This is a genomic window from Pseudomonas sp. NFACC24-1, assembly GCF_900115235.1.
Taxonomy (GTDB): domain Bacteria; phylum Pseudomonadota; class Gammaproteobacteria; order Pseudomonadales; family Pseudomonadaceae; genus Aquipseudomonas; species Aquipseudomonas fluorescens_AA.
In genome coordinates this window covers 341,143-398,441 of the sequence record NZ_FOVS01000002.1, presented here as the reverse complement: position 1 = coordinate 398,441, position 57,299 = coordinate 341,143, and the positions used below count along the sequence as shown (strand labels likewise).

Sequence of the window (57,299 nt, the reverse complement as noted above, 5' to 3'; positions counted from 1 at the left end):
CGTGCCGACCTCGACCCTGTGGTGCAGATTCCTGCTCGCGCGGAAAACGTTGGTGAAACCACTATGTCGACCACACTGGTCAACGGTGACACCAAAGTGGATACGGTGGAGCATTTGCTCTCGGCCATGGCTGGCCTGGGCATCGATAACGCCTACGTCGAGCTCTCCGCGTCCGAAGTCCCGATCATGGATGGCAGTGCCGGACCCTTCGTATTCCTGATTCAATCGGCTGGCCTGGAAGAGCAGGACGCAGCCAAGAAGTTCATCCGCATCCTGCGGGAAGTGACAGTGGAAGACGGCGACAAGCGCGCCACTTTCGTCCCTTTCGAAGGTTTCAAGGTGAGCTTCGAGATCGATTTCGATCACCCGGTTTTCCGTGACCGCACCCAGAGTGCAAGCGTGGATTTTTCCAGCACTTCGTTCGTAAAAGAAGTCAGCCGCGCCCGTACCTTTGGTTTCATGAGTGATATCGAGTACCTGCGCAAGCACAACCTCGCACTCGGCGGCAGTGTTGAAAATGCGATCGTGGTCGATTCCGATGGTGTATTGAACGAAGACGGTCTTCGTTATGAAGACGAATTCGTCAAGCACAAGATCCTCGATGCAATCGGCGACCTCTACCTGCTGGGCAATAGCCTGATTGGTGAGTTCAAGGGCTTCAAGTCCGGCCACGCACTGAACAACCAGCTGCTGCGCAAGTTGATTGAGCAGAAAGATGCTTGGGAAGTCGTGACGTTCGAAGACGCCAGCACCGCACCAATCTCTTACATGCGCCCTGTCGCGGCGGTGTAAGCAAAAAACCTCTCTAGTTTTTTAAGGGCTGCCTTCGGGTGGCCTTTTTTTATGGCTGTTTCCTGAGGATCAGCTAAGCCCTGTGGCGAGGGGATAAATCCCCTCGCCACAGAGCGCGCTGTGTCCATAGCCTTTGGGTGTTGCGGTGTTACATCGCGCAGACCACACGATTGCGCCCGCTGGCCTTGGCCTGGTACAGCGCCTTGTCCGCGGCGAACAAGAGTTGTTTGAGTTCGTTGTACGGTCCTTGAGTCCAGGTGGCGATGCCGATACTGACCGTCATGGGCGCTTCCCCCTCGGACACCGGTGGCAGTTGTTCCACCGCGTCACGAATATTCTGGGCCATGGTGAAGGCGCCAGCGGTGGTGGTCTCCGGTAGCACCACCGAGAACTCCTCTCCGCCATAGCGCGCCGCCAGGTCGGCGGGGCGTCGGACATGCTGGCCGATCAATTGCGCCAAGGTGCGCAGGGCCTCGTCACCCTGTTGATGACCATGGCGATCGTTGAATGCCTTGAAATGATCGGCATCGATCATCAGCACAGACAACGGTTGGCCCGAACGTTGGGCGCGCAGCCATTCCTGTTGCAACGTCTCGTCCAGGGTTCGTCGGTTGGCCAGGCCCGTGAGGGCGTCGACGGACGCCAGTTGGGCCAGTTCCCGTTCGGCTCTGTAACGGCGGCGCAATTCGCGGCGCAGCAGCCAGGTGAGCCAGAGCAAACCGATGCACAGCGCGCCGGTGGCGCCGCTGACCAACAACGCCGTGCGTTGCCATGAGGCGAAGACCTCTTGGTAGGAGAGCGCTACCACGACAATCAATGGCAGGTCGCCCACCTGGGAAAAGGTATAGAGCCGCTGTGTCTGATCGACACTGGAGGTGCCGGTAAAACTGCCGTTACCTTCACGCAGGATGCGTACGAAGTTCGGTCGGTTGCTGAAGTCCTTGCCGATCATGTCGTCGGCCAGGGGCGGTTCCTGGGCCAACAGAATCCCATCGCGGCTGATCAGGTTGACCGTCCCGTGGCCGATGTTCAGGCTTTTGAACAACTGGCTGAAGTAGTTCAGGCGCATCGCGGCCTCGGCCACGCCCATGAACTCACCCCGCTCGTCGCTCAGTCGATAGCTGAAGCTGATGCGCCAATCTTGCGCGTGACTCCTGGAACGGAACGGGCGACTGATCATCATGCCCAGGCTCGGGTCCTGGACATGGGACTGGAAATATTCCCGGTCGGCGTAATTGCCTTTGCGCGGTTCGACCGAGGCGGAGTCGGCGATTACATCGCCATGCTTGTCGAGCAGCAGGATGTCGCCTTTGTAGGGGGCGGCGGTGGCGCGGTCGAACAGCGCCAAATGGCGAATCGTCGGCGAAACGTCTTTCAGGTCGTCGCGTTTGGCGGCGGCGACCAAACCTTGCAGCGACAGATCGTAGAGCTCCACGTTACGCAGCACATCGGCGTCAATCAATTGCACGATATTGGTCGCCGCACGTGTCGCCGCCTGTTGTGCGGCGGCATGTTCGCGGATCAACAGAAACGTCACGATGCTCAGGATCGCAATGACAACCAGTGAGCTGGCCAGTACGAATACCCGTTCCGAACGTCTCGAAAGCGGGGTGTTGCCGGGTGTCGCACTGCGCGCGCTCATGGTTCTGATGTCTGCATTGTCATGTGGCTGGGATCCGTCCCAAAGGATTGCAAACCGGCAATGAACCAGATGCTGGCCTTTTGCTGATTGTGCTTGGATCAATGAGAGCGGGCAATCAGTGTTTTGCGCAATTACCCGGTAATTAATGGAAGCTGGGGGCGCGTTCGGACGGTATTCCGATTTTGCTACAGTTGGCTTTCGCCCAGCATTCATTGGCCTGGAAAGATCTGATGATGCGTACAAGCCCAATGGGGGGAGAGGCGTCAGGCTGGCAAACGGATCCCGAACGTATTGGCACCCTGGTCGCTGTGCACAAACACATCGCCACCATGCATCAGTGCAATGGCCTTGACGATGGCCAGCCCCAGCCCATGGTTGGCGCCACTGTTGCTGCGCGATGCATCGACGCGATAGAACCGTTCGAACAGGCGTGGCAGATGCTCGCCGGCGATCGGTTCGCCGGGATTGGTGACGGCGAGGGTGATCTGGTCGCCAAGGGCTTCGATGTGCACGTCGATCACTTGCCCGGGCGCGGTGTGCTGCACGGCGTTGCTGAGCAGGTTGATCAGCGCCCGCCGCAGGTGAGCGATCTCGATGTTGGCCTGGGCGTCGCCGCTGACCCGGACCTGGACCTGGGCATCTTCCAGTATGAAGTCCAGGTAATCGAGGGTGGTCGCCACTTCGCCGGCCAGGGATGCGCTGGTCAACTTGGTGGCCTTGCTGCCCTGGTCGGCGCTGGCCAGGAACAGCATGTCGTTGATGATCGAGCGCAGCCGCTCCAACTCCTCGAGATTCGATTGCAACACTTCGAAGTAATGTTCGGCCGAGCGCCCACGGGTCAGCGCCACCTGGGTCTGGCCGATCAGGTTGGTCAGGGGCGAGCGTAATTCATGGGCGACGTCGGCGTTGAACGACTCCAGCCGCGAGTAAGCCTGTTCGACCCGGTCCAGGGTGGCGTTGAAGGAACTGACGAACTGGCTCAGCTCCGGCGGCAAGGGCGACAGTTGCAGGCGCCCGGACAGGCGGGGTGGGGCCAGGCGCCGGGCTTCTTCGGACAGCTTGATCAGCGGTTTGAGACCGATGCGCGCGACCCAGTAGCCCAGCAACGAGGCCAGGAGTACGCCGACAATCGCCAGGCTCACCAGCGCCACCAACAGGCGATGCTGGGTCTGGTAGAAGGTCTCGGTGTCGATGCCGATCATGAAGCGCAGCGGCGGGCGTTGGTCCTTGGCCGGGAATTGGCTCACCAGCACTTTCATCGGGTAGTGCCGATGGGGCAACGTCAGGTCGCGCTTACCCAGCGGGCCTTGGGCAAAGGTGCGGATCTGCGCATCGGGATCGCCGTATTCAAAGCGCGGATCATCGCTGACGATCCAGAAATGGATGCGTTTGTCTTCTTCGCCAAGCAATCGCAGCTTGTTGTTGATCTTCACCCAGTGTTCAGGCGTGCCGTAGCGGCCGACGGTGGACTCCAGGACACTGTAGCGGGCATCGAGCTCGGCTTCGGGCAACAGGCCCAGGCCCTTGTCGACCTGCTGGTACAAAGCGCCTCCGATCAACAGGAACACCAGCGCCGCCACCAGCGTGAACATGCCGCTCAGGCGCAGGGCGATGCTGTCAGGGACGCTCATCGCTGCGGCTCTCCAGCACATAACCCATGCCGCGAATGGTGTGCAGCAACTTCTGTTCGAATGGCCCGTCGAGCTTGGCCCGCAAGCGTTTGATCGCCACTTCCACGACGTTGGCGTCACTGTCGAAGTTGATGTCCCAGACCATTTCGGCAATGGCGGTTTTCGAGAGGATTTCGCCCTGGCGGCGAGCCAGGACGCTGAGCAGGGAGAACTCCTTGGCGGTCAGGTCCAGGCGCTGGCCCGCGCGGGTGGCCTTGCGGCTGATCAGGTCGATCCACAGGTCGGCGATGCTTACCTGCACCGGTTCATGGCCACCGCTGCGGCGGGTCAGGGCTTGCAGGCGCGCCACCAGTTCGAGGAAGGAGAAGGGCTTGCCCAGGTAGTCATCGGCCCCGTCGCGCAAGCCCTTGATACGGTCCTCGACCCGTTCCCGGGCGGTGAGCATGATCACCGGTGTCTGCTTGCGGGCGCGCAGGGCCCGCAGCACGCCGAAGCCGTCCAGGCCCGGCAACATCACGTCGAGCACGATCACCGCATAGTCGGTTTCCAGGGCCAGGTGCAGCCCTTCGATGCCGTCCGGCGCCACGTCCACGGTGTAGCCCTGTTCGGTCAGGCCGCGGTGCAGGTAGTCCGCGGTTTTTTCTTCGTCTTCGATGATCAGAACGCGCATGGCCCCGCCTCAGTGGTCTGTGCTCGCCAGCGCCGCCGTCGGCGCCGACCCTGACTGCTGGGCGGGCCGATGGAACACTCGCTCGAGCCACAAGTATATGACCGGTGTCGTGAACAGCGTCAGCGCCTGGCTCACCAACAGGCCGCCCACCACCGCGATGCCCAGGGGCTGGCGCAGTTCCGCGCCCGGGCCATAGCCGAGCATCAGCGGCAGGGCACCGAGCAGGGCCGCCAGGGTGGTCATCATGATCGGGCGGAAGCGTGTCAGGCACGCCTGGAATATCGCCTCTTGGGGCGCCAGCCCTTTGTTGCGCTGGGCGTCGAGGGCGAAGTCGATCATCAGGATGCCGTTCTTCTTGACGATCCCGATCAGCAGCACCAGCCCGATCAGCGCCATGATCGAAAAGTCCTGGCCCAGTAGCCAGAGCATGATCAGCGCGCCGAGGCCGGCCGAGGGCAGGGTGGAGATGATCGTCAACGGGTGCACGAAACTCTCGTAGAGCACGCCGAGGATGATGTACACGGCCACCAGTGCGGCGAGGATCAGCCACGGCTGGCTCGCCAGCGAGCTTTGGAAGGCCTGGGCCGCGCCCTGGAAACTACCGGTGATGGCGGCCGGCATGCCGATTTCGTTCTTCGCCTGGTCGAGCAGGCGCACCGCGTCTCCCAGGGCCACGCCGGGCGCCAGGTTGAACGACAGGTTGGCGGCCGGGAACATGCCGTCGTGGGCAATCGACAGCGGGCCGTTGCTCGGCGCATCGAAGCGGGCCAGGGCCGAGAGCGGCACCATTTCCCCACTCAGGGGCGAACGCAGGTAGAAATACGCCAGGCTTTCGGCCTTGCCCCGCTGTGCGGTATCGAGTTCCAGGATCACGTTGTACTGGTTGGTCTCGGTCTGGAACTCATTGATCTGCCGCTGGCCAAAGGCGTCGTACAGGGCCTGGTCGACATCGGTGGCGGTGAGGCCGAAGCGCGCCGCCGCGCTGCGGTCGATGTTGATGTGGGTGATGCTGCCGCCCAGTTGCAGGTCGTTGGAAATGTCACGGAACGCCGGGTTGCCGCGCAGCTTGTCGGTGAGTTTTTGCGTCCAGGCGTTGAGGCTCGGCCCGTCGTTGCTTTTGAGCACGTACTGATACTGGGCGCGGCTGGGACCGGAGCTGAGGTTGATGTCCTGTCCGGCCCTGAGGTATAGCACCACGCCGGGGATTTTCAGCAATTGCGGGCGGATCCGGTCGATGAAGCCGCTGGCCGACACGTCACGCTCGCCCCGGGGCTTTAGGGCGATCCAGAAACGGCCGTTGGCGATGGTCTGGTTGTTGCCAGAGACACCGACGGAGTGGGAGAAGGTCTGCACCGCCGGGTCGGCGGCGACGATATCGGCCAGGGCCTTGTGCTTGGCCACCATGTCCGGGAACGACACATCGGCGGCGGCTTCGCTGGTGCCCAGCACCAGGCCGGTGTCCTGCACCGGGAAGAAACCCTTGGGAATGAACACATAGCCCACCACCGCCAGTGCCAGGGTCAGGCCGAACACGCCGATCATCAGCTTCTGATGGGCCAGGGCCTTGCGCAGGCCCCGCTCATACCCGCCCAGCAGGCGTTCGCCGAACCCCGCCTTGCCATGGGCGTGATGCACCGGGGCGCGCATGAACAACGCGGCCAGGGTCGGCGCCAACGTGAGGGACACCACCACCGAGATCAGGATGGTCGAGGTGGCGGTCAGGGCGAACTCCTTGAACAGGCGCCCGACCACGCCGCCCATGAACAGCAGCGGAATGAACGCGGCGATCAGCGAGAAACTGATGGAGACCACGGTAAAGCCGATTTCGCCGGCCCCCTTGATCGCCGCCTCGCGCATGCCGTCGCCGGCCTCCAGGTGCCGGTGGATGTTCTCCACCACCACAATCGCATCGTCCACCACGAACCCTACCGAGATGACGATCGCCACCAGGGTCAGGTTGTTCAGGCTGAAACCCATCACGTACATCAGGGCGAAACTGGCGGTCAGCGACACCCCCAGCACCGCCGAGACGATCAGGGTCGCCGAGAGCTGGCGCAGGAACAACGCCATCACCGCCACCACCAGCAGCACCGCGATCAGCAAGGTGATTTCCACTTCGTGCAGCGAGGCGCGAATGGTCTGGGTGCGGTCGATCAGCACCTTGACCTGCACCGCGGCGGGCAACATGGCTTGCAGGGTGGGCAGGGCCGCCTGGATGCGGTCGACGGTCTCGACGATATTGGCCCCCGGTTGCCGGAAGATCACCAGGTTGACCCCGGGCTCGTTATCGGACCAGGCCTGGACGTAGGCGTTTTCCGAGCCGTTGACCACCTTGGCGATGTCCTTGAGGTGAACCGGTGCCCCGTCCCGGTAGGACACGATCAGCTCTCCGTACTCCGCAGGCTTGAACAACTGGTCGTTGGTGGACAGGGTGGAAATGCTCGAATCACCGTACAAGGCGCCCTTGGCCAGGTTGAGGCTGGCCTGTTGGAGCGCCAGGCGAATGTCCGCCAGGGTCAGGCCGATGGCGGCGAGTCGGTCGGCCGAGGCCTGGACCCGGATCGCCGGGCGCTGTTGGCCGGTGATGTAGATTTGTCCTACGCCATCGATCTGGCTGATCTGACGGGAGAGCAGGGTTTCGACGTAGTCGCTCAGTTCGGTACCGGGCATCAGCGTGGAACTGATGCTGAGGATCAGCACCGGGCTGTCGGCGGGGTTGACCTTGCGCCAGGTCGGTAGGTTCGGCATGTCGTTGGGCAGTTTGCCGGCGGCGGTGTTGATCGCCGCCTGCACTTCCTGGGCGGCGGTGTCGATGCTTTTGTCGAGGCTGAATTGCAGGATCAGGTTGGTCGAGCCCAGGGCACTGCTGGAGGTCATCTGGGTAATGCCGGGAATGGCACTGAATTGTACTTCCAGTGGCGTCGCCACCGACGACGCCATGGTTTCGGGGCTGGCCCCGGGTAACTGGGCGTTGACCTGGATGGTCGGGAATTCCGCCTCCGGCAACGGTGCGACGGGCAGGCGAGGAAACGCGATCACCCCCAGCAGCACCAGGGCGAACGTCAGCAGTACCGTGGCGATAGGGTGGTCGATGCACCACGCCGAAACCGAGCCGCGACCCTTCATGGTTGCGGCTCCGCGGTCCTGGCCAGGGCGGGCGGGTCGCTGAGCACCTGGATGTGGCTGCCCGGCTTGAGCCGCGACTGGCCGTCGCTCACCAGTTGGTCGCCGGCGTTCACCCCCTTGATGATGTGCAGGTCGCTGTCCTGGTAAACCATCTCCACCGGCACGCTCTCGACCTTGTCGCCCTTTATGCGGTACACGAAGTGTTGCTCCAGGCCGCGCTGGACCACGGTAGGCGGTACCACCAGGGCGTCCTTGTCGATGGCGGTCTGGATTTTCAGTGTCACCAGTTGCCCCGGCCACAGCCGTTGCGCGGCGTTGTTGAATTCAGCCTTGGCCCGCAGGGTTCCGGTGTTGGCGTTGATCTGGTTGTCGATGAGGCTCAGGCGCCCCTCGCCGAGCAGCTCCCCGGTAGCGCCATCGGCGCCGATATAGGCCTTGACCAAGGCTTGCTCGGGGGCGGCGATCAACCGTTGCAAGGTGGGCAGCATTTGCTGGGGCAGGGAGAACTCCACGGCGATGGGGTCGATCTGGGTCACCGTGAACAGGCCTTCGGCGTCGCTGGTACGCAGGAAGTTGCCTTCGTCCACGTTGCGAATGCCGACGCGACCGCTCACCGGGGAGCGGATCTGGGTATAGGACAGTTGCACCTGTGCCGAGTCGATGGCCGCCTGGTTGCCTTGTGCGGTCGCCTTGAGCTGGTTGACCAGCGCCTGTTGCTGGTCGTAGGTCTGCTTCGAGACGCCGTCATCGACGCTCAACAATTTGTAGCGCTTGAGATTGACCTGGGCCACCGCCAGTTGTGCCTGGCTTTCGCCGAGCTGGGCCCGGGCCTGGTCGAGGCTGGCGCGGATCGAGCGGTCGTCGATGGTCGCCAGCAGGTCACCCTTCTTCACCAGTTGCCCCTCCTTGACCAGCAGCCGGGTGAGGATGCCGTCGATCTGCGGGCGGATCACCACGCTGTGCAGCGACAGCACCGTGCCGATGCCGCTGGCAAAGCGCGGTACATCCTGTTGCATCACGCTGACGGCCCGTACCGGAACGGCGGCGGGAGCGCCGGGCCTGGCGGTCACGGGCTTGAGCACAAACCAGAGGGCGAGGGCCGCCAGGGCGATCAGCAGCACGACAATCAGGACAGTTTTCTTCTGGATGCGCATGGATAAGAAGGGCCGGTTCGAGACGCAAGAGTTGGAGCTTTCTTATATAGCGTTGCGAGCCGGTCAGGAAGGTGACGCCTAACTGACAGGCTTGTCAGTTTTGTCCCGGCTTGCTGTCGGATGAATGCATATGCCGGATGAAACTGCCAACGCGCGGTGATATCGGGCAGGTATACTGCCGCCTTTCGCGGCTCGCCCTTCGGGCCCGACTTGCATGCATGACCCGGAGCCTTACATGACTTCCCCGACACCTTCGCCCGCGGACGATCTCCCCGGCGGCGAACAGGCCGATTTGCCCGGCAGCGATGTTTCCAGCAGCGAGGACATCAAGGCGGCGATCCCGGCTTTCAAATTCCCCTTCAAACCCGGTGAACTGGCGGCGGCCAAGGGCGCCGGGCAACAGCCGTGGTACAAGAACGGCGCGAAGAATGGCCACACCAAGACCCCGGGCGCGGCGCCTCCCGGCACGCGGCGTTCCATGGGCAAGCGTTGAATTGCTCCTTCAAGCACGGGGACGACTTCAGCTCGTGACCCGTGCGCCTGCCAGGCTGCCACTCAATTCGTAAGCCGTCAGCTCAGCCTGGTGCGCCGCGAGAATTTCCGGCAACGAGCCGCGCAGGTACTCGACCCAGGTCTTGATCTTCGCATCCAGGTATTGGCGCGACGGGTAGATGGCGTAGAGGTTCAGTTCCTGGGAGCGGTAGTTGGGCATGACCCGCACCAGCGTGCCGTTGCGCAAGCCTTCGATGGCCGCATACACCGGCAATACCCCCACGCCCATGCCGCTGGTGATCGCGGTTTTCATCGCATCGGCGGAGTTCACCAGGAACGGTGAGCTGTTGATGGTGACCATCTCTTGGCCTTCCGGGCCGTCGAACACCCATTTTTCCAGCGGGATGACCGGGCTGACCAGGCGCAGGCAGGCGTGGTTGAGCAGGTCGCTGGGTTTTTGCGGGCAACCGCTGGCTTTCACGTAGGCGGGCGAGGCGCAGACAATGCTGTAGGTGATCCCCAGGCGCTGGGAGACGAAGCCCGAATCCGGCAGTTCGCTGGCGAGCACGATGGAGACGTCGTAGCCCTCGTCGAGGATGTCCGGCACCCGGTTGGCCAGGGTCAGGTCGAAGGTCACGTCCGGATGCGTCTTGCGGTAGCGGGCGATGGCGTCGATCACGAAATGCTGGCCGATACCGGTCATGGTGTGGACCTTCAACTGCCCGGCCGGTCGCGCATGGGCGTCGCTGGCCTCGGCTTCCGCTTCTTCGACGTAAGCCAGGATCTGCTCGCAACGCAGCAAGTAGCGTTTACCCGCCTCGGTCAGGGCAATGCGCCGCGTGGTGCGGTTGAGCAGGCGGGTTTGCAGATGGGCTTCGAGGTTGGAAACCGCACGCGAGACGTTGGCTGTGGTGGTATCCAGTTGCACGGCGGCGGCGGTGAAACTGCCGGCTTCGGCCACACAGCTGAACGCGCGCATGTTTTGCAAGGTGTCCATGGAGGGCTCTCTTGGGAGGTGGCAAATTGTGACATGAAGTTACAGAGATGCGGGACCCGACTAATGGATTATCGCGTTAACGGTAACAAAGATTCGCAGAAAGGTCGGCTTATCGCCGGAGAGGGCGATGCCTAGAATTGCCGGCACTGTGGCGCTGGTCTGGCCCTGCTGTCTGGTGCAGTACCTGTGGGAGCGGGCTTGCTCGCGAAAGCGGTGGGTCAGTTGGCGGTGATGTTGCCAGGGTAACCGCCTTCGCGGGCAAGCCCGCTCCCACAGGGTGCTCCTACAGGTTCTCGACTCTCTCTTAGGAATTTTGCGCAAGTGCCGCGTTGCATCAGCAGAGAGCTGAAGACTCTCAGTGTTTGGGTTTTAACGTTAACCATCAGCGGCTGCATCGGCACCGGGGGTATTGCGCCGCAAGGCCAGGTGTTGCCGGCCAATCAACTGGCGACCGATGCCGCCATCCGCGAGGCCGCCCGCGACGCCCACTGGCCCACCCGCCAGTGGTGGCAAGCCTATGGCGATCGGCAACTGGATCGCTGGATCGACCTGGCCGTACAGGGCAGCCCGAGCCTGGCCATGGCCGCGGCGCGAGTACGCCAGGCCAAGGCCATGGCCGGCATTGCCGAGGCCGCCGAGTCGTTGCAGATCAATGGCGAGTCGACCCTCAAGCGCCATAACTGGCCCTCCGATCAGTTCTACGGCCCGGGCGAGTTGGCCGACACCACGACCTGGGACAACAATGCTTCCCTGGGCTTGAGTTATGCCCTGGACCTGTGGGGCCGTGAGCGCAATGCCAGCGAACGGGCGGTTGACCTGGCCCACCTCAGCGTCGCCGAGGCACGGCAGGCGCAACTGGAATTGCAGAACAACATCGTGCGCGCCTACATCCAGTTTTCGTTGCACTACGCCCAGCGCGATATCGTTGCCGCGACCCTGGGCCAACAAGAGCAGATTCTCGACCTGGCGCAGAAGCGCCTGGACGGTGGTATCGGCACCCATTTCGAAGTCAGCCAGGCCCAGGCGCCACTGCCCGAGACCCATCGCCAACTCGACGCCCTGGACGAGGCCATCGCCTTGAGCCGCAATCAATTGGCGGCCTTGGCGGGCAAGGGGCCGGGAGCGGGGGCGCAGTTGCAACGTCCGACCCTGGCCCTCGGCGCGCCCTTGAAGCTGCCGTCGGCCATGCCCGCCGAACTGCTTGGCCAGCGTCCGGATGTGGTGGCCGGGCGTTGGCAAGTGGCGGCCCAGGCCCGGGGCATCGATGTGGCCCGGGCCGGCTTCTATCCCAACGTCGACCTGGTGGGGAGCCTCGGCTACATGGCCACAGGTGGCGGGGCGCTGGAGTTTTTGACCGGCAAGAAACTCACCTACAACGTCGGGCCGGCGATCACGTTGCCGATCTTCGACGGCGGGCGCCTGCGTTCGCAGTTGGGCGAGGCCGCCGCCGGGTATGACATCGCCGTGGCGCACTACAACCAGACACTGGCAAACGCGCTCAAGAGCATTTCCGATCAGTTGATCCGTCGCGAATCCATGGACAAGCAGCAGGTCTTCGCCGCCGAATCGGTGGCCGCGGCCCAACGTACCTACGACATCGCAAAGGTAGCGTTCCAACGTGGCCTGACGGACTACCTCAACGTCCTCAACGCCCAAAGCCTGCTGTTCAAGCAGCAACAGGTGCAACAGCGGGTGGAGGCGGCTCGCCTGACGGCCCATGCCGATCTGGTGACGGCGTTGGGCGGTGGGCTGGACTCTGTAGGAGCTGTCGAGTGCAACGAGGCTGCGATCTTCCCCCAGACACTTGAGTCTCAAGCGAAAGATCAAAAGATCAAAAGATCGCAGCCTTCGGCAGCTCCTACACCGCGCCTACACAGCTCCGACAAGGCACAACCCAAGCGGGAGCAAGCGCCCTCGCCACGATGCGTAAGCAGCATCCAATGATGTCCTTACTTGCCCCCGCACGCTGGCTGTATCGCCTCGAATGGCGCCGTGGTTTCTTCGACTGGGCCCGCAGCGACGGGGTGACCTGGGTCTATATCTTCAAGGTCCTGTTTGCCGCGTTCCTGACCTTGTGGCTGGCGATGCGCCTGGAACTGCCGCAACCACGTACGGCCATGATCACCGTATTCATCGTCATGCAGCCCCAGAGCGGCCAGGTGTTCGCCAAGAGCTTCTACCGTTTCCTTGGCACCTTGGCGGGTTCGGCGGTGATGGTGGCGCTGATCGCTCTGTTCGCCCAGAACACCGAGCTGTTCCTTGGCTGCCTGGCGATCTGGGTCGGCATCTGTTCGGCAGGGGCGGCGCGGTATCGTAACTTCCGCGCCTATGGTTTCGTGCTGGCTGGCTATACCGCGGCGATGATCGGCTTGCCAGCGTTGGCCCACCCCGAGGGGGCGTTCATGGCGGCGGTCTGGCGGGTGCTGGAGATTTCCCTGGGAATTCTCTGCTCGACCCTGGTCAGTGCCGCGATCCTGCCGCAAACCGCCAGCGCCGCCATGCGCAACGCTTTGTACCAGCGCTTTGGCGTGTTCGCCCTGTTTGTCACCGACGGCTTGCGCGGACGCAGCAAGCGGGAGGCCTTCGAGGCCGGTAACGTGCGCTTCATCGCCGAAGCCGTCGGCCTGGAGAGCCTGCGCAGCGTGACGGTGTTCGAAGACCCCCACATGCGTCGGCGCAATGGCCGGCTCAGTCGCTTGAACAGCGAATTCATGGGTGTCACCACCCGTTTCAATGCCTTGCACCAACTGCTCGAACGCTTGCGCAGCGGGGCGGCGGATCATGTGGTGAACGCCATCAAGCCTGGTTTGCAAAACCTTGCCGAGCTGCTGGACGGCTTCAGCGCACGGGCTTTGACCGACGCCGACGCAGCGCGGTTGGCGACGGCGCTGGCGGACTACAAGGCCGACCTGCCGGCCCAGGTACGGCGCTTGCGGGCAGCGTTCCAGGACACCGCGCCAAGCGATGGCGAGCAGTTGGACTTTCATACCGCTTACGAGCTGCTTTATCGCTTTGTCGACGACTTGCACGGCTACGCCCAGACCCACGCCTCCCTGGCCGAACATCGCCACGAACGCGAGCGCTGGGACGAACCGTTCGTGCCCCAGACCAACTGGCTGGCCGCCACGGCATCGGGGGTTCGCGCCGCCTTCATTCTGTTGGTGCTGGGCAGCTACTGGGTCGCCACGGCCTGGCCGAGCGGCGCGACCATGACGATGATCGCCGCCGCCACCGTAGGCTTGTCGGCCGCGACGCCGAACCCCAAGCGCATGGCTTTCCAGATGGCCTGCGGTACGTTGTTCGGGGCGCTGGTCGGCTTCGTCGAGATGTTTTTCATTTTCCCGCTGATCGATGGTTTTCCGTTGCTCTGCGTGATGCTCGCCCCCGTCATCATGTTCGGTTCGTTCCTCAGTTCCAGGCCGCAATACGCCGGGGTCGGGCTGGGGCTGCTGATCTTTTTCTGCACCGGCTCGGTGCCGGACAACCTGACGGTCTACAACCCCTACGCCTTCATCAACGACTACATTGCGATGATCCTTGGCATGTTGGTGTGCGCCGCTGCCGGGGCGATCATCCTGCCGCCCAACAGCCGCTGGTTGTGGCGCCGATTGGAGCAGGACCTGCGCGAGCAAGTGGTGTTCGCCATTAGCGGTCGTCTGAAGGGGCTGGCCTCGAGTTTTGAGAGCCGCACCCGCGACCTGCTGCACCAGGCCTACGGGCTGGCGGCGGGTCAACCCCAAGTGCAACGGGACTTGCTGCGCTGGATGTTCGTGGTGCTGGAAGTCGGTCACGCGATTATTGAGTTGCGCAAGGAGCAGGCCATCTTGCCGGTGCACCCGGCGTATGCCGACAGCCAGCCATGGCGCCAGGCGATTCGGGTGATGGGGCGGGCGCTGGTGCGGCTGTTCCGTCAGCCGGGCCAGAGCAATCTGGAGCGTGCGCTGGTGGCGGTGGATCATGCCATCGGCCGCTTGCAGGCCACCGACGAACCCTTCGCCCCGCATTTCGACACCTCGGCCCTGCGCCGGGTGAAGAGCTACCTGCATTTCATCCGCACTTCGCTGCTGGACCCGCAATCGCCATTGGCCGGCTATGCCATGGCGCATGCCACATCGCTTCCCCAGGAACCTGAACATGCCCCGTGAGATCGCCTTCCATGGCGTGTACATGCCCACCATGACCCTGATGTTTTTCATCGCCGCCGGCCTGGCCTGGGCCTTGGACCGCTTCCTGTCGGGGCTGGACCTGTACCGTTTCTTCTGGCACCCGGCGTTGTTGCGCCTGAGTCTGTTTACCTGTCTGTTCGGCGCGCTGGCGCTGACGGTCTATCGTTGAGATCGATGCGATGAAAAAGTTTTTCAGCCTGCTGGCGACGCTGTTGGTACTGGCCCTGGCGTTGTGGATCGGCCGTACGCTGTGGGTCCATTACATGAACACGCCCTGGACCCGCGATGGCCGGGTGCGGGCCGACATCATCAATGTGGCCGCCGATGTCAGCGGCGAGGTGGTCGAGGTGTCGGTGCGCGACAACCAGTTGGTGAAAAAGGGCGACTTGTTGATGCGCATCGACCCCGAGCATTACCGCATCGCCGTGAAGCAGGCGCGTTCCCTGGTGGCGTCGCGCAAGGCCACCTGGGAGATGCGCAAGGTCAACGCCCATCGACGGGCCGACTTGGACAGCCTGGTGATCTCCCGGGAAAACCGCGATGACGCCAGCAACATCGCCGACTCGGCCCTGGCCGACTACCAGCAGGCCCAGGCCCAATTGGAAGCCGCGGAGCTGAACCTGTCGCGCACCGACGTTCGCGCGGCGGTGGATGGCTACGTCACCAACCTCAATGTGCACCGCGGCGACTATGCGCGCATCGGCGAGGCAAAAATGGCCGTGGTGGACATGCATTCGTTCTGGGTCTACGGCTTCTTCGAAGAGACCAAATTGCCCAAGGTGCGGGTCGGCGATTCGGCGCAGTTGCAGTTGATGAGCGGTGAGACGCTCAAGGGCCATGTGGAAAGTATTTCCCGAGGCATCTACGACCGCGACAACCCCGAAAGCCGCGAACTGATCGCCGATGTGAACCCCACGTTCAACTGGGTGCGCCTGGCCCAGCGAGTGCCGGTGCGCATCCATCTGGATGAAATGCCGGACGGCGTGCTGCTGGCGGCGGGGATGACCTGCACGGTGGTGGTCGAGCCTAACGACAAACGCTGAGATCACTGGCTACTTGTGGTCGAGAGTAAAATTTTTCGCACACCATAAATCCTCTGTGGGAGCGGGCTTGCTCGCGAAAGCGGCGGTTCAGCTTGCACTGATATCGACTGTGCCGGCGTCTTCGCGAGCAAGCCCGCTCCCACATTGGATCTTCGCTAAAGATGCGTTTTGTATTCGCCTCCGACTCCCTCGCCACAGAAGTAATGCCTGTTACTTCTCCGGTACTTACAGCGTTTTTCCCAACCCGAACCGCTTCATCAACCCCTTCTCCAGCAACCCTTTGGGCAACAAACCCGCCATCAACGGCAGCGCCCGGCTGCCGTTGCCCAGACGCAGCAAGCGGGGTGGCTTGGGTTGTTGAACCGCCTTGAGCAGCGCAGCGGCGAATTCGTGGGCGGGGGTCGGGTTGTCCTGGGAGGCCTTGGCCCGGGCGCGGATGCCATCGCGCAGGGGCCACCAGGGCGATTGTTCGCTGATCAACTGTTCGGCTTCATGGCCGGCATTCTTGGCGAAACTCGAAGCAATGGCGCCAGGCTGGACTTCCATCACGCGGATACCGAACGGCGCCAGTTCCATGCGCAAGGCATCGCTCAAGGCATGCACCGCCGCCTTCGAAGCGCAATAGGCGCCAGCGAACGGCGTGACCAGCACCCCGGACACGCTGCCGATGTTCACCACCAGCCCCCTGGCCCGACGCAGCACCGGGAACAGCGCCCGGGTGACCCCGACGATGGCGAACACGTTGGTTTCGAACTGACGCTGCATGGCCGGCACGCCGCCGTCCAGCAGCGGGCCCATGGCGCCGTAGCCGGCATTGTTGACCAGCACATCCAGGCCGCCACATTGCTGGTTGATCCGCTCACCCAGTTGTTCCAGGGCCTGGCCATCGTTGACGTCCAGTTGCACGGCGGTGAACCCGGCCGCGGCGAGTGTCGCCACGTCTTCAGCCTTGCGCGCCGTGGCCCAGACCTGATAACCCGCGGCCTTGAAGGCGTCGGCGAGGGCGCGGCCAATGCCGCTGGAACATCCGGTAATCAACGCAACAGGCATGGCGCGTTCCTTGTGCAAAAAGTTGGGGGAGGGCAATCAGTTGGAGAAGCTACCGTGCAATCGCTCGGCGCGAAACTCCAGGGTCTGCGGGCGATAACCCGGACGCAGGGGCGGCAGCGGCAGGCAGTCTTGCCAGTCGGAGCCGGCTTGCAATTCGCCGGGACCACGGTAGCGCGGTGCGTTGTAGGGGCTGTCGGCCAGGTTGATGGTGTCCCCGGGCGCATAGGCCGCGACCCGCCAGCGCAGCTCGATCAGCGGCACGTCGTTGTTGTTTTTCAGGGTCAGCGACAGCGGCCGGTCGGCGGGGCATTGTTCGGGGGCATAGCGGATGCGCAGTTCCAGGCGCTCCAGTTGCCGGGTCTCGCGGTTTTCCTGCCAGAGCACCCACGCGGCGACCAGTCCCAGCCCGATGAAGGCCGCCAGGGAGACCGGCAAGGCCTTGGCCGGATAGCGCAACAGCAGGATGAGCCAGGTGATGACCAGCAAGACGCCGATAAGCATGGTGGAAGCCTCCGTTACCGTAGGCACATCCTACCGAAGGGCGCGGGCAATGTTGAAGCAATGATGCCAGGCAATCACCCGACTCAAAAAAAGCCCCCACCCAACCCACTGCGGATAGGGGACGCAGTGGGCTGGACGGGGGCTTCTTGTAACGCTGATCTTTACTGATCGTTGTCGATCATTACTGGGCGATGGTTTTCACCGAGACGCCGCGTTCGATCGGGGTGGAGCGACCGTAGATGTCTTCGAAACGTTCGATGTCATCTTCGCCCAGGTAGCTGCCGGACTGCACTTCGATGATTTCCAGCGGGATCTTGCCCGGGTTGCGCAGACGGTGGACCGAGGCGATCGGGATGTAGGTCGACTGGTTTTCGCAGAGCAGGAACACGTTCTCGTCGCAGGTCACTTCGGCGGTGCCGCTGACCACGATCCAGTGTTCGGCGCGGTGGTGGTGCATCTGCAGCGACAGGCACGCGCCCGGCTTGACCGAGATGTGCTTGACCTGGAAACGACCGCCCATGTCCACCGAGTCATAGGAACCCCATGGACGATAGACCTCGCAGTGGTTCTGGGTCTCGGTGCGGCCCTGTGCGTTGAGGGTGTTGACCATCTGCTTGACGCCTTGGACCTTGTCCTTGTGGGCGATCATCATGGCGTCCTTGGTTTCGACCACCACGATGTTGTCCAGGCCGATCACCGACACCAGCTTGCCGTTGCCGTGGATCATGCAGTTGCGGCTGTCCTGGACGACCACGTCGCCCTTGGTGACGTTGCCGTTGGCGTCCTTGGCATTGACTTCCCACAGCGACGACCAGCAGCCGACATCGCTCCAACCGGCCGACAGTGGGACCACACAGGCGCGCTGGGTCTTTTCCATCACCGCGTAGTCGATGGAGTTGTCCGGGCAGCAGGCGAAGGTGGCTTCGTCGAAGGTAACGGTGTCGGCGGTCTGCTCACTGCGTTCCAGGGTCAGCAGGCAGGTGTCGTAGATGTCCGGATCGTGCTTTTTCAGCTCTTCGAGGAAGCGGCTGGCGCGGAACAGGAACATGCCGCTGTTCCAGAAGTAACCACCGGCCTCGACGAACTCGGTGGCACGCTTGACATCGGGTTTTTCAACGAAGTGCGAGACGCGGCTCACGCCCTCGGGCAGCAGCGCATCGTTGGTCGACTTGATGTAGCCATAGCCGGTTTCCGGTTTGGTGGCCGGTACGCCGAACAGCACCATCTCGCCACGCTCGGCAGCCACGGTGGCCAGGGCCAGGGCGCGTTGCAGGGCTTTCTGGTCTTCCACCACGTGGTCGGCCGGCAGCACCAGCATCAGCTCGTCGCGGCCTTCGTTGACCAGCATCATCGCTGTCAGCGCCACGGCCGGTGCGGTGTTGCGCCCGAACGGTTCCATCAGGATGCGCTGGGCTTCGAGCTTACGGTTGGTCAACTGTTCGTTGACGATGAACCGGTGGTCTTTGTTGCAGACCACGATCGGCGTGTCCATGCCTTCGAACACCAGGCGCTCGAGGGTCTGCTGGAACAGGGTGTGTTCACCGGTCAGGGCCAGGAACTGTTTAGGGAATTGCTTGCGCGAAAGCGGCCAAAGACGTGAGCCACTACCACCTGACAAGATCACCGGAATCATGTTGTTACTCCTTGAAGCGAAATGGTTGTTAGAGCTACTGCGTTCTGTCGTTTCACTCTCTTGTTTTTGTTCCTGCGGCAGTGGCGAGCCTCAAGCTTCAAGCTGCAAGTAAAAGCTTGCCGCTTGAAGCTAGAAGCTCGCCGCTGCTCTTATCGTGTCGACACGGGGCGTTTCACCCACACTGGCGACAGGCTGCTACCCGAACCGGTGACGTACAGCACGGCCGCTTCGCCGCGCTCCAGGGCCACAGGCTTGAGGTCGCCGACTTTCTTGTCGCCTTCGAACAGGGCCAGGGACACTTTGACCGGGTTGATCTCACGTTCGCCACGGCCCTTGGCGGCCACGTTCGGCACCACTTCGGTCTTGCCGTCGGCGGTCTTGAGGGTCAGTGCCTTGTCGCTGAGGTTCTGCACGCGGACCAGGGACTTCTGCTTGTTCTTGAACGGTGGTTCTTCGATCAACTGAGGCTGGCCGCTGGCGTTGTTGACCAGGGTGTAATAGTGGTCAGGGGCCAGTTTTACCGGGACGGTCTGGCTGCCGACCTTGGCGCTGTAGTCGCCACCGGGCATGAAGCTGAAATCGCTGCTGGCCAGGGGAGCCACGTCGTTGAGGTTGGTGCTGCCGACAGTGGCGCTGACTTCGGCGTTGCTGGCGTTGTAGATGCGTACGAAGCTCGAGCCTTTTGGCGCGACCGGGCCGTACAGGGCCGAGTCACCGGCAAAGGCGGATAGTGAGAGGGCGCTCATGCTGGCGACGAGGGCAACGGCCTTGAAGGAGCGAGCAGCGAGACGGCGAGGAGTAGTGTTGAAAGTCATGGTGGACCTCTCTTTCAGTTTTGCGCCCGGTCGGGCGTCTCGGATGGGGTGTTGGCGGCTACGTTCTGTTGGCGAGCGCCGGCTTGCTTGAGCTCTGCGACCCACTGTGGGTCGGCGTCGCCGATTTCGTTGTTCACGGGCAGATAACGTTCAGGGAACTCCCAGATCAGCACCTGTGGCGGGCTGTTCTTGAAGGCATCGCTCTTGAGATAACTGAGCATTGGCAGAATCGGGCCGTGGCCGTCTTCGGCGTAGTTCACGACATCGCTGTGCAGGGCTTGCTTGAGCGCACCGACGAAGTTCCAGTTAGGGTTGGCGCTGTAGCTGGTGCCGATCAGGGCCACGGGCACCTGGGCATCGGCGAACAGCGCGTCGTCGCCGGCCGGCTGGTCGTCGGCTTCGCGGGTGTTGCGCTTGACCAGCGGCTCCTGGGCTGGCATCAGGTTTTCGAACAGCGGGTCCAGCGGCAGGAACTGGCGCAGGTCGCCCTTGTGGGTGATTTTTTCTGCAGGCTCGGTGACGAAGCGCTGCGGCTCGCCGTTGAGTGGCGTGCGCTCGGCAATGGCCTTGGCCAGGTTCTCGGCAGCGACCTGGGCGCCTTCCGGGGTCCAGTGGGTGTCGGTGCGCAGGAACACTTGCTGGCCGCTTTGCTTGGCCTGTTGCAGCGGGCCGAGCAGGTCAGGCGCGAGGATATTGTCGGCCGCGACGCGAGCATGGAAATCCTGGTAGAGGTTGGTGTGAATGCTCGATGGCTTCACTTCGCCCAGGTGCTCGGGGTACAGCCGTGCCTTGGCCGGCACGATCGCCATGACCAGGGTGATGCCTTGCTCCTTGAGCTTCTGGCGCACGCCTTCGACCAGCGCGTAGTTGCCTTGCAGGTTCAGCTCTTCGTTGACGATCGGGTTGAACTCTTCGTCGCTGTACAGCCATTGGTCGCGGCCCAGGACCACGCCTTTGCGGCCTTCATTGAACAGCTTGTAGTCCAGTGCGGCCCAGATGTTGGTGCCCAGGCGCTTGATCGGGAACTCGTCGTCGTAGTGAGTTTCCACGGCCTTGGCCCAGCGCCCGTTGAGCACGGTCGCGTCGGGGTTGGTGCTGAAGCCGAAGAAGCTGCGCATCGACCAAATACCCAGGGCTGTCAGGATCAGCATGAACAGCACGACGTAGAAGATGCGTAATGAGCGGGTCATATTCAGATCCCTCAGAACTGGAAGTAAAGGAACGGCGAGAAGCTTTGCGCCGAAAGTTTGAGAATCGAGGCAATGAACAGCAGCAGCACCAAGGCACGCATCACGTAGCGTGACCAGTCCACGGTCCAATAGGCCGGTTGCACCTGGGCCTCGACGCCGACGGTGTAGCCCGGCTCATGGATCGCCGCTGGGTTGTCACCCGGCACGGCCTTGATCATCCCCGGCTGCGCGGTGGCAGGACCGTTGGCCTCGGTGTTGACCTCAGGCTTGGCCTTGACCGGCGGACGGTTGGTGTAGAAGTCCCGCAGGCCGAAGAAGGCGAGGGTCACGTAGGCCACCACCAGCGTGGCGATCTGCAGACCGGTGAGGTTGGCGCGGGTCAGTTCCGACAGCGACCAGTCGCCGAAGCTGAACATGGCGCCGTACATGCGACCGGCCACGTGCAGGTTCTCGGCCCGGAAGATCACCCAGCCCATCACCACCAGCAGGAAAGTCAGCGCCCAGCGGATCGGGTTGATGCTGCGTGGCGTGGTGTTGATGCCCACCGCTTTTTCGATGGCCAGCCACATGCCGTGCCAGGCACCCCAGATCACGTAGGTGATGTTCGCTCCGTGCCACAGACCACCGAGCAGCATGGTCAGGAACAGGTTGCGATAGGTCATCAGCGTGCCTTTGCGGTTACCGCCCAGGGTGATGTAGAGGTAGTCACGCAGCCAGGTCGACAGGCTGATGTGCCAGCGGCGCCAGAACTCGGTGATCGACTGGCTGATGTAGGGCTGCTTGAAGTTTTCCATGAAACGGAAACCCATCATCAGGCCCAGGCCGATGGCCATGTCGCTGTAGCCGGAGAAGTCGAAGTACAGCTGCGCGGTGTAGGCCAGGGCGCCGAGCCAGGCGTCGCCCGTGGTCGGGTTCTGCAAGGCGAAGCAATGGTCGGCCACCACCGCCAGGGTGTCGGCGATGAACACTTTCTTGATGAAGCCCTGCATGAAGCGCGTGCAGCCTTCGGAGAACTTGTCCAGCGTGTGGGTACGGTTATTGAACTGGTCGGCCAGGTCGCGGAAACGCAACACGGGGCCGGCGATCAGGTGCGGGAAAATCGCCACGAACGCTGCGAAGTCGATCAGGTTGCGGGTCGCCGGCGTGTCACCGCGATAGACGTCGATGATGTAGCTGATGGACTCGAAGATGTAGAACGAGATCCCGATCGGCAACAACACGTGGGTCAGGATGAACGGGTTGAGACCGAAGCCGGTGATGATGGCGTTGAGGCTGTCCACGCCAAAGTTGGCGTACTTGAAATAGCCCAGGATGGCCAAGTCCACGCCCACGCCGAGCAACAGCCAGCGCTGGGCCGGTTTGGTGCGCACACCGGCGGCGCCGACTTTCAGGCCGATCCAGTAGTTCCACAGGGTCACGCCGGCGAACAGGGCGAGGAAGTCCACCCGCCACCAGGCATAGAACACGTAGCTGGCGATCAGCAGCAGCAGGTTGCGATAGCGTTGCCCGCTCAAGTAGTACAAGCCGAGAAAGATCGGCAAGAACAGGAACAGGAACACGTTGGATGAAAATACCATCCCGATCTCTCCATGTTGAATCAACAGTCAAGGGCCAGAGCCCCCCCAAACCCCCCCATGAAAACCGGGGGGCTATTGCATGATCGTTCCCACGCTCTGCGTGGGAATGCCTCTACGGACGCTCCGCGTTCGGCTTTTTGGGACGCAGAGCGTCCCCGGCTGCATTCCCACGCAGAGCGTGGGAACGACCAGCGGTGAGTCAGCTTCCTTTCTCACCTTTTTCCCGCGAAGGGTCGTACACCTTGGTCAAGTCCCCGCCGAGGCGGAAGGTCTTGAACGGTTGCATTTCATGCTTGCGCTCCAACACATCCTCGGAGCAGGTGTAGAGGCTGCAGAACGGTTCGAGCCAGGCGAATTTCGAATCGACCTTCAGGTCTTTCATGTCCTGCTCGTCGCCGTTCTTCTCTTCGAAGATGTCCGGGTCTTTCACCCCGGCCAGCACCCGGTCACCCAGTCGCTTGAGGGCGCCGTTGTTTTCCTGGCGCAGGTCCACGCCGTTGACCTGGGCGAAGCTGGCGATCATCGCCAACGGCGGCAGGGCATAGTTGTGGTAGGACAGGGCCCGTTGCTTGCGCTTGAGTTCGTTGGGCAGGAAGCCGTCGGCATCGACCTGGTTGACGCCGACCTTGTATTCCTTGACAGCCCAGTCGAACAGGTCGCGACGGTTGGTTGCCACGGAGGTGGCCATCACCGACCAGGCGGCCCAGTAGGAATGGTTGTTGGTCTTGTCCAACGGCAGGTTGTCCCAGTCGCTGACCACCTGATCGGCCATCCGGCTGAACCAGCCTTCGATCAGTTGCGCCTGCTCCTGGTGGTTGGCCAATGGGCGCGACTCGGAGAACTTCAGGCGCACATAGGCCGAAGCCATGCTGCCCAGCGCCCATTTGCGCATGGATTTGCCGGTGTGGTTGAAGTCCTTGGACATCAGCGCATCGGCCTGGGCCCAGGCGGTCAGCCAGTTCAGCGTGCATTCCAACTGCTCGGGGCGGCCGTCACGCATGAACTGCATGACTTGCTTGCTGACGCCACGCTCGATCTTGGTGATGTCGGCGGTGCTGTCGCGGAAGGCTTTTTCCGATTGCACGTTCAACGTCGCGCGGGCCTTGTCGGAGCCCTCGTACTTGCTGCGAAATTGCAGGGAGCCGGTGTAGGGCGTCGGCGTGGCGTCGCAACCTTTGGCAGCGTCGCCGGCCTTGACCTTTTCGATCGGTGCGAAGTAACCCTGTGGCGGGCGCAGCGGGGCCGCGGCCTGCGTGGCCCCGGCGAACAGCGCCAGGGTCAGCAGGGAGGGCGCCAGCAGCGTTTTCAACGTTCGGGTGCGCGTGGTACTGGTCATGAGACGAGACCTCATTGTCCGATTTGAGCCGTTTGTTGCCCGGCTTGCGGAGATGCGTTGCGTTTGCAGATTTTCGCTTCGATTTGCAGTGGCTCTTTACCGGCTTCAGGGCCCTGGACTTCAACGGCTAGCAGGTTCTGCGAAGCCCAGTCCTCGTCGGTGCGCAATTGGAAGGCGAAACGTCCGTCGGTGTCGGAGGTATCCGGTTTTTCGATCTTGATATCCTCGTGGCGCCCATTCATGTACCAGAGGGTGGCTTGCAAGGTTTTCACCGAGGTATCGGCGAAGCGGATGTCGACCTGGTGGCTGCTGTTACGCAGATCCATGTTCTTGGTATTGACCATCAATTCGTTCTTGCCTGGCTTGAGCGCGGTCTTGCTGCTCATGAGTGCCGGCTTGCCTTCGCAACCGTTGTTGTCCAGCAGCGCCATCATCTGGCGGTAGATGGTTTCCTGGTCCAGGCGATACAGCGGCGAGAATTCCCAGATGAGGATTTTCGGCGGGCTCTTCTGGAACTCTTCGCTGCCCAGGTACTGGATCATCGCGCCTTCCAGACCGCCGCCAGGGAAGGCGACGTTGAGGATGTCGGCGCCGATGGCTTCTTCCAGGAAACCGGCAAAGTTGTAGTTCTTGCCGCTGTGACTGGTGCCCACGAGGGTGATCTGCGGGTTGCCGGAATCGCTGAACAGGTCGCCGTCGCCAGCCTCGCCCTTGGGCTCGGTGGTGAACTGGTCCATGTACTGGATCGCATAGCTGGTGCCGCACAGCTGCCCGGCCATGTTGTGCAGGGTGCCGGTCTTGCCCATGCGGCCGGACTTCTTGGTCTCGAACTCGCGCTTGGGAATGTCGGCGAAGGCCGGGATCTGCTTGACCTTCTCGGCGACGATCTTGGCGGTGCGCTGGGCGCCATACGGCGTCCAGTGCTGGTCGCCACGGAAATAGAAATCGTGGGCCGGCAGCGTCTCGGGCAGGTTTTCGTTGGTCAGCGGCGACAGGTCCGGCACCACATAACCCATCTGGGCGAAGCGGCCGAGCATGGATTTGTAGTTGGTCAGGGCTTTCTCGTAGTCGAAGGCGGCCTTTTCCTGTGGGTTGAGCTTGTTGCGGTTCACCAGGCCCCGGGTCGGCTGGTAGACGATCACCAGCTCGACGCCTTTTGCCTTGAACGCATCGTGCAACTGTTGCATGCGCTTGTAGCCGGCGGGGGTGGTGTTGAACTCGGTGCGCAGGTCTTCCTGGGTCCGGAACAGCCAGTCGCCCTGGGCCTGCACCAGCGTGGTGAAGTTCTGCTGGTAGCGCGTGGTGTAGTTCTTCGCATCATGGGCCGCCGGGCACAGGTTGCAGCACGGTTCGGCGGTGAAGCTCGGTGCCTTGATTTCATCGGCGCGCGCGCCGCTTGCAGCGGCGAGAATGCCGGCAGTCAGGGCCGACAGGCCCAAAAGTTTGATCATCTGTGGGTTCATAAAGGTCATCCTCAGTCCCGCAATTCGGTCTGGCGTTCGACAGGGTCGATCAGCACGGCTTTCTGCTGGCGCACCAGCAGGTCGAGAATTTCATCCTGGCGTTCGCCAAGGATCCCCGTGAAGCTGATGCCGCTGGATTTGGTCGGCGCGAGCATGGACACGCGGTACAGCTCGACGCTCAACGGCGAGTCGATGGACAGCGGGCCACTGCCGTTGGCAGCCAGTTCGCCGCCGACCACGATCAGCGAGACTTCGGCGTCGAACGGGTCGAGCTTGATGTCACGGTCGGTGTCGGACAGGTCCTTGATGTGACCGTAGATACCGGTCAGGCCGTTGGCCATGGACACGTTTTCGTAGAGGCGGATGTTCACGCTGTTACGAATCCGGATGCCGTGGCGGCGGTTGCTGATCACCTTGTTGCCCCACAACAGGTTGTCAGCACTCTCATAGAGCGTGATGCCGTCGGTGTGGTTCTTGTAGATCTCGTTGTAGGCGATCAGGTTGTTCACGCTGTTACGGTCGATCACCAGGCCCGAGAGTTTGTTGTCGTAGCTGCGGTTGTTGAAAATGAAGCTGTCGTTGACCTCACGGGAAATAATGATCCCGTGCTTCTTCTTGGTCCCGTAGACGGTGTTGTCGGCAATGATCAGCCGATGGGAACGGTCATGGGGGTCGATGCCGTAGACGACGTTGTCTTTGTAGGTGTTGCCCTTGACCACGAAGTCGCGGGTTTCGTAGCAGTAGAAGCCGTACCACATGTCCGAGAACTCGGAACCGATGATCCAGCCGGTCGGTTCCGGACGCTTGAGGACCTTGGCCATGTTCGGCGTGTACTGGGAAATACTCACCCCGTACGACTTACTGTTGGCGTAGCCGAAACTCGCCATCTTGGTGTTGACGATGTAGGTCTCGGTGCCACCCCAGGCCAGCAGGAACGGACGGAATTCCTTGGGCGAGCGGAACGTGGCGGGGCCGTTGTCCTTTTCACGCCAGCCGGTGACCTTGGTGTCGCGGATGAACATATGGCCATCGTTGACCAGGAACGAGCCGCCCTCTTGGGACAGGCGCAGTTCCTGGGTCTGTTTGTCGATTTCCAGGATGCCTTTCTGGCCGACCACGATCGGAATCTTCGCCAGGTAGATGCCTGGCGAAGTTTCGATGATGTACTTGGGCGCCTTCTTGGCCAGGTCCTTGAGGTTCATGTAGCCGTCGTCGAGGAAGATGGCCTGTGGGATACCGTGCTGACGCACGACCCACTCGGCCATCTTGTTGTCGCCGCCGATGAAGTCCTTCAAGGCGTTTTCCTGCATCATCCGACGCACGCTGACCTTGCCGGGCTTGGTGCGGACGATTTTTGCCGCGACCGCTTCGGCGGTGTAGCCGGAGAGGTCGGGCAGGGTTGGCTTGGCCAGTTCCAGTGGTGCGGTCGGTGCACTGTTGACGGTGTAGGTCTTGGCCCGTTGCAGTTCCTTGACCACGTTGCCCGGTTTGACCACCGGTTCAACGTTGGCGAACGCCGGCGAGCCGGCCAGCAGCATCGCTGCGACCAACAGGCTGATCGAACCTTTCATCGCCTGGCTGTTCCTGAGGTAGCGGTTCATATCGGGCACTCCCATGGCCATTCGCATCAGAAGCGCCAGATCACGTCGACAAAGGCGCGATGCATGTACGAATCGACCTCTTTGCCGTAGGCGTCGCCTGGCTTGAACACACCGCCACGAAAGCGCACCAGCGCCGACGGCTCATCAATGGACTGACTCAGCGCGGCCGGCAGCAGGCCTTGCTTGAAGTACTTGGTAACGACCAGATCGACTTCCTGGCCCAGGTCCTTGTCGCCATCACGCAGCGGCAGGGTCGAGGTGGACAGGATCGCGCCGGTCACGTCATCGGTGTTGTTTTCCACGGCGTTGATGCCGTTGCTGCCCACCGGCTTGTTACCGTCCACGCGCCAGAACTTGTGGTACACCAGGCTGGCGTCGTATTCGTCACGCAACTGCCAGGAACCGAACAGGCTGGCGCTCTGGGTGTTGGCCATTTCGCCTCGGAAGGCTTCGCCGAAACGGTGGACCCGCGAGCGGGTGCCGGTGAAGTTCGAGCGGTTGCTTTGCAGGCCGTTCTGTTCGTAGTCCTCGCTGGCGCGGGCATAGGCCGCACCGACCTGCCATTGCGGGTCAAGGCGCAGGCGGATACCCAGGTCAGTGGCCCAGCCGTCCACATCATCGCTGTGCTTGGCTTCTGTCGGGCGCGTGCCGTCGGCATTGAGCGGGTTGACGGTGTCGCGGTCGCCGGTCATGCCGGTGATGCTGGCCCAGTAGTTGACGGTGTTGGTGTTGCGCCAGTTGTAGGCGTCGCTGTTGGCTTCCAGGCCGAGCCAGGTCAAGTCGCCGTTCTGGGTCTTGTCCAGGGTGTCGGTGGCTTCGCCCGGGGTCGGGTAGTCGAGGCTGCCATTGTCATGGGAGTGGTGGGCGCGGATACCGGCCCACTGGCCTGGCATCCACTGGTAACCCACGTCGCCGTAGACGTGCATACGATCCTTGTCCTTGGGGGACAATTCCTTGAGGTCGGTGCGGTATTCGCTGAAACGCTCGGCAATGCCGAGGTTGGCCCGCAGCAAGGTGGTGTCGAAGGTCCAGTTCAGGGCTTCGATGTTGGTGTCACGCCATTGGCCGTCGTCATTGCGCAGGCGTTGGCGACCGAACTTCAACTGCTCGCCCGGGTAGGGGGTCAGGCCGCGGTAGCCGATCCAGAACTCGCGCATGGCCAGGTAGCTTTTCTTGGCTTCGCGATCGCCGCTGTCGGTTTGCTGGGTGCTGCCATCGGACTGTTGCAGGGTGTCGGTCTCGATGATGTCGGAGGACGTCACGGCCTGGGCCATGGCGTAGGCGCTCCAGGCACCGCTTTCGCTTTCACCGTAGACCCAGGGACGCAGGTCCAGGCCGACACCATTGACGTCGCCACCGCTCTGGGTGCCGAGGTCACGGTCGTCTTCGGACTGGCCGGTGATCTTCACTTCCAGGCCGAAATTCTTGCTCTCGGTCAGTGCCGCCAGGGTCGGGCAGGACCACAGCAGCGCAAACGACAGGCCAATACCAGCCTGCACAAAAGGATTGAGCTTCAAAAGCTTCATAGAGGTTCCTCGCCGTCATCTTCTTTTAGGGCTTGCAGTTCCAGCGTATCGGGGCTCATTGCGCCGCGAATGGCCTGCTCTTGTTGTAGCAGGCGTTGCGCTTGTGCAAGTTGTTCCGGCGGTAATTGTGCTTCGAGGGTTTGGGCAAGCTCGATGGCTTGCGGGGTGTTCTGCGCCTTGGCCAACTGGCTGAACACATAAGCGTTGACCGGGTTGGGCTTGGTGCCCTTGCCCTGGGAGAACAGCTGGGCAATGGCGAAGTCGGCGCTGTTCTGGCCGTTGCGGGCGGCCTTGAGCAGGTGGTCCAGGGCTTTTTGCGAGTACACCTGGCCCAGGTAACCGCGGCGATAGATCTGGCCGAGGTAGTAATCGGCGGCCACTTCGCGGCCAACGGCTTTCTGGAAATGCGCCTCGGCGGCCTTGGCATCGGCCGGGACCCACTTGCCTTCGTAGTACAGCTTGCCCAGCAGCAGCTCGGCGCGAGGCTGGTCGGCGGCGCGGCCGTTTTCCAGGTATTGCATCATCTTGTCGACGTCACCCAGTTCCGGGAAGTCGTAGAGCAGTTGCGCCAGGCTGACCCAGGCTGCGGGGTAGCCAGGGGCGATGCCTTCGAGCAACGACTGGGCGGTCTTTTCGTCGGTCTTGCCCAGGTTTGCATCGGCCAGGACACGGGCGACGCTGTCCACGCGTTGGGCGGAGACGACGCCACGGGCGTGAGCGTCCTGCATCTGCTTGAGCAATGCGGCCTGCTGTTCCGGCTGGCCGCGTTTCTGATAGACCGTGGCCAGTTCGACGTAGCAGATGTCCGTGGTCGCCAGCGCAGCCTTGCAGACCTTCTCGACTTCATCCAGGTGCTGGTCGTAGGTGCCCTGGGTGCGGTAGAGCAGAATCTGCGCCAGGCCCGCTTCCGGGTAGCCGGCGCTGCGCCATTGGCTGATCTGCTGCTGGGCGTTGACGTTCGGGAAGCTGTGGGGATATTGCAGGTACAGCATCGCCAGCGGGATCAGGGTGTTACCTTCTCCGTTGGCGAAGGCTTTCTTCAGCAGGCCTTCGGCTTCGTGTTTTTCCGCTTCGGTGGAACCGGGCTTGGCCACCAGCAGGCGACCCAGGCGAGCCTGGGCCCGTGGCGAGATATCGGCCGCGGCGCGGTAAGTCGCCTCGGCTTTTTTCATCTGCTCGGGGTCGCGGCTGTCCACCTGAATATCGGCCAGGCCCACCTGGGCCTCGCTATAGCCCAGGTCGGCCAGTTGCTGGTAGTTCTGCTGTGCCAGCGCCGTGTCGCCGCGCTTGAGCGCTTCGTTGGCCAGGCGCTGGTCGGGCAGGCCGGCGCAGCCGCTAAGACTGACTGCCAGCGCCAGAGCACACAACGCATATCCTGTGTGGGAGCGAGCCTGCTCGCGATGCAGGCCGCTCGGTGTACCAGACAGACCGCGTCGATCCCATCGCGAGCAAGCTCGCTCCCACAGGGAATGCGGTGCATTGTTGTTTTGTGGAGTGGTCACGGGCATATCCTCGACTTAAATACCGACGGCCATGGCTTTGTCGATCAGCCAGTTCAGGTTCGGGCCACGGTCGCTGGTGACTTCTACCGGACGGCCGGCCAGCGCGCTGTCCAGGGGTTCGTCAGGTTGGATCAGCACACGGATATCGGAGGACAGGTCGGCGCTTTTCAGGCTGGTGCTGCTGACGATCTTGCCGGTACGGGGGGTGTCTTCGCCGGCGACCTGGAAGCTGACCGGGGTGCCTGGGCGCACGTCGCTGAACTGGCGATAGGAGAAGCGCGCTTCGACGTTGGCTTCGGTGCCCCGTGGGACCAGTTGGAAGATCACGTCGCCCTTGCTGGCGTACTGACCGTTGGCGACCAGTTGCTGGGCCACGATGCAGTCGCACGGGGAGGTCAGGGTGCCGGTCATTTGCTTGCCAAACAGCTCCTCGACCTTGGCCGGCTGCAATTGGTTGTCGTCCAGGTGACCCTTGAGCACGTCGAGCATGCTGGTGCTGAAGGTCGCCAGCGGCGCGCCTTTGGCGGCCACACCGTCGGCCTTGACCAGGCTCTGCACGGTGCCGTCGCGCGGCATGGTGATGGCCATGCCCGGTACGTTCACCAGGCCTGCCTGGGCGTGGCTGACGAAGTACATGCCGTACACCGACTTGAAGATGAAACCGAACGCCGCCAGGCCAACGACGAAGACCCCCAGGCTGAAGGTCACGGCGCGCAGGCGACCCATGGCACTCATGCCACCGTTTTCGTCTTTCTGCTTGCGGGCCTTGGTGAAGTTGTCGCGCTGCAGGGTCGCCAGCACGTCACCGACACCGACGATGTCGCCGGCCAGGTGCGAGGTGATGATGTGACGCAGTGTCGAGATGTCCCGCGGCTCCAGGTTCTGGAACTGGCAACCGGTGCGGCCGGTCTGGCGGTCATAGGAGCGGATCTGCAACTCCACATCCATGGCCAGGCCAAGGTTGTCGATCACGAACTGCAGGCGAGCCTTGTAGGTCTCGCCAACCTTGAGCGGCAGTTGGCCGGCGTTGAAGCACAGGCCACCGGCGGACAGGTCCAGGACCTTGACTTCCATGGGCGTACGGTCGGGGCCGAAGAAGCGCAGCTTGGCTGGGATTTTGACCCGGGCATGTTGGCGCTGGGCTTCGGATTCATGCACTACGTTGACATTCACGGCGGTGTTCATAGGGGCGATTTCCTAGTTAATTCATTCAAGTCCGGTCAGACCATCGTCAGCAGCACGGCGACAAAAATGCTGCCGGCGGAGAAGGTCATGGTCCGAGACGACCAAGTGTTGAACCAACGTTGAAAGCTGGCGAGATCACGGGTCAGTGAGGTGGGCTGGCGGGTCCAGGACTGCTGGTCAAGGCGGAAGAACACGTAGATCTTCACCAGGGCACCGACGATCTGGTTGTAATAGAGAATCGCCGGGTAGGCAGGGCCGATCTTGTGTCCGGAGCACGACAGCAACAGGGTCAGCAGCAACCGGGTGATGCCGATCCACAGCAGGTACACCAGGATGAACGCGGTGCCGTACTTGAAGCTGGCGATCAGTGCCACGGTCAGGCCCAGCAGCGAGGTCCACATCGACACGCGCTGGTCGAACAGCACCACCGAGGTGAACAGGCCCAGACGGCGCATGCCCAGGCCCAGTGCCCGGGAGTTCTGCCGCAGGTTGTTGCCGTACCAGCGGAACATCAGCTTGCGGCTGGCCTTGATGAAGCTCTTCTCCGGCGGATGCTCGACGGTGTTGATCGCCGCATCGGGCACGTAGAATGTGTCGTAGCCCAGGCGCATCAGGCTGAACCAGCTCGACTTGTCGTCACCGGTCAGGAACTTGAAGCGGCCCAGGCGCCAGTGTTGCAGCGAGTCGCTTTCCACGTCGGCGATGAAGTCCGGGTTGGTGACCACGGTGGCGCGGAACACCGACATGCGCCCGGTCATGGTCAGCACTCGCTTGGACAAGGCCATGGAGCACATGTTGATGTGGCGTTGGGCGAAGCGCAGTTTGTGCCACTCGCTCATGATGTAGCCGCCGCGCACTTCGCAGAACTCGTTGGTGGTCAGGCCGCCGACGTTGCCGAACAGCTGGAACCACGGCACGGTCTTGCGCACGACGCCTTCGGCGAGCACGGTGTCGCCATCGATCACGGCGACCACGGCGCGGTCGTCCGGCAGGTGACGGGAGATGGCGCGGAAGCCGTAGGCCAGGCCGTCACGCTTGCCGGTGCCAGGGATGCGCACGAAGTCCAGCTTGACCCGCTCAGGCGGGTTCATGCGGGCCCAGAGGCTCTTGACCAGCAATTCGTCGGACATTTCCACGATGGAGCAGACCACGGTGGTGGGCAGCCCGCAGTCGATGGCCTCGCGGATCACCGAGCCATACACCTGGGCAGTGGTCAGCGCGTCGATCCGGAAGCTGGTGACCATCAGGTACACGTGGGACGGATCCGCCGCCTTGCCCAGCTTGCGGACCTTGCGGCGCAGGTGGGGGTAGACGATGTACAGGAAGATCATGCCGCGCACGAAATGCGTTGCTCCCATGGAGTAACGCCAGATGCCCACGGCGCCGATCAGGAAGATGAAGTCCTTGGATTCGGAGTCGAACGTGGACGTGGGCAGCGCCATGGCGATGCCCATCAATAAACTCAAGTAAAACAGCCAACCGGCGGCCTGAAGCAGGCCGTGCTTTAGCCTGTGCATAATCTGCATCCGTCTCTATCTCGGGCGGGCCTTGTGGGCGGCCCGATGGGTTAAGGCAGGCGAAAGGCCGGCCGAGGCATGCCCCGGCCGGCAAACAGACTTACCAGCAGATGCCTTCGGTCCGGCCACTCGGGTTGGTGGCCTTGGACATGAAACCGACCAGGTCGATGACCTGCTTGCCTTCCGGTACGTTTTCGGTCAGCGCGCGGAACTTCTCGTCGCGGTTACCCAGGATGATGATGTCGGAGCTGTCGATCACCGAGTCGAAGTCGGCGTTGAGCAAGGACGAGACGTGAGGAATCTTCGACTCGATGTAATCCTTGTTCGCACCGTGGACGCGGGCGTATTCGACGTTGCTGTCGTAGATCTTCAGGTCGAAACCCTTGCCGATCAGCATTTCCGCCAATTCCACCAGCGGGCTTTCACGCAGGTCGTCGGTGCCGGCCTTGAAGCTCAGGCCCAACAGGGCGACTTTGCGCTTGTCGTGGCTGGAAACGATGTCGAAGGCGTTCTGCACCTGGGACTCGTTGCTGCGCATCAGCGAGTTGAGCAGTGGCGCTTCCACGTCCAGGGCGCCGGCGCGGTAGGTCAGGGCGCGAACGTCCTTGGGCAGGCAGGAGCCGCCGAAAGCGAAGCCCGGGCGCATGTAGTACTGGGACAGGTTCAGGGTCTTGTCCTGGCAGACCACGTCCATCACTTCACGACCATCGACGCCGACGGCCTTGGCGATGTTGCCGATCTCGTTGGCGAAGGTCACCTTGGTGGCGTGCCACACGTTGCAGGTGTACTTGATCATCTCGGCGACGGCGATGTCCTTGCGGATGATAGGCGCATCGAGTTCTTCGTACAGCGACTGCAGGACGTCGCCGGAGGCGGTGTCGAACTCACCGATAACGGTCATCGGCGGCTGGTCGTAGTCTTTGATCGCGGTGCTTTCACGCAGGAACTCAGGGTTGACCGCGACACCGAAATCGACGCCGGCTTTCTTGCCGGAGCAGTCTTCCAGGATCGGAATGACAACGTTTGCCACAGTGCCTGGCAATACGGTGCTGCGAACTACGATAGTGTGGCGGGTGGTCTTGTCACGCAGGACAAAACCGATCTCGCGGCACACCGCTTCGATGTAGTTCAGTTCCAGGTCGCCGTTCTTTTTGCTCGGTGTACCGACGCAGATCATCGACAGGTCAGTATCGCGAATCGCTTCGGCGAAGTTGGTCGTGCCGCGCAGTCGGCCAGTTTGAATGCCTTGCGCCAATAGCTCGCCAAGACCAGGTTCAACGATCGGCGATTTACCGGCGTTGATCATGTCGATTTTGTCTTTGGCGACATCCACGCCAACTACATCATGGCCCCGTGCAGACAGGCAACCGGCACATACTGCACCGACGTAACCCAAACCAAATATGCTAATGCGCATCGCATTTACCTCTGTTTTCACGCCATTAAATGGCCGGAGTTAATAGTGTTCAGCGGTCATCGAGCACTCGGAAGTGTGGAATGCAGGCGCCACAGTGCCGTGTGCAGGCATACAAAGTTCCGAGTGTCTAAATAAGTGCACTCAAGTTGTGCGCAAAGCGGCCTAGTTGTTATGACCTGCCCTGTTATGCAGCCAGTCCCTGTAAATCAAGAACGCTCGTGCAAAAAGTCTCTCACCTCTGATCCCTGGCAAAAGCCCACAAAATCAGAAGCTTGTGTGCTCGGGTGAGCACGTTATAGGGGCGCAGCCTTGGCCTTGTAGGGGATAGTAATGGTGCGTTATCTCCTGTCCTTTATAAGATGGATCCAAATAGGCGACCGTTTCGCTAAATTGCCATGACAACTTGGTTACTTGGATCGACGGCCTATGTAAGTCATCTCTTACACGCTCCGTGAGAATCGTTACGGGTGGTATGAGCCGTGCAATTTCACATAGTTCCGATCCGCTCATCGCGATTTTCGAAATTTTTCGAAATATTATCCAAGATGGCACTGCCCTCAATATGATGGCACTTACCGTTTCATCCTTTATTAATGGGGAGTTAGGAGAGGTGGATGGTTTTGTGCCACTACGGATAAAAAATTTTGGTGCCACTACGCAAAAAACTGACGAGTGTCGAGTGAAAGAAAAGTTAGAGGGGGAGTGGGGCGATTAATTGACGTCATGAAACCGGCGAAACAGGCGGGGAACTAAGATGACAGATCGGGGCTTGATCGAAGCCCCCGATCAGGGGCGATATAAGGTTATGCCTTATTCGGGAGCATGATCGCGCAAGAACACTAGTTTGTCCTGGCTCGATTGTTGTGCGTTGAAGCGATAACCCTGAACATCGAATTGGCGGAGTGCCGCAGGGTCGTTGATGCGTTCTTGAATGACGAAGCGACTCATCAGGCCCCGGGCCTTTTTGGCGTAGAAGCTGATGATCTTGTACTGGCCATTTTTCAAGTCGCGGAATTCGGTATCGATGACGCGCGCTTTCAGTGCGCTGCGCTTGACCGCCGAGAAGTATTCATTGGACGCCAGGTTCAACAGGACGTCATCGCCTTGTTCGGCCAGGGCTTCGTTCAGCCATTCGCTGATGCGCGTGCCCCAGAAGGCATACAGGTCCTTGCCGCGGGCATTGGCCAGCTTCGTGCCCATCTCCAGGCGATAGGGTTGCATCAGGTCCAGTGGGCGCAGCAGGCCATAGAGGCCGGAGAGCATGCGCAAGTGCTGCTGGGCATAGTCGAAGTCGGCTTCGCCAAAGCTTTGCGCATCGAGGCCGGTGTACACGTCACCCTTGAAGGCCAGCAGCGCCTGCTTGGCGTTGGCTGGGGTGAACGCTGGCGTCCAACTGCCGAATCGCGCGGCATTGAGGCCGCCGATCTTGTCGGAGACGTGCATCAGTTCGCTGATCTGTGCCGGCGAGAGTTCGCGCAGTTGTTCGATCAGCTCCTGGGAGTGATCCAGGTACTGCGGCTGGGTAAAGCGCGCGGTGGCCGGCGGTGTTTCGTAATCGAGGGTCTTGGCGGGGGAAATCACCATCAGCATGCAATCGTCTCCTTGAAGGTTCGGCGATTCTAGGGGGTTGTCCGGGTGGACTCCAGCTATCGAGGCAATAGGTGATGGATGGGCGAGCATTGATGGGCTTTTGTGGCGAGGGAGTTGTGGGAGCAAAGTCTGTGGGAGCAAAGCTTGCTCGCGATGAACGATGACGCAGTCTTGCAGATGGACCGTGTCGCCTGCATCGCGGCAACCTCATTAATCAGATTGATTCCACTTTTGTTGGGGCTGCTGCGCAGCCCAGCGGGGATAAATCCCCTCGCCACAGATCGGCTATGATGCCGCGCGGGTTTCGTTATGGAGACATCCCTTTTGCGTATCGCCCTTCTGTTATCGGCCTGGCTGTTGAGCTTCGGCGTCCTCGCGGCGCCCAACGACGTCGCCACCCTGGACCGCACGACCTGGCCGGAACAACTCACCAGCCCGACGCTGTTCGACGTGGCTTCGCGGGCCGAGATCCTGATGTTCGCCCGGGGCTTGCTGGACGTCGATGCCATGGACGAAATCGCGCTCAAGCAGTACCTGGGGCTGCGCACGGTCAATATGGCCGCGATCGACGCCCTTCGCGCCCGGCTGTGGCAACGATTACTGAACAACTACAACTTTGCCCAGCGCAGTTGCGATCAGGATGCCTCTTTCTGTTACCTGGTCGAGGACATGGCGACCCTGCGTGAAGAGGCCCGCAGGTTCCATCTCGATGACGACTCCTACTACATCAAGTGGGCGGCACCGAGCCAGATCTTTCATACGCAATATCGTGATGAACTGCTACGCAAAGCCGCGCTTTTTCCGCAAACCAGTAGTGAAGTCGCCCGTTTTGGCGAATACGAGCGCAACGGCGAGGACATGAACGACCGGCTGTTTCTATTGACCTTCGACAGCGCCGCCAACGTGGTGCCGGACAACACCCCGTGGCTGACCGAATACCTGCGCAAGGCGAACATGAACGGCACCTTCTTCGTGTTGGGCAAGGACATCCAGGCGCGGTTGGAAGAGCGCTCGGTCAACAGTCTCCAGATGTTGTATGCGGGACAGTGCGTGGGTGTGCAGGGCTGGGAGTTCCGTTCCCACAGTCATTGGCAGGACTGGCAAGACTCGGTCCGGCGCAGTGTCGAGTTGGTCAAGGGCAAGCTGCCCGAGAATTACGTGCCGCTGTTCCGCCCGCCCCAAGGCCAGCGTCGTGGCGATGCCGAAGGATTTTTCCGACAGCAGGGCCTGCAGGTGGCGCTGTGGGACATCGATCCTCAGGACAGCGGCAATCGGCTCAAGCCTGAGCAAAGCGCCCAGCGTGTGCTGACCCTGATGCTCCTGTGGCGCCACGGGGTGATCAATTTCAACGCCAAGCAGGATGGAGTGAAAACGGCGATGCCCTGGCTCATGGCGCAAACGGCGCAGAGCGGGATCGGTTGGGCGGACTGTCAGGAGGCGTTTCGCTGAAACCGGGAAAGGCCCGGAAACATTGGGGAAGGAGGAAAATCCGGGACACATTCATGACAACCGGACTTCCGACTTTAACGGCGCGACGGCGGTACGCCAAGGGTTATTCGTCACTCTGAAAAATAAACTTCAAAAAAGCGTCAAAGTGCTTTTTCCTGTCATGGTTTTTGGAGTATCAAGAAGTCAGACCGCCGAAACCTGCAACACAGGTGGCGTCTTCCAAGACCCAGATTGTGTGCAGTTCACCTGAATCCTCGCGGGTGAATTCGGTGGCTACCTCGAGGCGCAGCACTGTCACGGTATTGCGTCGAATGGCCCCCACATAGGTGACCGAGTATGGATGACCACGGACGTAGCCCTTCCTCCAACCAGCCAATCCTCTATGTACTCGATACCAACGTATTGATCCACGATCCAAACGCGCTCCTGAACTTCGAAGAACACCACGTCGCCATCCCGATGACCGTGCTTGAGGAGCTGGACAAGCTCAAGAGCGGGCACCATAGCGTTGCGGCCGAATGCCGGCAGGCGATCCGCCTGATCGACAAGACCTTGGGGGATGCCTCCCCGGAAGACGTTGAGCTCGGCGTGCCGATCCAGCGCGGCAAAAGCGGTCCCAAGGGCCTGCTCTCGATCCTGATGAGCAAGCGCACCGAGCCCAACCTGGTGTTGCCTGAACACCTGAACGACAACATCATCATCAACCAGTTGATCGACCTGCACGCGCGCAACAAGGACCAGTCCGTGGTGCTGGTGACCAAAGACATCAACATGCGCCTCAAGGCCCGCGCCTGCGGGATCGCGGCGGAGGACTACAGCACCGACCAACTGGTTGACGACGTTTCGCTGTTGCCCAACGGCTACCACACCATGACCGGCTCCTTCTGGGATCGTGTGAGCAAGGTCGAGACTCGCCAGGACCATGGCCGCACCTGGCACCAGGTGCAACTGATCGACAACCTGCCGGCCGTGCACATCAACGAGTTCATCATCGACGAACAAGGCTTCGTCGGCTGGATCAAGGAAATCCAGGTCGACAAACTGCTGATCCTCGACCTTCACCAGGAGCCGCTGCTGCACCAGGAAGCCTGGGGCCTCAAGCCACGTGACATCTACCAGAGCCTGGCCCTGTTCGCCTTGCTCGACCCGGATATCCACCTGGTCAACCTGTCCGGCGCCGCCGGTTCCGGCAAGACCATCCTGGCCCTGGCCGCCGCCATCGAGCAGACCATGGTCAGCAAGCGCTACCGGCGCATCATCGCCACCCGCAGCGTGCAGGGCCTGGACCAGGAGATCGGTTTCCTTCCTGGCACCGAGGCGGAAAAAATGGAACCGTGGCTGGGTGCGATCACCGACAACCTCGAAGCCTTGCACATGGATGACGAAAGCACCCATGGCAGCGTCGACTACATCCTCAGCAAAGTGCCGTTGCAGTTCAAATCCCTCAACTACATTCGCGGGCGCAGCTTCCAGCAGAGCCTGATCCTGATCGACGAATGCCAGAACCTGACCCCGCACCAGATGAAAACCATCATCACCCGTGCCGGCGCCGGTTCCAAAGTGGTGTGCCTGGGTAACCTGGCGCAGATCGATACCCCTTACCTGTCCGCGACCAGCTCCGGGCTGACCTACCTGACCGAACGCTTCAAGGACTTCCCCAACGGGGTCCACATCACCCTGCAGGGCGTACCGCGCTCGATCCTGGCCGAATACGCCGAATCCCACCTGTAACCCCAACCCAACCGGGCGGCCTTCAAGCCGCCCGGTTTTTTATGGCTGTACAAAAAAACCTGTGGGAGCGAGCTTGCTCGCGATGACGGTGTATCAGATAAAAAATAAGTGTCTGACCCACCGCCATCGCGAGCAAGCTCGCTCCCACAAGGTTTTGCGCTGACTTTCGAGTCCGATACGCAAGTGGGGTGCGACAATCAACCCTGCCGGAATCTGACCCACAGGTTTACAATCGACATTCCCGATCAGGAGTAACCCTGTGCTGACTCATCTCGATTCCCAAGGTCACGCCAATATGGTCGACGTGACCGACAAGGCCGTGACGTTCCGTGAAGCCACGGCCGAGGCCTTTGTGCGCATGCTGCCCGACACGCTGCAGATGATCGTCAGCGGCGGTCACCCCAAGGGCGATGTGTTCGCCGTCGCGCGCATTGCCGGCATCCAGGCGGCCAAGAAAACCAGTGACCTGATTCCGCTCTGCCACCCGTTGCTGCTCACCGGCGTCAAGGTCGAGCTCAACGCCGAGGGCGAAGACCGGGTGCGCATTGTCGCCCGCTGCAAACTGTCGGGGCAGACCGGCGTGGAGATGGAAGCCCTCACCGCCGCCAGCGTTGCGGCGCTGACCATCTACGACATGTGCAAGGCCGTCGACCGTGGCATGACCATCGAAGGCGTGCGAGTGCTGGAGAAACTCGGCGGCAAGAGTGGCCATTTCCAGGCGGATGCGTCATGAAGATTACCGTGAAGTTCTTTGCCCGTTACCGTGAAGCACTTGGTCTGGATGCGGTAAAGGTGGAAGGTGATTTCGCCACGGTCGATGATGTGCGCGTGCTGCTTGCCCAGCGTGACGGTGCCGACGTGCTGAGGGAGCAGAACCTGATGTGCGCGCGCAACGAAGAGCTGTGCCAGCTCGATGAACCGTTGGAGGAGGGTGACGAAGTCGCGTTCTTCCCCACTGTGACGGGAGGCTGAAGCATGGCGATTCGTGTGCAGGTCGAACCGTTCGACCCGGGCGTCGAAGTCAACGCGATGCACGCGGCCAATGTCGGCGTGGGGGCGGTGGTGAGCTTCGTCGGCTACGTGCGCGACTTCAATGACGGCCTCGACGTATCCGGGATGTTCCTGGAGCACTATCCGGGCATGACCGAAAAGGCCTTGGGCAAGATCGCCATCGAGGCCGAGCAGCGCTGGCCGTTGCTCAAGCTGGAAGTGCTGCACCGCATCGGTGCCCTGGAACCGGGCGAGCCGATAGTCTTCGTCGCGGCCGCCAGTGCTCATCGCCAGGCGGCGTTCGACGCCTGTGCCTTTGTCATGGACTACCTCAAGACCCGTGCGCCGTTCTGGAAAAAGGAAAACACCGTCGACGGCCCGCGCTGGGTTGAAGGGCGGGACAGTGATCATGCGGCGGCGGATCGCTGGAAGCAGTAAGTCCCCTGTTGTTGTTTCGCAAGCCATGAGTCCGTCATCGCGAGCAAGCTCGCTCCCACAGGGGATCCTTGATGCATAAAGATCCTGTGTGGGAGCGAGCTTGCTCGCGATGAGGCCATCAGCCACCCATCACATCCCCCTGCCTACCGATTGACGATGTGTACATTAAAGTCCAGTATGGATTTATAAGTACAAATCAGCCGTGTCCACCTTTCTCTGCCAAACCAACAACAACCCGCGAGAGAACATCATGAGCAAACTTCCCCTCATCACTGGCCTGGCCCTGAGCCTGTTGGCCTCCAGCAGCCTGTTCGCCGCTGAGAAAACCTTGCGCATCGGCATCGAGGCAGCTTATCCGCCGTTTGCTTCCAAGACCTCGGAAGGGAAAATCGAGGGGTTCGACTACGACATCGGCAATGCCCTGTGCGCGCAGATGCAGGTCAAGTGCGAATGGATCGAGGGTGAGTTCGACGGGCTGATTCCGTCGCTCAAGGTGAAGAAAATCGACCTGGCGCTGTCGTCCATGACCATCACCGAAGAGCGCAAGAAGTCGGTGGATTTCACCCACAAGTACTACTTCACCTCATCGCGCCTGGTCATGAAGGAAGGGGCGGTGGTCGATGACCAGTACGCCAGCCTCAAGGGCAAGACCGTGGGCGTGCAACGGGCCACCACCACTGACCGCTACGCCACAGAGGTGCTTGAACCCAAGGGTGTGACCGTCAAGCGCTACAGCAACAACGAAGAAATCTACATGGACCTGGCGTCCGGTCGCCTGGACGCTATTTTCGCCGACACCATCCCGCTGGAAGACTTCCTGTCCATGCCCCGTGGCAAGGGCTACGCGTTTGTCGGTCCCGAACTCAAGGACCCGAAATACGTCGGTGAGGGCGCTGGTATCGCGGTGCGCAAGGGCAATGCCCAACTGGTGGCGGACCTGAACAAGGCCATCGATGGGATTCGCGCCAATGGGGAGTATCAGAAGATCCAGGGCAAGTATTTCAAGTCAGACATCTTCGGCGACTGATACATCGCCTTCGCGAGCAAGCCCGCTCCCACATTGGATCTTCGTCGAACATAAATCTTGAGTTCAGCGCAAATCCCTTGTGGGAGCGGGCTTGCTCGCGAAGGCGTCAGCAAAGGCAATCCAAGGTCTCAGCCCTTCAACTCCTTCAAATGCTTGTAAACCGTCGCCCGCCCCATGTTCAGCACATTGGCCACATAGTTGGACGCGCTCTTGCCCTTGAACGCGCCTTCGGCATGCAGCGCCAGCACCAGCTCGCGTTTGTGATCGCGGGTCAACAGGTTCAGGCTCAGCTGACGCTCGCGCATCCAGGCGTGCAGGAAGGTGTTGATCCGCTCCTGCCAGTCATCGCGAAACAGTGAATCCGGCTGGGGAATCAACTTGCCCGGCGAGAGGAACAAATCCAGCGCGGCCTTGGCATTCTCGAACAGCGAAATATTCAGGTTGATGCACAGCACCGCCAGCGGATGACCGTGGGCGTCGCGTAGGACGCTGCTGAGGCTGCGAATCTTCTGTCCATCCCAGTTCAGTTTCTCGTACGGCCCGATATTACGTTCGCTGACGTCCTCGCTGAGCATGTCTTCCAAGGACGAATCGTCGCCAATCTCGCGCTTGGACAGATTATTGGCGATGTAATCGACTTTCTGGCTGCGCAGGTCGTGCAGCACCACTTCGGCGTGGGGGTAGAACAGCGTGGCGATGGCGTCGGCGATGGTGCGGAAGTTTTCCAGCGCCGGATCGGATGGCGAAGCGGTCATGACAGGGCTCCAGGCAGCGTCAGCGCCCCGTGGAACAGGGGCGCGGGAAGTGTGCCGCAATCGTGGCGATGCGTCACGCCGGTTGGCTCACCCCAAGCGCTCGGGGGAGAGCATGGCGCTGCTCAGGCCGAAACGGGCCAGGGCTTCGGGCAGCGGTTCGCCACGCACCAGCGCCGCGCTGGCCTGGCCCATGGCCGGTGACGTCTGGATGCCGTAGCCGCCCTGGGCCGCGACCCAGAACAGTCCAGGCACCTGTGGATCGAAACCGGACAGCAGATCACCGTCGTGGACGAAACTGCGCAATCCGGCCCAGGTACGGGTCGGGCGGCGGATGGTCAGGGTGGTGGCTTCTTCGATCTGGTAGATGCCCATGGCGATGTCCAGTTCTTCCGGCTGGACGTCGTGAGGTTCCACCGGGTCGGCGTTGGCCGGCGAGCCGAGGAACATGCCGGCGTCGGGCTTCATGTAGAAGGATTCGTCCAGGCTCACCAGCATCGGCCAGTCATGGATATCCACGCCTTCGGGGCCGGCGAAGATGAATGCCGCACGCCGCTTGGGCTGCAGCCCCAGCTTCCGGGCGCCAGCCAGGTCGGCCACCTGATCGGCCCAGGCACCGGCGGCGTTGATCACGATGGGGGCGGTGAAGCTCTGGCTGGTTGTCTTCACCTGCCAATGTCCCTGGTCGTCGCGGCTCAGGCCCAGTACTTCGCTGTCGGTGTGCACTTCACCGCCATTGCGGCGAATGCCGCGCAAGTAGCCCTGGTGCAGGGCGTCGGTGTCGATGTCGCAGGCCGTCGGGTCATAGATCGCGCCGTGGACCTTGTCCCGTCGCAGGATCGGCAGCCGCACACAGGCTTCATCGGCGCTGAGCAGTTGCATCTGCGGCACCGTGGCCTTGGCGCTCAGGTACTGGTTGTTCAGCTCGGCCGGGTCACCGGTGAAATCCACGGTCATTTCGCCCCGTGGACTGAGCAATGGGTGCTCGCAGAAACCGGCCGGCGGGGCGTCGAAAAAATCCCGGCTGGCCTGGGTCAGCGCCCGCACCTGCGGGGTGCCGTAGGCGGCGGTGTACAGCGCCGCCGAACGTCCGGTGGAGTGATAGGCCGGATGGGATTCGCGTTCGAGCACAATCACCCGGCCGTGGGGCGCCAGCCAGTAACCGGTGGAAGCACCGGCAATGCCGCCGCCGATGATGATGAAGTCTGCTGAGGTCATGAAGCTCTCCTGTAGAGCACATTGCCGGGCGTTCGCCAGACCCTGGTGGGAGCGGGCTTGCTCGCGAAGGCGGCAGCACATTCAACATTGATGTGGCTGGCACACCGCTTTCGCGAGCAAGCCCGCTCCCACAGGAAATCGAGTTGTGTCAGATATTGCGGTGCAAACGGTAAAGCGCATTCGCCAGCGCAACATCCTCCAGCCCCAGGCCGATCGAGCGGAAGAATACGTGGCGTTGGTAGTCGGGACGCGCCACGTGTTCGCTGAGTAATTCAGGCAAGTCGCCGACGATGCGCGATGCCTCCCAGCCGTGCTGTTCGCCGGCGATCAGCATTTCACCGGCCGAGCCCGGGGTGGTCTGACGATAGTCGCAGAACACGTCCATGTCGTTGAGGCGCTGGGGCGGTATTTCGTGGGCGCGTGGGGCGTTGGTGCTGATGGAGGTGATCAGCGCCGATTTGCCCAAGGTCTGCGGGTCGAGCACTGCTTTGGCGGACGAAGTGCAGAGCATCACCACATCGACGTCCTGCAGCGCCGCTTCGAGGGTGTCGGTGATTTGCAGGCGCGGATCCAGGCCGGTGAGCGAGGCACGTTCCTGTGCCGACTTGGTCTTCAGGCCTGGTGAGTAGAGGCGGATGCCTTGCCAGTCCCGCAGGTTCTTGACGTAGTGCACGTGCGCCTGGGCCACCGCGCCGCTGCCGATGACCGCCAGGCGCCTGGCGTTGTGCGGGGCGAGGGCATCGACGGCGACAGCGGTGGTGGCGGCGGTACGGGCGGTGGTCAGCTCGGCGGCGTCGCACAGCAGCAGCGGCTGGCCGGTCTGCATCGACATCAGCAAGGTCCAGGCGGTCACCAATGGGCCTTGCTCGCGCACGATATAGGGCGAGGTCTTGACCCCATAGACCTGGTCTTGCGCCAGCACGCCCAGGTAGTTGATGAAGTCCCCGGCCCCCTGGGGAAATTCCACGAGTTGCTGGGCGGGCTGCACCGCTTGCCCGGCGGCGAGATCGCGGAACAGATTGCGCAGGATCTGCGGCACGTCGATTTGTCCGAGCAGTTCTCGGGCCTGGACTTGGTTCATCACGTAGGGCGTGCTGGGCATCGTGGACTCCGGAGTGCCACTTAAACTAATTTGTCTATTATGGACTTTTAGTTTATTCGGGCAATATCCCGGGCGAAAAAAAAGCGCAGCTTTCAGGGCTGCGCTTTCTGTTCGTTGTCGCGACGGTCAGGAGCGCTTGCGCTCAACCGGGCGAAGCAGATGGGTCGGCGGCATTTCACAGCTGATCTTGCGTCCCAGCAGCGCCTCGATCGACGGCAACTGGTAGGAATCATCTTCACCGGCGAAGCTGATCGAAACCCCGGCGGCCCCGGCACGCCCGGTACGGCCGATACGGTGCACGTAGTCATCCGGCACTTCCGGCAGGGTGAAGTTGATCACATGGCTGATCCCGTCGATATGAATCCCGCGACCGGCCACGTCGGTGGCCACCAGCACGCGGATCTTGCCCTCGCGGAAACCTTCGAGGGTCTTGATGCGCTTGTGCTGTGGCACATCGCCCGACAGTTGGGCCGCGTTGACGCCATCGCGCACCAGGCGTTCTTCGATGCGCCGCACTTCGTCCTTGCGGTTGGCGAACACCATCACGCGCTCCCAACCGTTGTCGTTGACCAGGTTGTAGAGCAGCTTGTACTTGTCGGCACCAGCGACCGCGTAGATATGTTGCTCGACGTTTTCGCTGGCGACGTTCTCGGCTTCGATCTCGACGATGGCCGGGTCGGTGGTCCACTGCTTCGCCAGGTTCATCACGTCCTCGGTGAAAGTGGCGGAGAACAGCAGGGTCTGGCGTTCGCTTTTGGGTGGGGTCTGGCGAATGATCTGGCGCACTTGCGGGATGAAGCCCATGTCGAGCATGCGGTCGGCTTCGTCCAGTACCATCACTTCGACCATGTCCAGGTGCACGTCGCCGCGCTGGTTGAAGTCCAGCAGACGGCCCGGCGTGGCGACCAGGATGTCGCAATGGCGGGCTTCGAGGTGCTTGAGCTGCTTGTCGAAATCCATGCCGCCCACGAACGTCATGACGTTCAGGCCGGTGTACTTGGTCAGGTCGGCGGCGTCTTTGGCGATCTGCACCACCAGCTCGCGGGTCGGCGCGATGATCAGTGCCCGCGGTTCGCCCATGTAGCGTTCCTTGGGCGGTGGGGTCTGGAGCAGCTGGGTGATGATGGAAATCAGGAACGCGGCCGTCTTGCCGGTGCCGGTCTGGGCGCGACCGATGGCGTCCTTGCCGGCGAGGGTGAAGCCCAGCACTTGCGCCTGGATCGGTGTGCAATATGGGAAACCCAGGTCCTGGATGGCATGCATCAGTTCCGGGGCGAGCTTGAAGTCGTGGAAGCGCGTCTTGCCTTCCTGGGGTTCTACGGCGAAGTCCTCGAGTTTCCAGGCGACGACCGGCGGTTTCGGTGCGCGTTCGCGGCGCGGCCGGGGGGCTTCGTTGCGGGGTGTCTCGGGCTCGGGGGGCGTAACAGGCTGGGCGACGGGTTCTTTTTTCGCCTGTGCGACGGGGGCCGTCCGGCGCGGTTGTTGCGCATCGGTACGGCTCGGGCCGTGGGTCGGCGCAGTGGAGCCAGGCGCGAGTTGCTCGGCCTCGCTTTTACCGAACATCTTCTTGAGTGCTTTGAGCACGGTCATCTCATCGATTGGTTAAGGAATGTACGCCGGCCAGTGTAATGCAAGAAACGGGCGCGGCGTAGTGGGATCGTCAAAGGACCGGCGTGGCGTTTGGCCTCTTAGCGCAACCGTTCGGCCAGCCAGGTGCCGATGTCATGAATCTCCTCGGGTAACACTTCGTGGCCCATTGGGTATTCCTGCCATGTCACGGTGACACCATGCTGCTTCAAGTACTCTTTTGCGGTCCGGCCCATGGGGTTGAGTACCACTTCGTCGTATTGGCCGTGCAGGGCCAGGACCGGAATGCGTTGCTGGCTGGCCGACAATTGCAGTTCATCGCTGAACGTCGGTGCATAAGTAGACAGCGCGATCACGCCGCCCAGTGGCCCCTGCCATTTCACGAAGGCGGTGTGATAGACCACCGCGCCCCCCTGGGAAAAACCGGCGAGGAAAATCCGCGAGGCGTCTATTCCGCTGGCTCGCTGGGTTTCGACCAGGTCGATGACCCGTTGCGCCGAGGCTTCGAGTTGCTGTTCGTCAATGGCCCGCGCCGGGCTCAAGGCGCGGATGTCGTACCAACTGGGCATCTCATAGCCGCCGTTGATCGTTACTGGCTGGGTTGGCGCCTGGGGTAGAACGAAACGTGTGGTGAGCAGTTTTTGCTGCAGCATTTCGGCCACTGGCAGGAAATCATAACGATCGGCGCCCAGGCCGTGGAGCCAGATAACGCACGCGTCAACAGTGCCGCTGGGCTCGAGAATCAAGGGGTCGGTCATGGTCGTGCTCCAAATCTGTGCGGGTGCGCCCAATCAGTGCGTGATTACAGTGCGTTCCCGGTGCCTCAGTTAATTAGATGTCGCAAAGTTGAAAGTTTTTGTCTTGACGTGTTCTACATGGCCCAAGCGCAGCGGTCTGGTACGGGCTTTGCTATGGGGTTGCTGAGTGATGATTCTTACGCTGCGCGGTAACACTATCAGTTAGACGCGTCGCATGGGATATCAGAAATCCGGTGATGAATGTTCGCCAGCAGCCGCTACGGGCTTCGCGAACGTGAAGGGCTACAGCCCGTTCGGCCGATTGGTGAGAGATGAGCATGACCACTGTTTACGGACATCCTCATTATTAGACTCATAGCGAAGGTCCAGACGTCGGTTGACCCTAAAAAAAGCCAACAAGGGTCGGCAATGCCTCAAAAGGGTGCGACAGGGCTCGAGCTCCGACACAACAAGAGCAAAACTGGAGGTTTGAATGAAGTTACTGAAATCCACCCTGGCAATCGTCACTGCAGCAGCAGTACTGGGTGTCAGCGGGTTCGCTCAGGCGGGTGCAACCCTGGATGCCGTGAAGAAGAAAGGTTTTGTGCAATGTGGTGTGAGTGATGGCTTGCCGGGTTTCTCGGTGCCTGATTCGACCGGCAAGATCGTCGGTATCGACGCTGACTTCTGCCGTGCCGTTGCCGCTGCGGTATTCGGCGATGCGACCAAGGTCAAGTTCAGCCAGTTGAACGCCAAGGAGCGCTTCACCGCGCTGCAATCCGGCGAAATCGACATCCTGTCGCGCAACACCACCATGACCAGCTCCCGTGATGCCGGCATGGGCCTGAAATTCCCAGGCTTCATCACTTATTACGATGGCATCGGCTTCCTGGTTAACAACAAGCTGGGCGTCAAGAGTGCCAAGGAACTGGACGGTGCAACCATCTGCATCCAGGCCGGTACCACCACCGAGCTGAACGTTTCCGACTACTTCCGCGGCAACGGCCTGAAATACACCCCGATCACCTTCGACACCTCCGATGAAAGCGCCAAGTCGCTGGAATCCGGCCGTTGCGACGTGCTGACTTCCGACAAGTCCCAACTGTTCGCCCAGCGCAGCAAGCTGGCTTCGCCGAAGGACTATGTGGTTCTGCCGGAAACCATCTCCAAGGAGCCTCTGGGTCCGGTCGTGCGTAATGGCGATGACGAGTGGCTGGCCGTTGTGCGCTGGACTGGCTATGCCATGCTCAACACTGAAGAAGCCGGTATCTCTTCGAAAAACGTCGAAGCTGAAGCCAAGGCCACCAAGAACCCTGACGTCGCGCGTATGCTCGGTGCAGACGGGGAATACGGCAAGGACCTGAAACTGCCGAAAGACTGGGTCGTACAGATCGTCAAGCAAGTCGGCAACTACGGTGAAGTGTTCGAGCGTAACCTCGGCAAGGGCACTCCGTTGGAAATCGATCGCGGCCTGAACGCTCTGTGGAACGCTGGCGGCATTCAATACGCACCACCAGTGCGCTGATGGTTCTATCACCCGGTGGGCCAACCACCGGGTGATGTTCTGTTCCATTCCTTGCGGGGCACTTCATGCAAAATTCAATCGGCGCACCTAAGCAGAGGCTCAGCCTCAGCGATCCACGAGTGCGTGCGTGGGTATTTCAGATCGTCACCATCGTGGCGGTTATTTCGCTGGGCTGGTTTCTGTTCGATAACACGCAGACCAACCTCGAGCACCGGGGCATCACTTCCGGTTTCAGCTTCCTGGAGCGCAGTGCCGGTTTTGGCATCGCTCAAACCCTGATCGACTACACCGAAGCGGACAGTTATGCCCGCGTCTTTGTCATCGGGTTGCTCAACACTCTGCTGGTGACGTTCATCGGCGTGATCCTGGCAACAATCCTTGGTTTCATTGTCGGCGTGGCCCGACTGTCGAAAAACTGGATCATCGCCAAAGTAGCCACCGTGTATGTGGAGGTTTTCCGCAACATCCCACCGCTGCTACAGATCCTGTTCTGGTATTTCGCGGTGTTCCTGACCATGCCGGGGCCGCGCAACAGCCATAACTTCGGGGACACCTTCTTTGTCAGCAGCCGCGGCCTGAACATGCCGGCAGCGTTGGTGGCGGAAGGATTCTGGCCGTTCGTGGCCAGTGTCGTGCTGGCGATCGTCGCCATCGTGCTGATGACCCGCTGGGCCAACAAGCGTTTCGAAGCGACCGGCGAGCCGTTCCATAAATTCTGGGTGGGCCTGGCGCTGTTCCTGGTGATCCCTGCGTTGTGCGCGCTGATCTTCGGCGCTCCCGTGCATTGGGAAATGCCGCAGCTCAAGGGCTTCAACTTCGTCGGTGGGTGGGTACTGATTCCCGAGCTGCTGGCCTTGACCCTCGCCTTGACCGTGTACACCGCGGCGTTCATCGCCGAGATCGTGCGCTCGGGCATCAAGTCGGTCAGCCATGGCCAGACCGAGGCGGCTCACTCGCTGGGCCTGCGCAACGGTCCGACCTTGCGCAAGGTGATCATCCCGCAAGCCCTGCGCGTGATCATCCCGCCGTTGACCAGCCAATACCTGAACCTGGCGAAAAACTCTTCGCTGGCGGCCGGTATCGGTTACCCGGAAATGGTTTCGTTGTTTGCCGGTACGGTGCTGAACCAGACCGGGCAGGCCATTGAAGTCATTGCTATCACCATGAGCGTGTACCTGGCGATCAGTATCAGCATTTCCCTGCTGATGAACTGGTACAACAAGCGCATTGCGCTGATCGAGCGGTGAGGAAACGCGCATGACATCCCATACTTTCAAACCTGACATGCCCCCTCCGAGCAACAGCATCGGCGTGGTGGCGTGGATGCGCGCGAACATGTTCTCCAGCTGGCTCAACACCTTGCTGACGTTGTTTGCGTTCTACTTGATCTACCTGGTGGTTCCGCCGATTCTCGATTGGGCGATTCTCGATGCCAACTGGGTCGGCACCACCCAGGCCGACTGCACCAAGGAAGGCGCCTGCTGGGTGTTCATCCAGCAGCGTTTCGGCCAGTTCATGTATGGCTACTACCCGACGGACCTGCGCTGGCGCGTAGACCTGACCGTGTGGTTGGCGGTACTCGGTGTAGCGCCGCTGTTCATCTCGCGCTTCCCGCGCAAGGCGATCTACGGCCTGAGCTTCCTGGTGCTGTACCCGATCATTGCCTGGTGCCTGTTGCACGGCGGAGTGTTCGGCTTGGCCGCGGTGGCAACCAGCCAATGGGGCGGCCTGATGCTGACCCTGGTGATCGCCACCGTCGGTATCGCCGGCGCGCTGCCGCTGGGTATCGTCCTGGCCCTGGGCCGGCGTTCGAACATGCCGGCGATCCGTGTGGTCTGTGTGACCTTCATCGAGTTCTGGCGCGGTGTGCCGTTGATCACGGTGCTGTTCATGTCGTCGGTGATGCTGCCGCTGTTCCTGCCCGAAGGCATGAACTTCGACAAGCTGCTGCGGGCACTGATCGGGGTGATCCTGTTCCAGTCGGCCTACGTGGCCGAAGTGGTGCGTGGCGGCCTGCAAGCCATTCCCAAGGGCCAGTACGAAGCGGCCGCGGCGATGGGCCTGGGGTACTGGCGCAGCATGGGCCTGGTGATTCTGCCGCAAGCTCTGAAGCTGGTGATCCCGGGTATCGTCAACACCTTCATTGCGTTGTTCAAGGACACCAGCCTGGTAATCATTATCGGCCTGTTCGATCTGCTCAACAGCGTGAAACAAGCTGCCGCCGACCCGAAATGGCTGGGCATGGCCACTGAAGGCTATGTGTTCGCTGCCCTGGTGTTCTGGATTTTCTGTTTTGGTATGTCCCGCTATTCCATGCATTTGGAACGCAAGCTGGACACTGGCCACAAGCGTTAGGAGCGTAGTTTATGAGTGAAGCGATCAAACAGCCTGTGAGCCCTGAAGGCATTATTCAGATGCAGGGCGTCAACAAGTGGTACGGCCAGTTCCACGTGTTGAAAGACATCAACCTGAACGTCAAGCAGGGCGAGCGTATCGTGCTGTGCGGCCCGTCGGGCTCCGGCAAGTCCACCACCATCCGCTGCCTCAACCGCCTGGAAGAGCACCAGCAGGGTCGCATCGTGGTCGACGGCGTGGAACTGACCAACGACCTCAAGCAGATCGAAGCGATCCGCCGTGAAGTCGGCATGGTGTTCCAGCACTTCAACCTGTTCCCGCACCTGACCATCCTGCAGAACTGCACCCTGGCGCCGATGTGGGTACGCAAGATGCCCAAGCGCAAGGCCGAGGAAATCGCCATGCATTACCTGGAGCGCGTGCGCATTCCAGAGCAGGCGCACAAGTACCCGGGCCAGCTCTCCGGTGGTCAGCAGCAGCGTGTGGCCATCGCCCGTGCCCTGTGCATGAAGCCGAAAATCATGCTGTTCGACGAGCCGACCTCGGCCCTCGACCCGGAAATGGTGAAGGAAGTACTCGACACCATGATCGGCCTGGCTGAAGACGGCATGACCATGCTCTGCGTGACCCACGAAATGGGCTTTGCCCGCACCGTGGCCAACCGCGTGATCTTCATGGACAAGGGTGAAATCGTCGAACAGGCCGCTCCAAACGACTTCTTCGATAACCCGCAGAATGATCGCACCAAGCTGTTCCTGAGCCAGATCCTGCATTGATCCGGTCTTAGGCAGTGAAATAAACCCGGACGTGTCCGGGTTTGTTTTTAATGGGTCGCTCAGCAAGCCGTGAGGGTCTCGTGTTCCTTGTGCACCGTCGTTTTGAATTGCCGCAAGTCTGCGTCTTCAGCGAAGGCATGGACATCGGCAAGCAAATGCGGATAGCGATCAAGCAGGCGCATCAGCAAGATCACCGCCTTGGGTGGCACTACCTCGCCGCGCTCGTAGCGGGAAAACGCATTGTGTCCACCGCCCGATAGCAGCAGTACCGCTTCCTTTTGCGATAGATGCAGTTTGCGCCGGACACGTTTGATCTCTTCGCCGATCATTCGCCTGGCCGCGTTGACCAGCTCATCACCTGCGTGGTCGTAGCGATCCGAGCAGCTAGAATCGAGCTCGACTTCGCCGCACATCTGACATTCCCAGCCAGACAAGTCATCGATCCGGCGCTCCAGCCCCTTGACGCTCATGGTTTCGCCGCGGCCTTCGAAATGCAACATGCCTTCCGGGGCACCACAGCTGAAGCATTGCTGGTGTTTCATGAGTTTTTCTCCTTGAAGGAAATTACCGGTGGGCCTCCGCTGGGGCGGTACGTCACCTTCAGGTAAATCTGCAGACCGTGTGAATTGGCGTGGTAGACGTCATGCCAGACTCGATGATCGTCATAGGTGGTCATCGATTTGTAGAACTGTTTTCGCTCAAGCCCGTGGATGACCTGCTGCATGTCCGAGACGTTTAAACCGAGCGTCCGAGCAGTGTTCTTCGCAGTGCTGGTGAAAGCTTTCCCTTTAAGCCGCCTGACATCTGCCTGTATCGCCGCCAAGGCGTAGTGGGGTGTGTTCTTTTCCATAGAACGGCGTGCCTTGTCCTTAAAATTACCCTCAAAGGGTAATTTTTACTAATCGAAAATCTCGTTTCTTTACCTCCCGTTGACCCTAGGCGGTTGCCGTCCTACGCGAAGCTGACTAACATGTCAGAAAATTCATCCTATGATTGGATGAAAGGGTGAATTCCATGTCAGATATTTCTCCATTAATTAAGCGATCCTTAGTCGATCAAGCCCTGGACCAACTGCGCCAGCGCATCAGTGATGGCGTGTGGGTCGTGGGCCAGCGTTTGCCCACCGAGCCCGAGTTGGTGGCCGAGCTGGGTATTAGCCGCAACACCGTGCGCGAAGCCATGCGCGTGCTGGCGTTTTCCGGGCTGATCGAGATTCGCCAGGGTGACGGCAGTTATGTACGGGCGACGGTGGACCCGCTCGATACCCTCAAGGTGCTGTCGCGCTGTTCGCTGGACCAGGCCCGGGAAACCCGGCATATCCTCGAAGTCGAGGCCATCGGCCTGGCCGCGCTGCGGCGTACCGAAGATGACTTGCTGGCCTTGCGCAAGGCGCTCCAGGCCAGTGGCGAGCATTACCACGGCGACCTGGAGCATTACATCGCCTGCGACCTGGTGTTCCACCGCCTGCTGGTGGATGCCGCGCACAATCCAACGCTCAGCGAGCTTTATCGTTACTTTTCCAGCGTCATCGGCGCGCAGTTGCGCCAGAGCCTCAACATCGAGCCGCGCCATCAACATGTGTTCGACCTGCACGTCGACATTCTCGAAGCCGTCGAACGCCAAGACCCGGAGCAGGCCAAGGCCCTGTGCCGGCAGTTGATCAATGAACCCTGAACCCGAGCTTTCCATGTCCCGCGATCTGCTTGCCCCTGCCACCTCGACGGCGCCCAAACGCGCCGCCGAACTCGAAGAACTGTTGATCGACGCCGAAGCCGACGACGCCCAGGTCCAGCAGAGCCAGCCGTCGGTGCGCCGGCCCTGGTTGTTGCTGCTCGGGCTGATCCTGGTGGCGCTGAACCTGCGGCCGGCGTTGTCGAGCATGGCGCCGCTGCTCAGTGAAGTGTCAAAAAGCCTGGGTCTGTCGGCTGCCCAGGCCGGTTTGCTGACCACGTTGCCAGTGCTTTGCCTGGGCCTGTTCGCGCCGCTGGCGCCAGTGCTGGCGCGGCGCTTCGGGGCCGAGCGCGTGGTGCTGGGGATCTTGCTGGCACTGGCGGGTGGGATTGTCCTGCGCAGTGCGTTCGGTCAGGTTGGGCTGTTCGCCGGCAGTATCCTGGCCGGTGCGAGCATCGGCGTGATCGGCGTGCTGTTGCCGGGCATCGTCAAGCGCGATTTCGCCAGACAGGCCGGTGCCATGACCGGTGTCTACACCATGGCGCTGTGCCTGGGCGCGGCGCTGGCGGCCGGGGCGACAGTGCCGCTGAGCGAGCACCTTGGACACAGCTGGGCCTTGGGCCTGGGATTCTGGGTGGTCCCGGCGCTGCTGGCTGCGGTGTTCTGGTTGCCGCAAGTGGGCCAGAAACACGGCGCCCATCAGGTGGCGTACCGGGTCCGCGGCTTGCTGCGTGATCCCCTGGCCTGGCAGGTGACTTTGTACATGGGGCTGCAATCGTCCCTGGCCTATATCGTCTTTGGCTGGTTGCCCTCGATCCTGATTGGACGTGGCCTGACCCCGACCCAGGCCGGACTCGTGCTGTCCGGCTCGGTCATCGTGCAATTGATCAGCTCCCTCGCGGCACCCTGGCTGGCAACGCGTGGCAAGGACCAGCGCCTGGCCATTGTGATCGTCATGGTCATGACCTTGGGAGGGCTGTTTGGTTGCCTCTATGCCCCCATTGATGGCTTGTGGGGCTGGGCGATATTGCTGGGCTTGGGGCAGGGCGCAACCTTCAGCCTGGCGCTCACGCTGATCGTGTTGCGTTCGCGGGATGCCCATGTGGCCGCCAACCTGTCCAGCATGGCCCAGGGCTTCGGTTATACGCTGGCTTCGCTGGGGCCCTTCGCGGTGGGGGTGGTCCACGACTTGACCGGTGGCTGGAACGCCCTCGGCTGGATCTTCGGCGTGGTTGGCGTGGGGGCGATCATCGCGGGCATCGGCGCAGGTCGGGCGTTGTACGTCGGGGTCGAGAGTGAACGCGTTACCGACCTTCGTTGATATCATTTTCATGGCGAATGACGATAGTTTTCCCTGCGTGGGCAGATTATCGTGCAGGCCTACTGAAACGTTTTTCGGAGCCGGTCCATGAGTGATGCCCACAACGCCTTGATCACCCGTTTTTATCAGGCCTTCCAGCGCCTGGACGCCGACGCCATGAGCGCCTGTTACACCGACGACGTGCTGTTCAGCGATCCGGCGTTTGGCGAGCTGCGCGGGCGCGATGCCGGCGACATGTGGCGCATGTTGACGACCCGGGCCAAGGACTTTTCCCTGACCTTCGATAACGTGCGCAGCGACGAGCGTACCGGCGGTGCTCACTGGGTGGCGACGTACCTGTTCAGCCAGACCGGCAATATCGTGATCAACGACATCCAGGCGCGCTTCGTGTTTCGCGATGGCAAGATCTGCGAGCACCATGACAGCTTCGATCTGTGGCGCTGGTCCCGCCAGGCGTTGGGCACCAAGGGCCTGCTGCTGGGGTGGACGCCGCTGGTGCGCAACGCCGTCAGGGCCCAGGCGCTGAAGGGGTTGCGGGCGTTCCAAGGCAGTCGCTGATAAGATTGCGGCTTGTCTTTGCCCACCTGTTGAACATCTTGTGACGACCGCCGACCTCTCTCCCGATCTGCCTGCGCAAGGCCCAGCCGAAGCGGACAAACCCTGGTTCGTCTACTTGGTACGGGCCGCCAATGGTTCGCTGTACTGCGGCATCAGTGATGATCCGGTGCGGCGCTTCGCCAAGCATCAAAGCGGTAAGGGCGCGCGCTTCTTCCTGTCCAGCCCGGCAGTGGCCCTGGTGTATACCGAGGCCTGTCGCGACAAGGGCGAGGCCCTGCGCCAGGAGCGACTGATCAAAAAACTCAGGAAAAGCGCCAAGGAATGCCTGGTGGCCAGTGCGCTGTCGCTTCATCAGCCTGGTTGATAGGCCTTTATCAGGCCGGTAGGCTGGCCCGGTCAGGCGCGCTAAGCTGCAAGACTTCATTTCCTGCAGTGGCGAATCTCATGTCAGAGCTGATTCTTCATCATTACCCAACGTCTCCCTTCGCGGAAAAGGCTCGGCTGCTGCTGGGCTTCAAGGGCCTGTCCTGGCGTTCGGTGAGCATACCGCCCATGATGCCCAAGCCTGACCTGACGGCACTGACGGGCGGCTATCGCAAGACGCCGGTATTGCAGATTGGCGCGGACATCTATTGCGACACATCCCTGATCGCCCGTCGGCTGGAGCAGGAAAAAGCCTCGCCGGCCCTGTTCCCCGAAGGCCGGGAAATGCTGGCCGCGTCCTTTGCCGCCTGGGCCGACTCGGTGGTGTTTCAGCATGCGGTGAGCCTGGTGTTCCAGCCTGAATCCGTGGCGGTGCGTTTCGCCAAGCTCTCGCCTGAAGCCATCAAGGCGTTCATCAGCGACCGCGCCGGGCTGTTCAGTGGTGGTACGACCACACGCTTGCCTGCCGACCAGGCCAGGCACCAGTGGCCGACGATCATGGCGCGCCTGGAGCAGCAGTTGCAGCGCGAGGAGGGCGATTTCCTGTTGGGTGAGCCGTCGATTGCCGACTTCGCCATGGCCCATCCGCTGTGGTTCCTCAAGGGCACCCCGGTGACCTCGCCGCTGGTGGACGCGTATCCGGCTGTTTCGGCATGGTTGGCGCGGGTGCTGGGTTTTGGCCATGGTGCGTCGAGCCAGATAAGTGCCGAAGAAGCCTTGGATGTTGCCCGCAACGCGACACCGCAAGCGCTGCCGGATGAGTCGTTCGAAGAGCCGAACGGGTTCACCGCAGGGCAGCAGGTGACCATCGCCGCGACGGACTATGGCGTTGATCCGGTGGCAGGGGAGTTGTTGTTTGCGGGTAGCGAAGAGTTGATTCTGCGTCGCGAAGATGAGCGTGGCGGGGTGGTGCATGTGCACTTTCCGCGGTTCGGGTTTCGGATCGAGGCTCGCTGATGGTGCAGACTTTGGACTTTTATTGGATGTGAGTCCGTATTCGCGAGCAAGCCCGCTCCCACAGTGGAACTGTGTTGGTCACAGGTATTGTGTTCAATGAGATCCAACTGTGGGAGCGGGCTTGCTCGCGAAGGCGGTATGACTGACGCACCGTAATATTGGGCAAATCGATTACATCAACGCCTTGAGAATATTCTCCGGCTCGTACCCACGAATCAACGTGCCATTCACATCGAGGATCGGAATCCCCCGACCACCCAGCGCCTCGTAGGCCTTGCGCGCCTCGGGGTCCTTCTCGATATCGAACTCGCGAAACGGCACGCCTTTCTCATCCAGGAACCGTCGGGTGGCCTTGCAGTAGCCGCACCAGTCGGTGGCATACAGCACGACCCGAGCATGGGTTCGGACCTGCTCGGAAACCATCTGTGATGGGTTGAACACCCGCTCGATCTTGCCCCAGTTCTGGTACGCGACCACTACCAGCAGAATCAGCAGAAACTTCTTCAGCGCCCTAGCGAGCATCAATTACGCCGCTTGAGCTGGTCGGTCAGCGAGGTCGGCAACCCCTTGATGATCAACGTACCGGCTTCCTCGTCATACTCGATCTTGGAGCCCAGCAAGTGCGCCTCGAAGCTGATGGACAAGCCTTCGGCGCGACCGGTGAAGCGGCGGAACTGGTTGAGGGTGCGTTTATCCGCCGGGATTTCCGGCGACAACCCGTAGTCCTTGTTGCGGATGTGGTCGTAGAAGGCTTTCGGGCGATCTTCGTCGATCAACTCGGACAGTTCTTCCAGGCCCATGGGTTCGCCGAGCTTGGCCTGGCTGCTGGCGTAGTCCACCAGGGTCTTGGTTTTTTCCCGGGCATCGTCTTCCGGCAAGTCTTCGCTTTCGACGAAGTCACTGAAGGCCTTGAGCAGGGTGCGGGTCTCGCCGGGGCCATCGACGCCTTCCTGGCAGCCGATGAAGTCGCGGAAGTACTCCGAGACCTTCTTGCCGTTCTTGCCCTTGATAAACGAAATGTACTGTTTCGACTGTTTGTTGTTCTGCCATTCCGACACGTTGATCC

At 61.4% G+C, this 57,299-nt stretch carries 52 protein-coding genes (2 of these 52 only partly in view); 22 read left to right on the top strand and 30 right to left on the bottom strand.

Annotation, left to right across the window (positions count from 1 at the left end):
- Positions 1-792, top strand: the 3' portion of a protein-coding gene (gene lpxC / locus BM317_RS03970) for a UDP-3-O-acyl-N-acetylglucosamine deacetylase (RefSeq protein ID WP_003178240.1). 120 nt of this gene lie to the left of the window's left edge; 792 of the gene's 912 nt are visible here — the last part of the coding sequence; its start codon lies off the left edge, out of view; its stop codon occupies positions 790-792.
- Between the two features lie 148 nt (positions 793-940).
- Here lpxC and BM317_RS03965 read toward each other — a convergent pair whose 3' ends face one another.
- The 5 genes from BM317_RS03965 to BM317_RS03945 form a co-directional block, all read right to left on the bottom strand.
- On the bottom strand, positions 941-2,434 hold the full coding sequence (locus BM317_RS03965) for a sensor domain-containing diguanylate cyclase (protein WP_092166210.1): 1,494 nt from the start codon (positions 2,432-2,434) through the stop codon (positions 941-943).
- Between the two features lie 263 nt (positions 2,435-2,697).
- Complete coding sequence (locus BM317_RS03960; RefSeq protein WP_092166211.1) at positions 2,698-4,065, bottom strand: heavy metal sensor histidine kinase; 1,368 nt, start codon at positions 4,063-4,065, stop codon at positions 2,698-2,700.
- Positions 4,052-4,735 (bottom strand): heavy metal response regulator transcription factor, encoded by a 684-nt coding sequence (locus tag BM317_RS03955; protein ID WP_060740762.1) that lies wholly within the window; start codon positions 4,733-4,735, stop codon positions 4,052-4,054. Before BM317_RS03955 ends, BM317_RS03960 begins: the two co-directional genes overlap by 14 nt.
- A gap of 9 nt (positions 4,736-4,744) precedes the next feature.
- Complete coding sequence (locus BM317_RS03950) at positions 4,745-7,861, bottom strand: multidrug efflux RND transporter permease subunit (RefSeq protein ID WP_092473150.1); 3,117 nt, start codon at positions 7,859-7,861, stop codon at positions 4,745-4,747.
- Positions 7,858-9,015 carry an efflux RND transporter periplasmic adaptor subunit gene (locus BM317_RS03945; protein WP_092166213.1) on the bottom strand — a complete coding sequence of 386 codons (1,158 nt, stop codon included), beginning with the start codon at positions 9,013-9,015 and terminating at the stop codon, positions 7,858-7,860. Before BM317_RS03945 ends, BM317_RS03950 begins: the two co-directional genes overlap by 4 nt.
- A 235-nt stretch (positions 9,016-9,250) precedes the next feature.
- Here BM317_RS03945 and BM317_RS03940 point away from each other — a divergent pair, with 235 nt between their 5' ends.
- Positions 9,251-9,508, top strand: coding sequence for a hypothetical protein (locus tag BM317_RS03940; RefSeq protein ID WP_092473148.1), 258 nt, complete (start codon positions 9,251-9,253; stop codon positions 9,506-9,508).
- A gap of 27 nt (positions 9,509-9,535) precedes the next feature.
- Here BM317_RS03940 and BM317_RS03935 read toward each other — a convergent pair whose 3' ends face one another.
- On the bottom strand, positions 9,536-10,504 hold the full coding sequence (locus BM317_RS03935; RefSeq protein ID WP_060740766.1) for a LysR family transcriptional regulator: 969 nt from the start codon (positions 10,502-10,504) through the stop codon (positions 9,536-9,538).
- 321 nt (positions 10,505-10,825) lie between these two features.
- Between BM317_RS03935 and BM317_RS03930 the strand changes: the two genes are divergently transcribed.
- From BM317_RS03930 to BM317_RS03915, 4 genes are read left to right on the top strand one after another with little or no spacing between them, the layout of a single operon-like run.
- Complete coding sequence (locus BM317_RS03930; protein ID WP_256574026.1) at positions 10,826-12,448, top strand: efflux transporter outer membrane subunit; 1,623 nt, start codon at positions 10,826-10,828, stop codon at positions 12,446-12,448.
- Positions 12,445-14,649, top strand: a complete 2,205-nt coding sequence (locus tag BM317_RS03925; protein ID WP_092473146.1) for an FUSC family protein — start codon at positions 12,445-12,447, stop codon at positions 14,647-14,649. Before BM317_RS03930 ends, BM317_RS03925 begins: the two co-directional genes overlap by 4 nt.
- Positions 14,639-14,839, top strand: coding sequence for a DUF1656 domain-containing protein (locus BM317_RS03920; RefSeq protein WP_003205331.1), 201 nt, complete (start codon positions 14,639-14,641; stop codon positions 14,837-14,839). Before BM317_RS03925 ends, BM317_RS03920 begins: the two co-directional genes overlap by 11 nt.
- Positions 14,840-14,849: 10 nt before the next feature.
- Entirely contained in the window at positions 14,850-15,713 is an 864-nt protein-coding gene (locus BM317_RS03915; RefSeq protein WP_092473144.1) for an efflux RND transporter periplasmic adaptor subunit, read from the top strand.
- Between the two features lie 225 nt (positions 15,714-15,938).
- On the opposite strand, the gene BM317_RS03910 is transcribed toward BM317_RS03915, so the two are convergent.
- The 14 genes from BM317_RS03910 to BM317_RS03840 form a co-directional block, all read right to left on the bottom strand.
- On the bottom strand, positions 15,939-16,763 hold the full coding sequence (locus BM317_RS03910; protein WP_092166217.1) for an SDR family oxidoreductase: 825 nt from the start codon (positions 16,761-16,763) through the stop codon (positions 15,939-15,941).
- 36 nt (positions 16,764-16,799) lie between these two features.
- Positions 16,800-17,264 (bottom strand): multidrug transporter, encoded by a 465-nt coding sequence (locus tag BM317_RS03905; RefSeq protein WP_092473142.1) that lies wholly within the window; start codon positions 17,262-17,264, stop codon positions 16,800-16,802.
- A gap of 181 nt (positions 17,265-17,445) precedes the next feature.
- On the bottom strand, positions 17,446-18,897 hold the full coding sequence (locus BM317_RS03900; RefSeq protein WP_092473140.1) for a mannose-1-phosphate guanylyltransferase/mannose-6-phosphate isomerase: 1,452 nt from the start codon (positions 18,895-18,897) through the stop codon (positions 17,446-17,448).
- A gap of 149 nt (positions 18,898-19,046) precedes the next feature.
- The gene (locus BM317_RS03895; protein WP_042729903.1) at positions 19,047-19,712 is read right to left on the bottom strand and encodes an alginate O-acetyltransferase AlgF; all 666 of its coding nucleotides are present in this window, start codon (positions 19,710-19,712) and stop codon (positions 19,047-19,049) included.
- Positions 19,713-19,726: 14 nt separating this feature from the next.
- Positions 19,727-20,902, bottom strand: a complete 1,176-nt coding sequence (locus tag BM317_RS03890) for an alginate O-acetyltransferase (RefSeq protein ID WP_092166220.1) — start codon at positions 20,900-20,902, stop codon at positions 19,727-19,729.
- A gap of 11 nt (positions 20,903-20,913) precedes the next feature.
- Positions 20,914-22,479: an MBOAT family O-acyltransferase gene (locus BM317_RS03885; protein WP_092166221.1), complete on the bottom strand. Its 1,566-nt coding sequence runs from the start codon at positions 22,477-22,479 to the stop codon at positions 20,914-20,916.
- A 199-nt stretch (positions 22,480-22,678) separates the two neighbouring features.
- Positions 22,679-23,815: a mannuronate-specific alginate lyase gene (locus tag BM317_RS03880; protein WP_092166223.1), complete on the bottom strand. Its 1,137-nt coding sequence runs from the start codon at positions 23,813-23,815 to the stop codon at positions 22,679-22,681.
- 11 nt (positions 23,816-23,826) lie between these two features.
- The gene (locus BM317_RS03875; RefSeq protein WP_092166225.1) at positions 23,827-25,278 is read right to left on the bottom strand and encodes an alginate O-acetyltransferase; all 1,452 of its coding nucleotides are present in this window, start codon (positions 25,276-25,278) and stop codon (positions 23,827-23,829) included.
- An 11-nt stretch (positions 25,279-25,289) separates the two neighbouring features.
- A complete protein-coding gene (gene algG, locus BM317_RS03870) occupies positions 25,290-26,879 on the bottom strand; it encodes a mannuronan 5-epimerase AlgG (protein ID WP_092166226.1) in 1,590 nt (529 codons plus the stop codon).
- A gap of 26 nt (positions 26,880-26,905) precedes the next feature.
- The gene (locus BM317_RS03865) at positions 26,906-28,396 is read right to left on the bottom strand and encodes an alginate export family protein (RefSeq protein WP_092166464.1); all 1,491 of its coding nucleotides are present in this window, start codon (positions 28,394-28,396) and stop codon (positions 26,906-26,908) included.
- Between the two features lie 5 nt (positions 28,397-28,401).
- On the bottom strand, positions 28,402-29,913 hold the full coding sequence (gene algK, locus BM317_RS03860) for an alginate biosynthesis TPR repeat lipoprotein AlgK (RefSeq protein WP_092473138.1): 1,512 nt from the start codon (positions 29,911-29,913) through the stop codon (positions 28,402-28,404).
- A gap of 9 nt (positions 29,914-29,922) precedes the next feature.
- Positions 29,923-31,092: an alginate biosynthesis protein Alg44 gene (locus BM317_RS03855; RefSeq protein WP_092166230.1), complete on the bottom strand. Its 1,170-nt coding sequence runs from the start codon at positions 31,090-31,092 to the stop codon at positions 29,923-29,925.
- A 35-nt stretch (positions 31,093-31,127) separates the two neighbouring features.
- A complete protein-coding gene (gene alg8, locus BM317_RS03845) occupies positions 31,128-32,612 on the bottom strand; it encodes a mannuronan synthase (protein WP_170842282.1) in 1,485 nt (494 codons plus the stop codon).
- 97 nt (positions 32,613-32,709) lie between these two features.
- Positions 32,710-34,026 carry a nucleotide sugar dehydrogenase gene (locus BM317_RS03840; RefSeq protein WP_053124910.1) on the bottom strand — a complete coding sequence of 439 codons (1,317 nt, stop codon included), beginning with the start codon at positions 34,024-34,026 and terminating at the stop codon, positions 32,710-32,712.
- A 472-nt stretch (positions 34,027-34,498) separates the two neighbouring features.
- On the opposite strand from BM317_RS03840, the gene BM317_RS29850 reads away from it, so the two are divergent.
- Positions 34,499-34,741 carry a hypothetical protein gene (locus BM317_RS29850; RefSeq protein WP_139197820.1) on the top strand — a complete coding sequence of 81 codons (243 nt, stop codon included), beginning with the start codon at positions 34,499-34,501 and terminating at the stop codon, positions 34,739-34,741.
- Positions 34,742-34,836: 95 nt separating this feature from the next.
- On the opposite strand, the gene yaaA is transcribed toward BM317_RS29850, so the two are convergent.
- The gene (yaaA, locus tag BM317_RS03835; RefSeq protein WP_092166242.1) at positions 34,837-35,616 is read right to left on the bottom strand and encodes a peroxide stress protein YaaA; all 780 of its coding nucleotides are present in this window, start codon (positions 35,614-35,616) and stop codon (positions 34,837-34,839) included.
- A gap of 324 nt (positions 35,617-35,940) precedes the next feature.
- Here yaaA and BM317_RS03825 point away from each other — a divergent pair, with 324 nt between their 5' ends.
- From BM317_RS03825 to BM317_RS03800, 6 genes are all read left to right on the top strand, one after another.
- Positions 35,941-37,065, top strand: coding sequence for a polysaccharide deacetylase family protein (locus BM317_RS03825; RefSeq protein ID WP_092166244.1), 1,125 nt, complete (start codon positions 35,941-35,943; stop codon positions 37,063-37,065).
- A 336-nt stretch (positions 37,066-37,401) separates the two neighbouring features.
- Positions 37,402-38,796, top strand: a complete 1,395-nt coding sequence (locus BM317_RS03820) for a PhoH family protein (RefSeq protein WP_060740782.1) — start codon at positions 37,402-37,404, stop codon at positions 38,794-38,796.
- Positions 38,797-39,055: 259 nt separating this feature from the next.
- Entirely contained in the window at positions 39,056-39,529 is a 474-nt protein-coding gene (gene moaC / locus BM317_RS03815) for a cyclic pyranopterin monophosphate synthase MoaC (protein ID WP_092473136.1), read from the top strand.
- Positions 39,526-39,768, top strand: coding sequence for a MoaD/ThiS family protein (locus tag BM317_RS03810; RefSeq protein WP_092473134.1), 243 nt, complete (start codon positions 39,526-39,528; stop codon positions 39,766-39,768). The genes moaC and BM317_RS03810 overlap by 4 nt, the downstream gene beginning before the upstream one ends.
- 3 nt (positions 39,769-39,771) lie before the next feature.
- On the top strand, positions 39,772-40,224 hold the full coding sequence (gene moaE, locus BM317_RS03805) for a molybdopterin synthase catalytic subunit MoaE (protein WP_092166246.1): 453 nt from the start codon (positions 39,772-39,774) through the stop codon (positions 40,222-40,224).
- Positions 40,225-40,474: 250 nt separating this feature from the next.
- Positions 40,475-41,251, top strand: a complete 777-nt coding sequence (locus BM317_RS03800) for an ABC transporter substrate-binding protein (RefSeq protein WP_092473176.1) — start codon at positions 40,475-40,477, stop codon at positions 41,249-41,251.
- A gap of 128 nt (positions 41,252-41,379) precedes the next feature.
- On the opposite strand, the gene BM317_RS03795 is transcribed toward BM317_RS03800, so the two are convergent.
- From BM317_RS03795 to BM317_RS03775, 5 genes are all read right to left on the bottom strand, one after another.
- On the bottom strand, positions 41,380-42,006 hold the full coding sequence (locus BM317_RS03795; RefSeq protein WP_060740787.1) for a helix-turn-helix transcriptional regulator: 627 nt from the start codon (positions 42,004-42,006) through the stop codon (positions 41,380-41,382).
- Between the two features lie 87 nt (positions 42,007-42,093).
- The gene (locus tag BM317_RS03790; protein WP_092473132.1) at positions 42,094-43,221 is read right to left on the bottom strand and encodes an NAD(P)/FAD-dependent oxidoreductase; all 1,128 of its coding nucleotides are present in this window, start codon (positions 43,219-43,221) and stop codon (positions 42,094-42,096) included.
- Between the two features lie 148 nt (positions 43,222-43,369).
- A complete protein-coding gene (locus BM317_RS03785; protein ID WP_092166248.1) occupies positions 43,370-44,323 on the bottom strand; it encodes an ornithine cyclodeaminase family protein in 954 nt (317 codons plus the stop codon).
- 126 nt (positions 44,324-44,449) lie between these two features.
- A complete protein-coding gene (gene rhlB, locus BM317_RS03780; RefSeq protein WP_092166251.1) occupies positions 44,450-45,913 on the bottom strand; it encodes an ATP-dependent RNA helicase RhlB in 1,464 nt (487 codons plus the stop codon).
- Positions 45,914-46,011: 98 nt separating this feature from the next.
- On the bottom strand, positions 46,012-46,668 hold the full coding sequence (locus BM317_RS03775; RefSeq protein ID WP_092166252.1) for an alpha/beta hydrolase: 657 nt from the start codon (positions 46,666-46,668) through the stop codon (positions 46,012-46,014).
- A 472-nt stretch (positions 46,669-47,140) separates the two neighbouring features.
- On the opposite strand from BM317_RS03775, the gene BM317_RS03770 reads away from it, so the two are divergent.
- The 4 genes from BM317_RS03770 to BM317_RS03755 all read left to right on the top strand — a co-directional run bounded on the left by BM317_RS03770 (position 47,141) and on the right by BM317_RS03755 (position 51,303).
- Positions 47,141-48,172, top strand: coding sequence for an amino acid ABC transporter substrate-binding protein (locus BM317_RS03770; RefSeq protein ID WP_072408945.1), 1,032 nt, complete (start codon positions 47,141-47,143; stop codon positions 48,170-48,172).
- 65 nt (positions 48,173-48,237) lie between these two features.
- Positions 48,238-49,419, top strand: a complete 1,182-nt coding sequence (locus BM317_RS03765) for an amino acid ABC transporter permease (RefSeq protein WP_092166253.1) — start codon at positions 48,238-48,240, stop codon at positions 49,417-49,419.
- A gap of 10 nt (positions 49,420-49,429) precedes the next feature.
- Positions 49,430-50,527, top strand: coding sequence for an amino acid ABC transporter permease (locus tag BM317_RS03760; RefSeq protein WP_092473130.1), 1,098 nt, complete (start codon positions 49,430-49,432; stop codon positions 50,525-50,527).
- An 11-nt stretch (positions 50,528-50,538) separates the two neighbouring features.
- On the top strand, positions 50,539-51,303 hold the full coding sequence (locus tag BM317_RS03755) for an amino acid ABC transporter ATP-binding protein (RefSeq protein WP_003178331.1): 765 nt from the start codon (positions 50,539-50,541) through the stop codon (positions 51,301-51,303).
- Positions 51,304-51,362: 59 nt separating this feature from the next.
- Here the strand turns inward: BM317_RS03755 and BM317_RS03750 are convergent, their stop codons facing one another.
- The gene (locus BM317_RS03750; RefSeq protein ID WP_092473128.1) at positions 51,363-51,845 is read right to left on the bottom strand and encodes a type II toxin-antitoxin system MqsA family antitoxin; all 483 of its coding nucleotides are present in this window, start codon (positions 51,843-51,845) and stop codon (positions 51,363-51,365) included.
- On the bottom strand, positions 51,842-52,153 hold the full coding sequence (locus tag BM317_RS03745; protein WP_053213349.1) for a type II toxin-antitoxin system MqsR family toxin: 312 nt from the start codon (positions 52,151-52,153) through the stop codon (positions 51,842-51,844). Before BM317_RS03745 ends, BM317_RS03750 begins: the two co-directional genes overlap by 4 nt.
- A gap of 164 nt (positions 52,154-52,317) precedes the next feature.
- Here BM317_RS03745 and BM317_RS03740 point away from each other — a divergent pair, with 164 nt between their 5' ends.
- The 5 genes from BM317_RS03740 to BM317_RS03720 all read left to right on the top strand — a co-directional run bounded on the left by BM317_RS03740 (position 52,318) and on the right by BM317_RS03720 (position 56,233).
- Positions 52,318-52,977 (top strand): FadR/GntR family transcriptional regulator, encoded by a 660-nt coding sequence (locus tag BM317_RS03740; protein WP_092166257.1) that lies wholly within the window; start codon positions 52,318-52,320, stop codon positions 52,975-52,977.
- A 13-nt stretch (positions 52,978-52,990) separates the two neighbouring features.
- Positions 52,991-54,295: a CynX/NimT family MFS transporter gene (locus BM317_RS03735; protein ID WP_256574025.1), complete on the top strand. Its 1,305-nt coding sequence runs from the start codon at positions 52,991-52,993 to the stop codon at positions 54,293-54,295.
- An 87-nt stretch (positions 54,296-54,382) separates the two neighbouring features.
- A complete protein-coding gene (locus BM317_RS03730) occupies positions 54,383-54,853 on the top strand; it encodes a nuclear transport factor 2 family protein (RefSeq protein ID WP_060740798.1) in 471 nt (156 codons plus the stop codon).
- Between the two features lie 40 nt (positions 54,854-54,893).
- Positions 54,894-55,217 carry a GIY-YIG nuclease family protein gene (locus BM317_RS03725; RefSeq protein ID WP_092166260.1) on the top strand — a complete coding sequence of 108 codons (324 nt, stop codon included), beginning with the start codon at positions 54,894-54,896 and terminating at the stop codon, positions 55,215-55,217.
- A gap of 80 nt (positions 55,218-55,297) precedes the next feature.
- On the top strand, positions 55,298-56,233 hold the full coding sequence (locus BM317_RS03720) for a glutathione S-transferase family protein (RefSeq protein WP_092473126.1): 936 nt from the start codon (positions 55,298-55,300) through the stop codon (positions 56,231-56,233).
- A gap of 171 nt (positions 56,234-56,404) precedes the next feature.
- Here BM317_RS03720 and BM317_RS03715 read toward each other — a convergent pair whose 3' ends face one another.
- Together BM317_RS03715 and yejK are read right to left on the bottom strand one after the other, a co-directional pair.
- Complete coding sequence (locus BM317_RS03715) at positions 56,405-56,755, bottom strand: glutaredoxin family protein (protein ID WP_092166264.1); 351 nt, start codon at positions 56,753-56,755, stop codon at positions 56,405-56,407.
- Positions 56,755-57,299, bottom strand: partial view of a nucleoid-associated protein YejK gene (gene yejK / locus BM317_RS03710; RefSeq protein ID WP_014340016.1) — the 3' portion only. It continues 460 nt past the right edge of the window; the window shows 545 of its 1,005 coding nt (coding positions 461-1,005); the start codon falls outside the window, past its right edge — the gene reads right to left on this strand; it ends in the stop codon at positions 56,755-56,757. The genes BM317_RS03715 and yejK overlap by 1 nt, the downstream gene beginning before the upstream one ends.

Coding starts and splice junctions, on each gene's coding strand:
- BM317_RS03965 (WP_092166210.1), bottom strand. CDS start 2,434: ATGAGCGCGCGCAGTGCGACACCCGGCAACACCCCGCTTTCGAGACGT.
- BM317_RS03960 (WP_092166211.1), bottom strand. CDS start 4,065: ATGAGCGTCCCTGACAGCATCGCCCTGCGCCTGAGCGGCATGTTCACG.
- BM317_RS03955 (WP_060740762.1), bottom strand. CDS start 4,735: ATGCGCGTTCTGATCATCGAAGACGAAGAAAAAACCGCGGACTACCTG.
- BM317_RS03950 (WP_092473150.1), bottom strand. CDS start 7,861: ATGAAGGGTCGCGGCTCGGTTTCGGCGTGGTGCATCGACCACCCTATC.
- BM317_RS03945 (WP_092166213.1), bottom strand. CDS start 9,015: ATGCGCATCCAGAAGAAAACTGTCCTGATTGTCGTGCTGCTGATCGCC.
- BM317_RS03940 (WP_092473148.1), top strand. CDS start 9,251: ATGACTTCCCCGACACCTTCGCCCGCGGACGATCTCCCCGGCGGCGAA.
- BM317_RS03935 (WP_060740766.1), bottom strand. CDS start 10,504: ATGGACACCTTGCAAAACATGCGCGCGTTCAGCTGTGTGGCCGAAGCC.
- BM317_RS03925 (WP_092473146.1), top strand. CDS start 12,445: ATGATGTCCTTACTTGCCCCCGCACGCTGGCTGTATCGCCTCGAATGG.
- BM317_RS03920 (WP_003205331.1), top strand. CDS start 14,639: ATGCCCCGTGAGATCGCCTTCCATGGCGTGTACATGCCCACCATGACC.
- BM317_RS03915 (WP_092473144.1), top strand. CDS start 14,850: ATGAAAAAGTTTTTCAGCCTGCTGGCGACGCTGTTGGTACTGGCCCTG.
- BM317_RS03910 (WP_092166217.1), bottom strand. CDS start 16,763: ATGCCTGTTGCGTTGATTACCGGATGTTCCAGCGGCATTGGCCGCGCC.
- BM317_RS03905 (WP_092473142.1), bottom strand. CDS start 17,264: ATGCTTATCGGCGTCTTGCTGGTCATCACCTGGCTCATCCTGCTGTTG.
- BM317_RS03900 (WP_092473140.1), bottom strand. CDS start 18,897: ATGATTCCGGTGATCTTGTCAGGTGGTAGTGGCTCACGTCTTTGGCCG.
- BM317_RS03895 (WP_042729903.1), bottom strand. CDS start 19,712: ATGACTTTCAACACTACTCCTCGCCGTCTCGCTGCTCGCTCCTTCAAG.
- BM317_RS03890 (WP_092166220.1), bottom strand. CDS start 20,902: ATGACCCGCTCATTACGCATCTTCTACGTCGTGCTGTTCATGCTGATC.
- BM317_RS03885 (WP_092166221.1), bottom strand. CDS start 22,479: ATGGTATTTTCATCCAACGTGTTCCTGTTCCTGTTCTTGCCGATCTTT.
- BM317_RS03880 (WP_092166223.1), bottom strand. CDS start 23,815: ATGACCAGTACCACGCGCACCCGAACGTTGAAAACGCTGCTGGCGCCC.
- BM317_RS03875 (WP_092166225.1), bottom strand. CDS start 25,278: ATGAACCCACAGATGATCAAACTTTTGGGCCTGTCGGCCCTGACTGCC.
- algG (WP_092166226.1), bottom strand. CDS start 26,879: ATGAACCGCTACCTCAGGAACAGCCAGGCGATGAAAGGTTCGATCAGC.
- algK (WP_092473138.1), bottom strand. CDS start 29,913: ATGCCCGTGACCACTCCACAAAACAACAATGCACCGCATTCCCTGTGG.
- BM317_RS03855 (WP_092166230.1), bottom strand. CDS start 31,092: ATGAACACCGCCGTGAATGTCAACGTAGTGCATGAATCCGAAGCCCAG.
- BM317_RS03840 (WP_053124910.1), bottom strand. CDS start 34,026: ATGCGCATTAGCATATTTGGTTTGGGTTACGTCGGTGCAGTATGTGCC.
- BM317_RS29850 (WP_139197820.1), top strand. CDS start 34,499: ATGAGCCGTGCAATTTCACATAGTTCCGATCCGCTCATCGCGATTTTC.
- yaaA (WP_092166242.1), bottom strand. CDS start 35,616: ATGCTGATGGTGATTTCCCCCGCCAAGACCCTCGATTACGAAACACCG.
- BM317_RS03820 (WP_060740782.1), top strand. CDS start 37,402: ATGGATGACCACGGACGTAGCCCTTCCTCCAACCAGCCAATCCTCTAT.
- BM317_RS03810 (WP_092473134.1), top strand. CDS start 39,526: ATGAAGATTACCGTGAAGTTCTTTGCCCGTTACCGTGAAGCACTTGGT.
- moaE (WP_092166246.1), top strand. CDS start 39,772: ATGGCGATTCGTGTGCAGGTCGAACCGTTCGACCCGGGCGTCGAAGTC.
- BM317_RS03800 (WP_092473176.1), top strand. CDS start 40,475: ATGAGCAAACTTCCCCTCATCACTGGCCTGGCCCTGAGCCTGTTGGCC.
- BM317_RS03795 (WP_060740787.1), bottom strand. CDS start 42,006: ATGACCGCTTCGCCATCCGATCCGGCGCTGGAAAACTTCCGCACCATC.
- BM317_RS03790 (WP_092473132.1), bottom strand. CDS start 43,221: ATGACCTCAGCAGACTTCATCATCATCGGCGGCGGCATTGCCGGTGCT.
- BM317_RS03785 (WP_092166248.1), bottom strand. CDS start 44,323: ATGCCCAGCACGCCCTACGTGATGAACCAAGTCCAGGCCCGAGAACTG.
- rhlB (WP_092166251.1), bottom strand. CDS start 45,913: ATGACCGTGCTCAAAGCACTCAAGAAGATGTTCGGTAAAAGCGAGGCC.
- BM317_RS03775 (WP_092166252.1), bottom strand. CDS start 46,668: ATGACCGACCCCTTGATTCTCGAGCCCAGCGGCACTGTTGACGCGTGC.
- BM317_RS03770 (WP_072408945.1), top strand. CDS start 47,141: ATGAAGTTACTGAAATCCACCCTGGCAATCGTCACTGCAGCAGCAGTA.
- BM317_RS03765 (WP_092166253.1), top strand. CDS start 48,238: ATGCAAAATTCAATCGGCGCACCTAAGCAGAGGCTCAGCCTCAGCGAT.
- BM317_RS03760 (WP_092473130.1), top strand. CDS start 49,430: ATGACATCCCATACTTTCAAACCTGACATGCCCCCTCCGAGCAACAGC.
- BM317_RS03755 (WP_003178331.1), top strand. CDS start 50,539: ATGAGTGAAGCGATCAAACAGCCTGTGAGCCCTGAAGGCATTATTCAG.
- BM317_RS03750 (WP_092473128.1), bottom strand. CDS start 51,845: ATGAAACACCAGCAATGCTTCAGCTGTGGTGCCCCGGAAGGCATGTTG.
- BM317_RS03745 (WP_053213349.1), bottom strand. CDS start 52,153: ATGGAAAAGAACACACCCCACTACGCCTTGGCGGCGATACAGGCAGAT.
- BM317_RS03740 (WP_092166257.1), top strand. CDS start 52,318: ATGTCAGATATTTCTCCATTAATTAAGCGATCCTTAGTCGATCAAGCC.
- BM317_RS03735 (WP_256574025.1), top strand. CDS start 52,991: ATGTCCCGCGATCTGCTTGCCCCTGCCACCTCGACGGCGCCCAAACGC.
- BM317_RS03730 (WP_060740798.1), top strand. CDS start 54,383: ATGAGTGATGCCCACAACGCCTTGATCACCCGTTTTTATCAGGCCTTC.
- BM317_RS03720 (WP_092473126.1), top strand. CDS start 55,298: ATGTCAGAGCTGATTCTTCATCATTACCCAACGTCTCCCTTCGCGGAA.
- BM317_RS03715 (WP_092166264.1), bottom strand. CDS start 56,755: ATGCTCGCTAGGGCGCTGAAGAAGTTTCTGCTGATTCTGCTGGTAGTG.